This is a genomic window from Lysobacter sp. A289 (genome assembly GCF_054072675.1).
Genome location: NZ_JBSVRN010000001.1, coordinates 2,506,768 through 2,564,438, shown reverse-complemented (window position 1 = coordinate 2,564,438; position 57,671 = coordinate 2,506,768). Strand labels below are relative to the sequence as shown.

Genomic DNA, 57,671 nt, shown 5'->3' with positions numbered 1-57,671 from the left:
AGCTTGCCTACGCGCTGGTGCAGCTCGCGGTAGGTGATGTTCTGCGCGGGTGCGTCGGGGCTGTCGGGCTCGAACACCAGCGCGGTCTTGTCACCGCGGGTAGCCAGGTGGCGGTCCAGGCAATTGACGCTGACGTTGAGCTCGCCGTCCTCGTACCAGCGGATGCGGAAATCGGCCAGGTCGAAGCTGGTGTTCTTGATCCTTGTCGGCTTGGTCATCCAGTCCAGCCGCTCCGCCACCTGCCCCCAGAACTGATCCGGGTGCGCGACCGACTGCGCGTACAGACGCTGGTAGTCGTCCTGGGTGATGCGGGTATCGGCGGCGAATCCGGGCTTGACCGGATAGACCGCGATGGGCTGGTTCGAGACGGGCTCGCTCATGACGCACTCCGATATGCAGTTGCGGGGCCGGCACGCGGCGGGGGTCGGGAGGAGCAGTGTGCCGCATCGTCCGGGGCGGTCGGTAAACCTCGCCTTAGACCTTGGTCGTAATCGGCAGGATGAACAGGGGCATCTACGACCAAAGGTGAATGGTTGTGCAGTGTGGTGGCCACGCAGTCTGCCTGCGAACCGTGCAAACGACGCGGTTTCCATGGGAGGGAACATGTCCAATCGCAAGCCGTCGTACGGCGTGACCACGCTCCACAAGCGACCGATCCCCAAGCGACCGCTCGCCGCGGCGTTGCTGGTCGCACTGGCATTGCCCGGCTTCGCCTACGCGCAAACAGCCAAGGAGGTCGAGCTGGAGGCCCGCGTGGTCGAGCTGGAGAAGATGGTCCAGCAACTGGTGTCGCAGCAACAGCCGGCCATCACCACTACCGCGGCGGTGCCGGCCGCTCCGGCCGCGACCGCGGTGGCCGACGGCAAGGCGATCCAGGCCACCACCATCACGCCGTCCGCGGCACCCGGCACCGCCTTCAGCTTCGGTGGCTTCATCAAGCTCGACGCGATGGTCACCGACACCAGCGACGGACGCATCGCCGACGGCTCGGCGGGCCGGCTGTTCTACGTCCCCAGCACGATCCCGGTTGGCCCCGACGGTGCCGAGGGCGGCGACGCCTATACCGATGTGCATGCTCAGTTCTCGCGCTTCTGGCTCGCCGCCGACCATGTCACCGACGCTGGCGACAAGGTCAAGGCCTACATCGAAGCCGACATGTACGGCGGCGGCAGCAACGCGCTGCTCGGCAACGAGACCTCGACCAACACCTACGGCGTATCCCTGCGCCACGCCTACGTCAGCTGGAACAACTGGCTGGCCGGTCAGACCTGGTCGAACTTCCAGGACACCGCCGCGCTGCCGGATTCGGTCGACTTCGTCGGCCCGACCGACGGCGTGATCTTCGTGCGCCAGGCCCAACTTCGCTACACCAGCGGCCCGTGGTCGTTCTCGCTGGAGAACCCGCAGACCACCGTCACCCCGTACCTCGCCGCCGGCCCGCGCTTCAACAGTGGCGACAACATCGCCCCCGATGCGACGGCGCGCTGGATCACCAAGGGCGACTGGGGCCACTTCACCGTGGCCGGCCTGCTGCGCCAGTTCAAGGCTGGCGAGGAGACCGCGACCGGCGGCGCGCTCAGCGCCTCGGGCAAGTTCAACCTCGGCGCCAGCGACGACATCCGCTACGCGATCAACGGCGGCAGCGGCATCGGTCGCTACCTCGCGTTCGGCATGGGCAGCGACGTGGTGCAGGACGTCGACGGCGATCTCGAGGCGCTGGACGGCTATGGCGGCTATGTCGCCTGGCGCCATGTCCTCAGCCCGAAGCTGCGCGGCAACCTGATGTATTCGGCCGCGCACTTCGACAACGACGTCGGAATCACCGGCCAGGGCGTGACCGAGCGTGCCCACTCGCTGCGCGCCAACCTCATCTATTCGCCGTTTCCCAAGCTCGACATCGGCGCGGAACTGAGCGTCGGCCAGCGTTTCCTCGAAGACGATCGCGAAGGCGACCTGAGCCGCCTGCACACCACCGTCAAGTACAGCTTCTAACGCACACCCAACCCGAAGGGAAACCACCTCATGTCTACCGTCAATCCCGCCGCCGGCACACCGCCAAAGGTCGCCATCACCAAGGAACAGCGCAAGGTCATCATTGCCTCCAGCCTTGGCACCGTGTTCGAGTGGTACGACTTCTATCTGTACGGCTCGCTCGCGGCGATCATCGCCGCCCAGTTCTTCAGTGGCGTCAACGAGACCACCGGCTTCATCTTCGCGCTGCTGGCGTTTGCCGCCGGTTTCGCGGTGCGACCATTCGGGGCGATCGTGTTCGGCCGCATCGGCGACATGGTCGGGCGCAAGTACACGTTCCTGATCACCATCGTGATCATGGGCATCTCGACCTTCCTGGTCGGCATGCTGCCCAGTTACGCATCCATCGGCATCACTGCGCCGATCATCCTGGTGGTCCTGCGAATGCTGCAGGGGCTGGCGCTGGGCGGTGAGTACGGCGGCGCCGCGACGTATGTGGCCGAACATGCCCCGCACGGCCGGCGCGGCCTGTTCACCAGCTTCATCCAGACCACCGCGACGGTCGGGCTGCTGTTGTCGCTGGTGGTGATCCTGAGCGTGCGCGGAATCTTGGGCGAAGAGGCGTTCGAACAATGGGGCTGGCGCATCCCGTTCCTGATCTCCATCGTGCTGGTCGGCGTGTCGGTGTGGATCCGCATGCAGCTGGCCGAATCGCCGATGTTCCAGAAAATGAAGGACGAAGGCACGCTGTCGAAGGCACCGATCACCGAGAGCTTCTTCTCGAAGAACGGCCGCATCGTTCTGCTGGCCCTGCTCGGCGCGACCGCCGGTCAGGCCGTGGTCTGGTACACCGGCCAGTTCTACGCGATGTACTTCCTGACCCAGTCGCTGAAGGTCGACCCGACCACGACCTGGCTGCTGATTGGCGGCGCATTGCTGATCGGCACGCCGTTCTTCGTGTTCTTCGGCTGGCTGTCCGACAAGATCGGCCGCAAGAAGATCGTGATGGCCGGCTGCTTGATCGCCGCACTGACCTACTTCCCGCTGTTCAAGGCATTGACCCACTACGCCAACCCGGCGATCGAGGAAGCCAGCGCCTCCTCACCCGCACTGATCCTGGCCGATCCGGCCACCTGCAGCTTCCAGTTCGATCCGGTCGGCAAGAAGCAGTTCACCAGTTCCTGCGACATCGCCACTGCGGCCCTGGCCAAGGCGGGCGTGCCGTATGACGTGGAACCCGCGCCGGCAGGCAGCGTGGCGATGGTGATGATTGGCGATGTGGAGGTCGGCAGCTACGAGGCGAAGGGCCTGGCGAAGGACGTTGCAGCCACCAGGGCCAGCGAATTTGGCAGCTCGCTGAAGACCGTGCTGACCACCGCCGGCTACACCGAAAAGGCCGAGGATGCACGCATCAACAAACCCATGGTGCTGTTGATCCTGACCATCCTGGTGCTGTACGTCACCATGGTCTACGGGCCCATCGCGGCATGGCTGGTGGAACTGTTCCCGACCAGGATCCGCTACACCTCGATGTCGCTGCCGTACCACATCGGCAACGGCTGGTTCGGGGGGTTCCTGCCCACCATCTCGTTCGCACTGGTGGTCGCCACCGGCAATATCTACTACGGGCTGTGGTACCCGATCATCATCGCGTTGCTGACGTTCGTGGTCGGTTCGCTGTTCCTGCGCGAGACCAAGGACGTGGACATCACCTTGTAGCGCCATCCGGCACGGTCGCCTTTGGTTGCGACCGTGCCACTGCCAACCCCCGCGTCAGTGCAGCAGGGACAACACCGGCCTCGTGCCGGTGTTGTCTTTTGTGGATAATGAGAATGACTCTCAACTGATAGAGGTAGAACCAATGCACTCCACCCATTCGCTCATTACCGTCACCGACCTGGGGCCGGCCAAGCTGATCGGCCGTTTGGCGAAGCACTGGTCACACAAGCTTGAAGTGGAGCACGACGACACCGGCGCCCGGATCGAATTCGGCAATGCGACATGCGTGCTGCGAGTGCAGGGCGACAGCATTGCCGCGACCATCGAAAGCGCCGACAGCGCAGAGCTCGAGAAGCTGGAGCCGGTAGTCGCCGAGCACCTGCAACGCATGGCGCGCGGCGAGGCGTTGTCGATCCAGTGGCAGCGACAGGGCTGAGTCGCCTACCGGGCTTATGCCGTTAGCGCGGCGGCGGCGCGGCCAGTTCGCGGGCATCCAGGAAGCCATCGCCATTGAGGTCCTGTCGATGAAACGCAGCGGCCAGCGCGGCCAGGTGCCGGGCCTTGCTCACCGGGCGACCGCGACCACCAGGCAGCTCGGCCGGGTCGAGCACACCGTCGCCGTCCACGTCCATGCGCTCGAATGCGTACCCCATCCACTGCTGGTACTCGACCAGCGAAACGCGGCCATCACGATCGGAGTCCATGCGCTGCAGGTAGTCGCTGGTCGCATCGACCCGTGACTGTGCCGACGCCGGCAGCGCAGTCACGGCGCCAGGCACCGACAGCACGAACATCAACAGCAACGGCTTGGCACGCATCGTCGATGACTCCTGCAACAGGCGGGCAGACAAAAGGGGCGTCGCCGCCCCTCTTGTCCGGGTAGGTCATGCGGGCGTTCAGGCCCGCGCGGGCACCAGGGTGTAGCCCTTCATCCGTGCCGAGAATTGCTGCAAGGCGTGGTTGCCACTGTTCTCCGCTTCCACGCACCAGTCATGCAGGCGCTGCAGGGTTGCCTGGGCATCGTGGGACCGGTCGTCCAGCACCTGCTGCAGGCGCTGGCGGTATTCGGCCAGGGTCGCCATGTGCGGACGCTCGGCCAGCCAGGCGTGCAGGCGTGCGCGCTTGTCATCGTCGAGCCAGCGGCCGCCATCGGCCAGCCCCTTGCGCAACTTGCGTGGCAGCTTCTCGTCGCTGGCGCGCAGCGTCGGCAGGGTTACCTTGCGGTAGTAATCGGTCATCGCCTGGAAGCGGATCGCCAGCAGCGCCTTCAGCGTCTCCCGGTCGGGCATGGCGATGTTGGGGCGCACGTCCAGGGTTGGGGCGACGCGCAACACCTTGGCCAGTCGTAGTGCCTGCAGCAGCCGGATTGCGCTCCAGCCGATATCGAACTCGAACTTGCGCAGGGCAAACTTGGCCGAACTGGGGAATGCGTGATGGTTGTTGTGCAGCTCTTCCCCGCCAATCCAGAACGCCCACGGAATCAGGTTGGTGGCCTTGTCGGTGGTCTCGAAGTTGCGATAACCCCACCAATGGCCCAGTCCGTTGACCACGCCGGCGGCCCACAGCGGGATCCACAACATCTGGACCGCCCAGATCGCCACGCCGGCAAAGCCGAACAACGCGAAGCTGAGGAACAACAGCAACACCGGGCCCTTGGTCGCATGCGGCGTGTACAGATGCCGCTCGATCCAGTCGTCCGGGCAACCCTTGCCGTATTTCTCGATCGACGCCCGGTCGCTGCGGGCCTCGCGGTACAGCTCAACGCCCTGCCAGAACACCCTGCCGATGCCCTTGGTGACCGGGCTGTGCGGGTCTTCCTCGGTCTCGCACATCGCGTGGTGCTTGCGGTGGATGGCCACCCACTCCCGGGTGATCATCGAGGTCGTCAGCCAGGTCCAGAAACGGAAAAAATGGTTGACCACCGGGTGGAAGTCGACGCCGCGATGGGTCATCGACCGATGCAGGTACAAGGTCACCGCAAAGATGGTCAGCTGCGTGACCACCAGCAAATAGACCAGCAGCCCGCCAATGCTGGCCTGCAGCACGCCGCCGGCGAGAAAATCGAGTAGTGAAACGGGCATTTCCAGACTCCGGAAAACAAGTGGCCACGTGGCTCGGCCGCACCGGTAATGATGCCACCGTCGCCGGTTCAATGCTTGCTGGCGGGTAGCTGCCACGACTGGTCCATTCAGCGGCAACCGCCTTCACGCAGCTGAATGGATCAGTCGAACCCGGGTGATACGCGCCACCGTAGACTCCCCGTCATGCCGGAACTTCCTGAAATCGAGACCACCCGTGCCGGCCTGGCACCGCACCTGACCGGGCGCCAGGTCACCGCCGTGACATTGCGCCGGGACTCGCTACGGTGGCCAATCCCCGCCGAGATCGGCACCGCGTTGCACGGCCAGCGGATCGATGCGGTGCGCCGACGGGCAAAGTACCTGCTGCTCGATACCGCCGCAGGCAGCGCGCTGATCCACCTGGGCATGTCGGGCAGCCTGCGGGTGCTGCCGGCCGGGACGCCGCTGCGGCCCCATGACCATGTCGATATCGGGATCGACGATGGCCGGGTCCTGCGTTTCAATGATCCGCGCCGCTTCGGCTGCCTGTTGTGGCAGCCGCCCGGGACGCTGCACCCGCTACTGGCATTGCTGGGAGCCGAGCCGCTCGATACGCCTGGTCTGGCCGATCCTGCCGGCCTGGACTTCGATGGCGACTACCTGTTTGCCCGCAGCCGCGGTCGACGGGCTCCGGTGAAGTCATTCCTGATGGATCAGTCCATCGTCGTCGGCGTGGGCAACATCTACGCCGCCGAGGCGCTGTTCGGCGCGGGAGTATCACCAACACGACCCGCGGGCCGGGTCTCGCGTGGACGCTACCAACGCCTTGCGGCGGAGATCCAGCGGGTCCTGGCAGCGGCCATCGCCCAAGGCGGGACCACCCTGCGCGACTTCATCAGCCCCGACGGCAACGCCGGCTATTTCGTCCAGCAATTGTCGGTGTACGGGCGCGCCGGCGAACCTTGCCCAGCTTGCGGCCGGGCGTTGAAGCAGGCCCGGATCGGACAGCGCTCCAGCGTCTGGTGCAACCACTGCCAGCGCTGATGCCGACAGCCCGACCTTGGCATCCTGGCGCCCGTGCCCGCAAAACTCGAAAACGTGGGCGCAAACGCAGGTGAAATCTGTAGGGACCTTCACGTTATAGTCGAGGGTCCAACGCCTCAGGCAATACGATGGCCAACCTCGATGACATTGATGACGTTGAAGACGTTGGTGACATCACCCTGATGCTGGACGCAGCGCGGGGCGGGGATCGTGCCGCGCTCGACCAGGTGTTGGCCACGCTGTACCAGCAACTGCACGCCATGGCCCGACGCCAGCTCGCCGGCCAGCGTGGGCAGACCCTGGACGCCACCGCGCTGGTGCACGAGGCCTATCTGAAGTTGTCGAGCAAGCGTGAGGCGACGTTTGATGATCGTTCGCACTTCTTTGCCTACGCCGCCTCGGCCATGCGCTCGGTGGTGGTCGATTACGCGCGCCAGCGGCTGGCGAAGAAGCGCGGCGGCGACCTGCACCGGGTCACCGATCTGCCCGAGGACCTGGAAGGGGGGTTGCGGCTGGACGACGAGATGCTGGCCCTGGACATCGCGCTTACCCGGTTGGCGGCGGTCGACGCGCGACTGGCGAAAGTGGTGGAGCTGCGTTACTTCGCCGGCTTGTCGGAACTGGAGATCGCCACGCTGCTGGAACGTTCCGAGCGCAGCATCCGGCGCGACTGGCAAAAGGCACGTCTGTTCCTGCTAGCCTCGCTGCGGGACGAAGCGGCAGGCTGATCCCGGCGCTGCCGCAGTACCGGCATTCAGGGTGAGCAATCGCCGCAGTCGAGGGAGATCCGGCATGGCAGCGGTCAACGTTGTTGCGACGTACTGACGATGGACCCCGCGCGTTGGCAACGATTGTCGCCACTGCTTGACGAGCTGTTCGAGCTGGAACCCGATGCCCGCGCGCAACGCCTGCACGAATTGCGCACCCAGGATGTCCAGGCGGCTGACGAGCTGGAAGCATTGATCGCGCTGGAAGACGCGCGCGAGGACTTCCTGTCCCAACCCGTGATCACGACCGAGCGCGGCGTCCTGCCCGGCAGCACGGTCGGGCCTTATCAGCTCGAATACCTGCTGGGCGAAGGGGGCATGGGGCAGGTCTGGCTGGGCGCGCGCGCCGACGGCCTGTACCAGCGTCGGGTCGCGGTGAAACTGCTGCGGCCGGGCCTGGCCAATACCGACCTGCGCCTGCGCTTCACCCGCGAGCGGCAGATCCTCGCCCGCCTTGCCCACCCGCACATCGCGCGCCTGCTGGACGCCGGCATCAGCACCGAAGGATTGCCTTACCTCGCGTTGGAGTATGTCGACGGCGCACCCATCACCGACTACTGCCGCGACCATGACACGCCGCTGGATACCCGGCTGCAGATGTTCGAGCAGATCTGCGCGGCGGTCAGCCACGCCCACGCCAACCTGATTGTCCATCGCGACCTCAAGCCGTCCAATATCCTGGTGACGCCGGCAGGTGAGGTGCGCCTGCTCGACTTCGGCATCGCCAAACTGCTCGACAGCGATATCGCGCCCGAGCAGACCCGCACCGGGACACGCGCCTTCACCCTGCACTACGCCGCGCCCGAGCAGATCCGTGGCGAGCCTGTCACCACGATGACCGACGTCTACTCGTTGGGGGTGGTGCTGTATGAACTGCTCGCCGACACCAAGCCGTACCGATTGCGGCGGGACAGTGATGCGGCCTGGGAGGAGGCGATCCTCGCTCACGACCCGGTGCGTCCGTCCCAGGCGATGCTGCAACGCCCCCCTGACGCCACTGACCCGGAGCAACCGCGCGACAACGGCGCATGGCGGCGGCGGGCACGAGCCTTGTCCGGCGACCTGGACAACATCGTATTGAAGACGCTGTCCAAGCGCCCCGAGCAGCGCTACCCCTCGGTTGAGGCACTCGCCCAAGACCTGCAGCGCTACGGCGCCGGCTTGCCGGTAAAGGCGCGACCACAAAGTCTGAATTACCAGTTGCGCAAGTTCGTCAGCCGCCATCGCTGGCCGCTGGCCACCGGCAGCCTGACCGCCCTGGTCCTCACCGCATCGTTGGCGGTGGTCGCCTGGCAGGCGCGTGAGGCGGTCAGCGAGGCCGCGCGTGCGCAGGCGTTGCAGGCGTTCATGATTGGCGTATTCGAAGGCGCAGGCGGCACCCGTGACGGTGAGCCGCTGAAGCTGCGCGACCTGTTGGCGACGTCCGTGGAACGCGCCGGTCGCGAGTTGGCCCGTCAGCCACGGACGCTGGCCGAGATACTCGGCGTGGTCGCGCGGCTGCGCATCGGGCTGGGCGACTATCAGGAAGCGAAAGTCCTGTTGGACCAGCAGGCGGGATTGATCGCGGGCACCGACGCCGTGCCGACCAGCCTGCAGCTGGAATCTCTGACCCAGCGCGGCCGCGTGGCGCGCCTGTTGGGCGACCCGGCCGCATGCATCGAGCTGATGCAGCCCTCATTGGACAACGCGCGAGCCGAGCAGGCCAAGTTGCCACCGCAAGCCACCGAGTTTTACTCCCAGCTCGGCCGCTGCCACCGCGCCAACGGCGAGCGCCGGGGTGCGCAGCGGTTGTTCGAGCGGTCGCTGATGCTACGCCGCGAAGGCCATGCCAATCGCGTGGGGGAGGTGGAAAACCTGATGGATCTGGCCGGCTTGCATGCCGACGAGGGCCAGACCGCCGTCGCCCTGGCGGATTTCGAAACCGCGCGGGATCGCTTGCTGCGCGAAGCTGGCGACCGGCACCCGTTGTTGATCGACATCCATCGCAACCTCAGTCGTCTGCATCGCGCCCAGGGAGAGCTGGAACCGGCCCAACGCGAACTTGAAACCGCGCTGGCGATCAGTGCGGAGGTCCACGGGCCGCAGCATGCGACCACACTGGCGGTGCGTCGCCAATTGGCGGCCATCCATTTCCAGCAAGGCCGCTACAAGCAGGCCGAAGCAGAACTGCGCGACAGCCACCGGTTGCTTGCCGCACGGCTCGGGCCAAACCATCCCGATCTCGCCGACAGTTACCACGCGCTGGCCATGATCGAGTGGGAACAAGGCGACCTGGACGCCGCATCGGCGTCGCTGCGCCACCGGCTCACGATCCTCCGCGTCGACGACCGACCCGACCTGGTCGCCGATGCCCTGCTGGATCTGGCGTCGGTGTTGCATGCGGACGACCGCGACCCGCTCGCCCATCCCCTGCTGCTGGAGGCGCACGAGATCCGCCAGACCCTACCCGGTATCGAAGAAGGATCGGTGGGTGAGATCGATCGTCTCCTCGGCGAGGTCGAGATCGCACTGGGCCAAACCGGCCAGGGCGTGGAGCGACTGCAACACGCCATCCGCCAGTTACGGGCCGACTACGGCAACTCCCATCCGCTCACCCGGCGTGCCGAGCTGGCCCTGGCCTACCAGCGTGCGTCCCGGTTTGCCGGGTTGCCAGCCGCAACCGCCGCCCTGGCGCAGCTGGATGCGTTGGCGCAACTGCCCGACAACGACATCGAACTGCGCGATACCGTCTGGCGTGCCCGTGCCTACGCGGCGCAACTGCGCTGTCATGGTTCCAAGCGTCTGGAAGCGTTACGCCAACTGGATCAGCTGGATCACGATCTGCAGCAGGCCCGGCCGGAAGGCGGTGTCATCCCCCGGGAAATCGATGCGATTCGCCTGGGTTGCAATGCGCATCGATCCACCCGGACGGCTGCCGGCAACTGAGCACGCCGACCGGTCACCCCGGGTCAGTCGCGGGCGATGGGTTCAAGCGGCAACGATGGCTGTTGCGGGGTGATCGCGCCTTCGCCACGCGCTACCTTCTTGAACTCGGCACGAGACACCGACAGGTAACGCTCGTTGCCACCAATCTCGACCTGTGGCCCGTCGCTTACAGCGCGGCCCTGCTCGTCCACGCGCACGGTCATGGTCGCCTTGCTGCCACTGTGGCAGATCGTCTTGATCTCGCTGATCTCGTCAGCCCAGGCGAGCAGGTACTGGCTGCCCTCAAACAATTCACCACGGAAATCCGTGCGCAAGCCATAGCAAAGCACCGGGATCCGGAACGCATCGACCACTTCGGTCAGTTGCCAGACTTGCGCCTTGTGCAGGAACTGCGCCTCGTCCACCAGCACGCAATGCAGCGCACCGCGGGCCGCGATGTCGGCGGCCACAAGTGCCTGCAAGTCACGCTCCTGCGCGAATGCGGTCGCATCCGCACTGAGCCCGATCCGGGACGCCACCGTACCGCGCCCCACGCGATCATCCAGCTGCGGCGTCAGGATCGCCACCCGCATGCCCCGCTCGCGGTAGTTGTGCGCGGACTGCAGCAAGTTGGTGGTCTTGCCGGCGTTCATCGCCGAATAGTAGAAATATAGCTTGGCCATCGGCGCAGTCTAGCGCCGGGCGGCGCCCCGTTCACACGTAGGAGCGACGTGAGTCGCGACCCATTGACCTCCGGTACGCAACCCAGGCCACCAGCGCGCCGACCCCGCGGGTACTCGCCGGCGCGATCGAGCTATTGGGGATCCTTTCGGACGGGCTCGAGCTCCCCCACCTTGACCTTGCCCTCATTCATCAGCTCCGCCAACACCTGATCTTCGGCGTCCCAGTACGGCTCCGGCCGCAGGCGATCGCGGTCGTAAAGTGCAGCGGCGGACATTCCGCCGTTGCCGGAGGCAAGCGCATTCAGGCTGTTGGCTTTGATGGGGCCTGAAGCCGACCCACCGGCAATGATGTGCGGCCGCGAGCTGTCTGCGCCTACTCGGCTGCCGGTGCGGCCGTGTGCAAAACGACGCATCGCGGCCTCGTTGCGTGGCATCGTCCGGTCATCGCCGTACCGTTCGTAATATCCCGGGCCGAGTTGCTTCGTCTGCTGCCGTTGCTCCGGTGACAACGACGCCCACAGCTTCTCGCGGATGGCGAGCAGACGCTGATCGGTGCCACGTTCGGCGGCGAGGTCGGCCCAGATGTAGGCCTTGACCGGATCCGCGTCGACGCCATCGCCGTGCCAGTACATCAGGGTCAGCACGTGCTGCGACACCTTGTCGCCATACGACGCGGCGAGCTGGAACTGGTCGATCGCCGCGTCGTGGCGTCCATTGTCGTACGCCCACAGGCCACGCCATCGCGCCCGCTCGTTGGGATGCCCCGCGGCGCCGCGGATCATGGCGTCGAACTCGGTGCCATTCAAGCCGGCAGCTTCACCGACAGCGGGGTTCAACCCCAATACCAACGCGACGGCAAGCATGGATTGTCTGATCATTTACCTGTCTCCCTGGCAGATGCTGCGACGCTCACTTGACGGACAACTCCAGCAGCGTAGCACCGAGGTCATGTCCTGCCCCAAGCGCTTGTCCCGCGCGCGGCCGGGTAGACTGTCGCGCTGGCAGGAACCTTATTCATGCACGGTCTCAACCCCCCTCAACGCGCCGCTGTCGAGCACATCGACGGACCCCTGCTCGTGCTCGCCGGCGCCGGCAGCGGCAAGACCCGGGTGATCGTCGAGAAGATCGCGCACCTGATCGCGTCCGGCCGGATGCCGGCCAAGCGCATCGCCGCGATCACCTTCACCAACAAGTCCGCCAAAGAGATGCGCGAGCGCGTCGCCAAGCGCATCCGAGGTGACGGCGCCGAGGGGCTGACCATCTGCACCTTCCACGCGCTGGGCCTGCGATTTTTGCAGATAGAGCACGCCAAACTCGGCCTGCGCCGCGGCTTCTCGATCTTCGACAGCGACGACAGCGCGGCGCAGATCAAGGATCTGCTGGGCACCGGTACCAAGCCCGATGCGCTGGATGCGATGCGCAACCTGATCTCGAGGGCGAAGAACTCCGGACTGTCGCCCGCGCAGGCGATGGCCGAGGCGCGTACCGCCCGCGAGATCGACGCGGCGACCGTGTACGCGCTGTACCAGGCGCGATTGGGCACGTTCAACGCGGTCGATTTCGACGACCTGATCCGGCTGCCGGTGCAGCTGCTGGAAACTGACCAGGAGTGCGCGCTGGGCTGGCGCGAGCGCATCGGCTACCTGCTGGTGGACGAGTGCCAGGACACCAACGATGCGCAGTACCGGCTGCTCAAGGCGCTGGCGGGCCCGGGCGGGCTGTTCACCTGCGTGGGCGACGATGACCAGTCGATCTATGCTTGGCGCGGCGCGAACCCGGACAATCTGCTGTCACTGGGCACCGACTACCCGGCTCTGCGGATCATCAAGCTGGAACAGAACTACCGCTGCTCCAATCGGGTGCTGCGCACCGCCAACGCGCTGATCGCCAACAACCCGCATGCGCACCCGAAGACCCTGTGGAGCGAGCAGGCCGACGGCGAACGCATCCGCATCTGGGAGTGCCGCGACAACGCACACGAGGCGGAAAAAGTCGCCGCGGAAATTCAGTTTGTCGCCACCGCCCGGCAGGCGCCATGGAGCGATTTTTGCATCCTGTTCCGCGGCAACTTCCAGTCGCGCGCGCTGGAAAAGGCGCTGCAGTTGGTCAAGGTTCCGTACCACCTCTCCGGCGGCACCGCGTTCCTGGAACGCGGCGAGGTCAAGGACGCGCTGTCCTGGCTGCGCCTGGTCGCCAACCCCGACGACGATGCCGCGTTCCTGCGCGCGGTGACCTCGCCCAAGCGTGAGGTCGGCGCGACCACCTTGTCCAGACTGGGCGAGTTGGCCCAGCGCGCCGGCATGCCGATGTCGCGCGCGGCCGAATCGGTCGGCGCACTGAAGCAGCTTCCGCCCCGTGCCGGCAACGCGCTCGACAACTTCGTCGGCATCCTGCGCGGCCTGCGCAACGACGCCCGCCGGATGACCCCGGCGGAACTGGTGCGCACGCTGGCCGACAAGTCCGGGCTGCTCGCCTCGATCCGTGCCCAATGCAAGGACGAGACCAGCTTCCAGCGCCGCAAGGCCAATCTGGAAGAGCTCGCCGACTGGTTCGACGGCGGCAAAGGCGCTGGGCCAGGCGAGCTCGCTGCGCAGCTTGCCCTGCTGTCGCACGCCGACAAGGGCGACGCCGGCAACCAGGTCCGGCTGATGAGCCTGCACGGCGCCAAGGGCCTGGAATTCCGTTACGTGTTCATCGTCGGCGTCGAGGACGGCACCCTGCCGCACGAGGCCAGCATCGACGAAGGCAGCATCGAGGAAGAGCGCCGCCTGCTGTACGTCGGCATCACCCGCGCCAAGGAACAACTGTGGCTGTCGTACTCGAAAAAGGCGCAGAAATGGGGCGACACGATCCGGCTCAAACCGAGCCGCTTCTTCGATGAATTGCCCGCCGCCGAGATCCAGCGCGACGGCGCCGACCCGGTCGCCGACGCGGCCCGGAAGCAGGAGCGTGCGGCGGTGGGGTTGGCCGCAATCCGCGCACTGCTGGACGGGTGATACTGGGGCGTGAAAGCACCTCGAGATCGATCCCTCAACACCCAATCAAGTTCGAGTGAATTTTAGTTTCTGCTTGACCCAAGTCGTGACATCCCTGTACAAAGTCTGGCGCTACAGGGGGTAGCGGTTGGGGAACAAGGATGTCTCACGAGCTGTTTCGCAGGGAAGTGCTGGACGCAAAGCGTACGAGTTGGCTGGGTGGTATCTCCCTTGCCCAGCCGGTCCGCCTTTGGATCCTGACGACCGTCGCGGTCGTGGTTGCATTGACCATCGCGTTGTTCCTCACTTTTGGCACCTACACCCGCCGGTCGCGGGTGGTCGGGCAGTTGGTGCCGATCCAGGGCATGGCCACCGTGCTGGCTCCTGCCACCGGCGTGCTCACCCGCGTGGATGTTCCCGAAGGCGGCAAGGTCAGCGCGGGCCAGACGCTTGCTGTGGTCACCGTGCCCCGCGCGACCTTGCTCAGCGGCGACACCACCGCAGCCCTGGCGCAACGCTTGCAACGTCGCCAAGACGGCATGACGTCCGCACAATCCGCACAGCAGCAGCTGCTGGAAGCGCAGTCCAGCGGACTGGCCACGCAGTTGACCATCGCCCGACGCGAGCTCGCCCAGATCGAAACCGGGATCGCCACTCGCCAGAAACAGGTGGACATCGCCAACCAGACGATGGCGCGCCTGCGGCAGCTGCAGCAAGGCCAGTACGTCAGCGAGCTGCAAGTGACACAGCAGCAAGCGGCCACGCTGGAGCAGGTCGGTGAAGTCCAGATCCTGCAACGGCAGGCCATCGGCACGCGCCGGTTGATCGCCCAACTGCAACAGGCCTTGCAGGAAGTGCCGGGCCAACGACAGACCTCTGAAGCCAACTTCCAACGCGACCTGGCGGTGCTGGAGCAGGAGCAAGTCGAGACCCAGGCGCGCGGCGCGCTCGTCCTGCGCGCACCAGTCAGCGGCATCGTCGCCACTCAACTCGCCAAACCGGGCCAAGCCGTGCAGGCCGGGCAGCCCTTGCTGAGCCTGTTGCCGGGCGACGGCACGTTGGAGGCCGAGTTGCTGGTACCGAGCCGCTCCATCGGCTTCATCGAACCGGGCGACAGCGTCCTGATGCGCTATCAGGCGTACCCGTACCAGAAGTTTGGCCATCATCAAGGGCAAGTTACGCACATCAGTCGCAGCGCCATCACCACAGCGGATAGTAGCGCCATAGAATCTTTCTATCGCGTCAATGTGGCCTTGAACCGGCAGACCGTCACTGCATACGGGCAACTCGAACCGCTCAAGCCCGGCATGCTGTTGGACGCGGACGTGCTGGGCGAAAAGCGCACCCTCATCGAATGGGTGCTGGAACCAATCTACTCAATTCAAGGAACTGTGTTCGCCCTATGACTGCAGCATAAGGCGTAGCAGGAAGCTGCCGAGCCATTCGGCCCCAAGGTGCAGGGTCTGCATCAACTACGAGAATAGGAATTCCTCAATGCGTGAGCTATCCATGAATGAAATTGAGTTCGTTGCCGGTGCCAGTGAGTGGGGCGACAACGTCCTCAAGTACGCTGGGGCCGGCGCCCTTCTCGGATCCTTTGGCGGCCCGAAAGGCGCTGCTATCGGAATCATAGGTGGGGCGATTGTCGGCACCATCGTAACTTTAGCTGAATAACTGGAGAATTAACATGCAGGAACTTACGCTAGAACAGGTGAATTCTGTCGATGGGGCCGGTCCTATTGATAGCGCTTTGACGGATGCGGCCGCAGGCGCGGTCACCGGCGCAGCGATTGGATTCTTTTTTGGTGGTCCAGTGGGTGCAATCGCTGGCGCAATCAGCGGGGGGTTACACGCGGGAGTGATTAGCTACGCCGTTAACTAACGGTAAAAACCGCCGGGTCGCCCGAGAGTCGCCGAGCGACCCGGCCAATACTGCGCAATCGCTTGCTAGACAACTCTGTGAGGCCAAAATGAAATCGAACACACAACCATCACTATTGATTGCGATGTGCTCTTTGTTGGCGACTGCAGGGATCATCGGTCCCGGAGCATTTCGATGGGTACTTCTCGTAGTCGCAGGATTTATTGGAATTGCTCTCGCTATTCGTTCGATTCGTGAACATCACCCCAGGAATCGTAAACGTTAAGCTCTGACTTCGCAGCCATTGCTGACTGCTGACGCTCACCAAATCAAGAAAGAACTGAAAAAGAATACCTATGGATAATGACAATAAGCTGCATCGAGCGCTTGAATCTATGAATTCAGTCGCTGTTTCTAGCTCCACCAAAACGCCGCTCCTCCATCAGGCTGCCTGGCGCCTTGGAATAATGGTTCCACCTCCTCTTCTGGCAAGCTTCGGATTTAACTTTGTATTCCTTGGCGGCACGTTTGCGGCGCTATGGGGGACTCTTATGTTCATATTTTTTACATTCGTCAACGCTCAGGACAGTGCACTAAGTGTGGCTATTCTTGCCATCGGATCCGCTAGTGCTGGGGTGCTGTTTGGGCTGATCATGGCCCTGTACTTCCGTTCCCTGGCAATTCGTAATAACCTTCCTACTTGGCGGAGCTTGATGGCAGTTGAAAACTAACAGAGGTAGCGCTTAGTTGAAACTTACCACCCAATCTGAAGCCGCCGAATGTGGGTTGGCTAGTATTGCCATGGTCTCGTCACACCACGGCAATTTTATAAGTCTCGGAGAGTTGCGAAACCGATTCTCTATCTCACTCAAGGGCGCCAAGCTCAACCATCTGATCCATATCGCCCAGCAGCTGGGCTTTTCGACGCGTCCGCTGCGGCTGGACATGGGCGATCTGGGCAAGCTCAAGCTGCCTTGCATCCTGCATTGGGACCTTAATCACTTTGTCGTGCTGGCAAAGGTCGGCAAGTCCAGGGTCACGATCCTCGATCCGGCGTTTGGCGAGCGCAAGCTCCGCTACGAGGAAGTGTCGAACCACTTCACTGGCGTGGCGCTGGAGCTGACGCCCACCGCCGATTTCAAACCGCAGAAAGCCGTGCCCTCTGTGAGTGCTCGCCAGCTGACCGGTCCGGTGCACGGCCTGTGGCGTGCACTCGGCCAGATTCTGCTGTTATCGGTCGCGTTGCAGTTGTTTGTGGTGCTGGCGCCGTTCTTCATGCAGTGGGTGGTGGATCAGGTGTTGGTCTCCGCGGACCGCGACCTGCTGGTGGTGCTGGGTCTGGGCTTTGGTTTGGCACTGCTGCTGCAAGTGGCCATCGGCCTGCTGCGAGGCTGGTCGGTCGTGTACCTGTCCTCCCGACTCGGGCTGCAATGGATGGGCAACGTGTTTGCCCACCTACTCCGGCTGCCGCTGGACTTCTTCGAGAAGCGTCACTTGGGCGATATCACCTCGCGCATGGGGTCGGTGCAGACGATCCAGCGCACACTGACCACCAGCTTCGTCGAAGCGCTCATCGATGGTTTGATGGCCGTTGTGACCTTGGCGCTGATGCTGTTCTACAGTTGGAAGCTGGCGCTGGTCACTGTGCTCGCCGTCTTGTTGTATCTCGGTATCCGGGCTGTGGCGTATCGGCCCGTCCGCGACCGCACGGAGCAGCAACTTGTGGCCGGTGCCAAGCAGCAGACACATCTGCTGGAATCACTGCGGGGCATGCAAAGCCTGAAGGTGGCCGGGCAGGAATCGCTGCGCCGCTCCACCTACGACAACCTGATGGTGGACACGATCAACCAGGACGTGCGGCTGGCGCACCTGGGGCTGGGTTTCAACAGTGCCAGCCAGGTCGTGTTCGGTATCGAACGGATCGCGGTGATATCGATTGGAGCCATGCTGGCGCTACAGAACGTGTTCTCGGTCGGCATGTTGATCGCCTACCTCGCCTACAAAGACCAGTTTGCCGGCCGCATGGCGGCGCTGATCGACAAGTGGATCGAGTTCCGCATGCTGCGGCTGCACGGCGAGCGGCTGGCCGACATCGTCCTCACGCCGCCGGAGGATGACCATGGCCGACCGGAGTTGCCGGCGCCCGTCGATTCCCACATTGAAGTCGAAGGGTTGTCGTTCCGCTATGCCGATGGCGAGCCGTGGGTATTGAAGGATTGCAGCCTGACCGTCGAGGCGGGCGAGTCGGTCGCAATCATCGGCGGCTCCGGGTGCGGCAAGACCACGCTGGTCAAGTTGATGCTCGGCCTGCTGCCGCCCACCGCCGGCACCATCAGCATCGGCGGGGTCGACATCCACAAGGCCGGCCCGCGGAATGTCCGCAGCATCGTGGGCGCCGTGATGCAGGACGACCAGCTGTTCGCCGGCAGCATCGCGGACAACATCGGCTTCTTCGACACCGACGGCGATCAGGCCCGGGTCGAATCCGCCGCCAGGTTGGCCGCCATCCACGACGAGATCGCCGCCATGCCGATGGGCTATCACGGCCTGATCGGGGACATGGGCAGTTCGTTGTCGGGCGGGCAGAAGCAACGCGTGATCCTGGCCCGCGCCCTGTATCGGAACCCCAAACTGCTGGTACTGGACGAGGCCACCAGCCACCTGGACGTGATGAAGGAACGCCTGGTCAACGACGCCGTACGCCAGCTCGACTTGACCAAGGTGATCGTGGCGCACCGGCCGGAAACCATCGCCAGCGCCGATCGTGTACTGGTCATGGAGCAGGGCCGGATCGTGCAGGAGTTGCGGCCGCAGGCACTGGCCGCAGAGGAGCCTGTGCCGGAACCGGCATGACCTACAACTGCGAAGCAACGGTCGAAACGATCCGGCTCAAACCGAGCCGTTTCTTCGATGAATTACCCGCCGCGGAAATCCAGCGCGACGGTGCCGATCCGGTCGCCGACGCGGCCCGGAAGCAGGAGCGTGCGGCGGTGGGATTGGGCGCAATCCGCGCGCTTTTGGACAGCTGACGCAGCGCGGCAACACTTGCCGCACCGCACAATTATTTGTGACAAAAGTCACGCTATAGGCGTCCGTTACGAGCGCTTGTAGTCGTTAAGTGCCTCTGTGCGTCATCAGGTATTTACCCCCGAGTCATTTTTCGTGCTATTCCTTTCGGCAACGCATTTGCCAGATCCATGGCGATTGCATGCACTCCGGCGCCCCCTGTTTCATGCCCGGCGTAACTCCAGCATGAAGTTTTTCTGCTCGATTTCGTAGCGCCACCTAGAGCTGAAATGGACACCCGGAGTTGTCATTGGGGGAGTCGTTGCCGCGATGCCGACAGCGCTCCAAATGAAGCCGACCGGGGAAATCAGCCATGTCCGTCTTGCACACCATCCGTTCCACTCATTCCGTCCTGAACACACCCCGCGGTCACGCCAAGCGCGCACCGCTGTATCTCGCGCTCGCCGCGGCGTTGACCTTGGCCGCCGCGCCCACCCTCGCTGCTGAAACCTGCGAAACCACAGGCAACAACACTGCGATGGCGCTCGGCAGTCAAGCGCTGGCTTGCGGGGAGGGCAGCAAGGCGATCGGCCAAGACGCCACGGCCGCCGGCGCGGACAGCAGCGCCGTCGGCGAGGGCGCCAGCTCCATCGGTGCCTCCAGCAACGCAGCGGGGCTGGAAGCTACCGCGGTGGGCGCTGGAAGTCTGGCCGCGGGCGATGGAACCACTGCCGTCGGCGCGGGCTCCATCGCCGTCAGCACCGGTACCGCCGTCGGTAATGGGGCGCTGTCGGTAAGCGAGAACAGCGTCGCCCTCGGTGCCAGCTCGATTGCGCTGCGAGACAATTCGGTTTCTGTCGGCAGCGACGGTAACGAGCGCCAGATCACCAACGTCGCCGCCGGCACCGAGGGCACCGACGCGGTGAACCTGGACCAGTTGGACGCGGTGGCGGCGGTCGCCGAGAACACCGACCAGTACTTCAAGGCCAGTGGTGAAGGCGAGGCTCTGGTCGTAGGCGAGGACGCGGTAGCCGCCGGTTCCAACGCGATGGCCGATGGTGATTACACCACCGCCATCGGCTCCACGAGCTTCGCCGGCGCGCAAGGTGCTTCGGCGTTTGGCAGCGGTGCGATGGCGTTCGGAGAGTTCAGCTCGGCCAGCGGTCACAACGCTGTCGCCATCGGCGACGACAGCGTGGCAAACGGCAGCAACAGCGAAGCCATCGGCACCTCCAGCGTCGCCATAGGTGGCCGCCGTGCAGTCCTGGACGATGAAGGCAACCCGATCCTGGATGCGGACGGCAACCCGACCTACGTCAACACCGTCGCCAGTGGCGATGACAGCACGGCGCTGGGCGCCGGCGCGGTTGCCGCCGAAGTCGGCGCCACCGCAACCGGCGCCGGGGCCAACGCCTCCGGCGCCTACAGCACCGCGACCGGCACCGAAGCCACGGCAGCGGCCACCCAGGCCACCGCCAATGGCTTCCGCAGTGCGGCCAACGGCGACGGGTCCACCGCCGTGGGCAGCTATACCGAAGCCGACGGTTTCCTGTCCTCGGCCATCGGTTACGGCTCGGTCGCCTCCAACGATTACGCCACTGCGCTGGGTGCGGCAGCGACCGCAAGCGGAAGCGACAGCACGGCGCTCGGTAGCCAGAGCATTGCCAGCGGCACCAACAGTGTTGCCATAGGTGGCGCGTTGTTCGGATTCCTGCCGTCGGAGGCGTCCGGCGACTACTCCACCGCCGTTGGCGGCGGTGCCTGGTCGAACGGCGTCAACAGCACCGCGCTGGGCAATGGATCCATGGCCCTTGCCGCCAATAGCGTCGCCCTGGGAGCGGATTCCCTGTCCGACCGCGCCAACAGCGTTTCGGTCGGTGATGTCGGCAATGAGCGCCAGATCACCAACGTCGCGGCCGGTACCGAAGGCACCGATGCGGTGAACCTGGACCAGTTGGACGCAGTCGCGGCAGTCGCCGAGAACACCGACCAGTACTTCAAGGCCAGCGGTGAGGGCGAGGCCCTGGTCGTAGGCGAGGACGCGGTTGCGGCCGGTTCCAACGCGATGGCCGATGGTGATTACACCACCGCGGTCGGCTCTTCGAGCTTCGCCGGGGCGCAAGGTGCCTCGGCGTTCGGCAGCGGCGCGATGGCCTTCGGTGAGTTCAGCTCGGCCAGCGGCCACAACGCGGTCGCTAGCGGCGATGACAGCGTCGCCAGCGGCAGCAGCAGCGAGGCCATCGGCACCTCCAGCGTCGCCATAGGTGGCCGCCGTGCAGTCCTGGACGATGAAGGCAACCCGATCCTGGATGCGGACGGCAACCCGACCTACGTCAACACCGTAGCCAGTGGCGACGACAGCACGGCGCTGGGCGCCGGCGCGGTCGCCGCCGAAGTCGGCGCCACCGCAACCGGCGCCGGGGCCACCGCGTCGGGCGCCTACAGCACCGCGACCGGCACCGAAGCCACGGCAGCGGCCACCCAGGCCACCGCCAATGGTTTCCGCAGTGCGGCCACCGGTGACGGATCCACCGCCGTGGGCGGCTACACCGAAGCCGACGGTTTCCTGTCTTCGGCGATCGGTTACGGCTCAGTCGCCTCCAACGATTACGCCACGGCGCTGGGCGCCTCCGCGACCGCAAGCGGCGCCAGCAGCACCGCACTGGGCGAGGCCGCACAGGCCAGCGGCGATGAGAGCACCGCCGTCGGCGGCAGCACCTTCTTCGGTTTGATCAGCACCCAGGCAAGCGGCACCGGCGGCACCGCCGTCGGCAACGGCGCTTGGGCAACCGGCGAATACAGCACCACCGTGGGACACAACAGCTGGGCGGATGGCGAGCAAAGCGTGGCGCTGGGGGCCAACGCGTTCGCCCTGGACGACAACGCCGTGGCGCTGGGTGCCAACTCGGCAACCAATCGCGCCAACAGCGTCTCCGTTGGCGATGTCGGCAGCGAGCGCCAGATCACCAATGTTGCCGCCGGCACCGAGGGCACCGATGCGGTGAACCTGGACCAGTTGGACGCGGTGGCGGCGGTCGCCGAGAACACCGACCAGTACTTCAAGGCCAGTGGTGAGGGCGAGGCGCTGATCGAAGGCGAGGACGCGGTGGCAGCCGGTTCCAACGCGATGGCCGACGGCGATTACACCACCGCGATCGGCTCCAGCAGCTATGCCGGAGCGCAAGGCGCCTCGGCATTCGGCAGCGGTGCGATGGCGCTGGGCGAGTTCAGCTCAGCCAGCGGCTACAACGCGGTCGCCACTGGCAGTGACAGCGTCGCCAACGGCAGCAATAGCGAGGCGAGCGGCGATTCCAGTATCGCCATTGGTGGAAAGATCAACGCCTTTGATGCCGACGGCAACCCGATCGAGGTCAACACGGTGGCGTCCGGATTGGGCGCGACGGCGGTCGGCTCTGGCAGTCTGGCCACTGGCATCGGCAGCTCGGCTGTTGGCGTGCTCAGCGAGGCCAACGGCTACGCAGCGTCGGCCTTTGGCTATGGCAGCATCGCCAACGGCGAGTATGCCTCCAGCTTCGGCCATGCTGCCGGTGCAACCGGCGATTACAGCGTTGCGGTCGGCGGTCCTGCGGATCTGATTCCCGGTTGGGGCATCTTGGTCTATACCCAGGCCAGCGGTCTCAGCTCGGCCGCATTCGGCGCGGGTGCGATCGCCGCTGGCGACTTCAGTACGGCCAATGGCAGCCTGTCGGAAGCGTCTGGCGAAATGAGCACCGCGCTGGGCTATTTCGCCTACGCCCCCGGCGTCAACTCGTCCGCCCTGGGCGCCAATTCCTGGGCCAGCGGCGACAACAGCTCGGCAATTGGTTACTACAGCACCAGCTACGGCGCCGACAGCACCGCAATCGGCTATTACAGCACCGCCGATGCGGACAACAGCGTCGCCTTGGGTGCGAATTCGATCGCCGACCGCGACAACAGCGTCTCCGTTGGCGATGTCGGCAATGAGCGCCAGATCACCAACGTCGCCGCCGGCACCGAGGGCACCGACGCGGTGAACCTGGACCAGTTGGACGCGGTGGCGGCGGTCGCCGAGAACACCGACCAGTACTTCAAGGCCAGTGGTGAGGGCGAGGCTCTGGTCGTAGGCGAGGACGCGGTAGCCGCCGGTTCCAACGCGATGGCCGACGGCGATTACACCACCGCCATCGGCTCCACGAGCTTCGCCGGCGCGCAAGGTGCTTCGGCGTTTGGCAGCGGTGCGATGGCGTTCGGTGAGTTCAGCTCGGCCAGCGGTCACAACGCTGTCGCCATCGGCGACGACAGCGTGGCAAACGGCAGCAACAGCGAAGCCATCGGCACCTCCAGCGTCGCCATAGGTGGCCGCCGTGCAGTCCTGGACGATGAAGGCAACCCGATCCTGGATGCGGACGGCAACCCGACCTACGTCAACACCCTCGCCAGTGGCGATGACAGCACGGCGCTGGGCGCCGGCGCGGTTGCCGCCGAAGTCGGCGCCACCGCAACCGGCGCCGGGGCCAACGCCTCCGGCGCCTACAGCACCGCGACCGGCACCGAAGCCACGGCAGCGGCCACCCAGGCCACCGCCAATGGCTTCCGCAGTGCGGCCAACGGCGACGGATCCACCGCCGTGGGCAGCTATACCGAAGCCGACGGTTTCCTGTCCTCGGCCATCGGTTACGGCTCGGTCGCCTCCAACGATTACGCCACGGCGCTGGGTGCATCCGCGACCGCGAGCGGCGCCAGCAGTACCGCAATAGGTGAGTCCAGCTCGGCTTCGGGCCTGGAAAGCACGGCGGTCGGTGGAACCGCTTTCGGGTTCATCGCCACCGAAGCCGCCGGCGAGGGCGCATCCGCCTTCGGCAATGGTTCCTGGGCCAGCGCCGACTACAGCACTTCCATCGGTTGGTTGAGCAGCGCCGACGGAATTGGCTCGACCACCGTGGGCGCCGCGGCGTGGGCCGAGGCGGATGATTCAACCGCACTGGGCTATGGCACATACGCTGCCGCTCCCAACAGTGTCGCCCTGGGTGCTGGATCGATGGCCGATCGCGCCGACACGGTCTCGGTTGGTGATGTCGGCAGCGAACGCCAGATCACCAACGTCGCCGCCGGTACCGAGGGCACCGATGCGGTGAACCTGGACCAGCTCAATTCCGTGGCGGAGACAGCCTTAGAGACCAGTCGACTGTTCCAGGCGACGGGCGACGGTGAGGCCATCGTTGCGGGCGAGGACTCCGTAGCCGCGGGCAGCAATGCTTACGCTGAAGGCGATTACGCCACCGCCATTGGTTCCAGCAGCAGCGCAATCGGTGAGGGTGCCAGCGCGTCCGGCTCCGGCGCAGTTGCAGTCGGTACCCAGGCGACCGCCAACGGCTTCAATGCCGTCGCATTGGCCGACAACGCCACCGCCAGCGGTGCCAACAGCAACGCGTCGGGTGAGTACGCCAGCGCCACCGGTGCCGAGAGCGAGGCCGGCGGACTGTATGCCACCGCTACCGGTGCCGCCGCAATCGCCAGTGGTGATGGCAGCGTGGCTTCCGGCTCGCTGAGCGAGGCTTCCGGTGTCGAGTCCACCGCAAGCGGGTTCTTCAGCCTGGCAAGTGGCGATGCCGCCACGGCACTGGGTGCGGAAAGTGTTGCCAGTGGCAATATTTCGGCGGCCGTAGGCTTCCTCGCCGAAGCCACCGGCGACTTCGCCACTTCACTGGGTGGGCTGTCCACCGCCGCTGGCTATAACAGCACCGCCGTCGGCAGCGCCGCAACTGCGCTGGGCGATGACAGCACTGCGGTCGGCTCCGACAGCAGTGCCACTGCCTACAACAGCGTGGCACTGGGCGTGGGCTCGAAGGCCGATCGCGCCAACAGCCTCTCTGTGGGAGGGGTCGGCAGCGAGCGACAGATCACCAATGTCGCAGCAGGAACATTCGACACCGACGCCGTCAACATGTTCCAGCTGAGCTCCATGGCCACTGCCTTGGGCGGCGGCGCAGGCTTTAGTGGAGGCATTTTCAGCGGGCCCAGTTACATGATCCAGGGCAGCAACTACACCAATGTCGGCGCTGCTTTCACTGCGATTGATGTCGAGCTTGGAATCATCAACGCGGTGATCGACAACCTGCCGCCGGGCTTGACCAATCCGCGCCAGACGGGCGCAACGACGGCATCAACACAGACGGTCGCCATGAATGCTCCCGCACCGGAAGTCGCGACAACATCGCAACAAGGCCCGACGCCGGCAACAGCCTCGGCAGCAGTCGCTGCTACCGGCAATGGCAGCGATGGCGGCAACGACGGCAACGCAGTCGGCGCTGCCCCACCCAATGCCACCAACGTGCCGCAGCCGGCGCAGGCGAATGGCACTGCGCCCCTGGCCAGCGCGCAAGGCTACACCGACACCACTGCGACCCAGGCGCTGACCTCGGCCTACAACTACACCGACACCAGCACCACCAACGCGTTGAATTCCGCCAAGGCCTATACCGACCAGAGCATTGGCCTGCTCAACGACGACTTCAATGCGTTGCGCGGCGAGGTCAATGAGCGCTTCTACGAAGTCGACCACCGGTTCGACCAGATGGGCGCGATGAGCGCGGCGATGTTGAACATGGCCACCAGTGCAGCAGGCGTCCGTACCCCGAACCGGGTCGGTGTCGGCGTCGGCTTCCAGAACGGCGCATCGGCGCTGTCGGTCGGTTACCAGCGCGCCCTGTCCGACCGCGCCACGGTGACCTTCGGCGGAGCAGTCAGCGGCGACGACGCTTCTGTCGGCGCTGGTGTCGGCTTTGGCTGGTAATTCCCCCGGCGGGGTCGGAATCAGGACTTCCTGGCCCCGCCACCGCAATGCTGCAGCAACAAACCTGTTCCAGATCGACGCTTTTCAAATACCCGCATGTCAATCACCACGAGGAAGTGCCAGATGAATCGCAAGAACCCATCGTTCCGCATCAGCCTGCTCGCCACCGCAGTGGCAGTCACCCTCGCCGCCCCCGCGGCAATGGCTGCCGGCGTTGCACCGCTGCCGACCCGTGGTGCTCCCCAGGCTGCCCCCGCAGCCCAGGACGGCGCCCGCCTGATCATTCGCTACCAGGACAGCAACCTGTCCCGCGCAGCCAAGTTGCAGACCGTCAATACCGCCGCCTCGCGCAGCCGTGCAATGTTGTCGGCCAGCTCTCGCAGCGGCGCCAAGGCACCCGATTCCCGGTACATGCGCAAGCTTGCCGTGGGCGCCGACCTGGTTCGGCTGGACCGGGATCTCGACCCGGCGGCACTGAAGGCACTGGTGCGGGAGCTTTCTGCCGACCCGGCGGTGAAGTCCGTCCAGATCGACCGGATGATGCATGCGATCGACAAAACCAGCGGGCAGGTCGCCAGCCGCGACCTGGTACAGCCGGAACTGGTGGTCGACGACCCGTACTTCGCCCAGTACCAGTGGCACCTTCAAGACACGGCTGGAGGCATCAACGCACCGGAAGCCTGGGACATCTCCACCGGTGAAGGCGTAGTGGTGGCGGTGCTTGACACCGGCATCATCGACCATCCGGACATGGATGCGAACATGCTGGCCGGTTATGACTTCATCACCGACGCCGAGGTATCGCGTCGTCCGACCGATGAGCGCGTACCTGGCGCACACGACTACGGCGACTGGTATGACGCTGGCGAATGCGACGAGGTGGAACCCTCGGGCAGTTCGTTCCACGGCACCCACGTCTCTGGCACGATTGCCGAACTGAGCAACAACGGCGTCGGCATGGCAGGCGTTGCCCATAACGCCAAGGTCCTGCCGGTGCGCGTGCTCGGCAAATGCGGCGGCTACACCTCCGACATCGCCGACGCAATCGTCTGGGCCGCGGGCGGCGACGTTCCCGGCGTGCCCACCAATACCAACCCCGCCGAGATCATCAACATGAGCCTGGGCGGTACTGGCAGTTGCGACCCGACCAGCCAGGCGGCGATCAACCAGGCGGTCGGATTGGGTACCACGGTGGTGGTCGCGGCGGGCAACAGCAATAGCGATGCTGCCAACCACTCACCGGCCAGCTGCGACAACGTCATCTCGGTCGGCGCCGCCGGCATCACCGGCGCCCGCGCCTACTACTCCAACTACGGCGACAAGGTCGACCTGTCAGGTCCCGGCGGTGGGGTTACCGATGGCAATCCAGACGGCTACGTCTGGCAGGCTGGCAACGACTCGGCCACGTCGCCGGAACTGGGTGCGGTCACCTACATGGGCATGGCCGGCACGTCGATGGCCGCCCCCCACGTTGCGGCAGTAGGCGCGCTGATCCAGAGCACCGTGGTTGCAGCAGGCCAGGCACCCAAGACGCCGGCCGAACTGGAAGCCATCCTGGTCGACAGTGCACGGCCGTTCCCGTCTACTCCCGATCGCGACATCGGCAGTGGCCTGCTTGACGCGCCCGATGCACTGGCCAAGGCGATGGAGGTGCCGTGCGATCCTGCCGTGGAGGACTGCGCTCCGGATGCGATCGAGCTGACCAGCAGGGTGGCCGTACGCAACCTGTCCGGCGCGTCGGGCAGCGAAACGCTGTACAGCATCGAGGTCCCGGCCGGCTCGCGGTTGCTGAACGTGATGACCTACGGCGGCAGCGGCAACATCAGCGTGTATGTCAGCGCCGGCGAGGCGCCGACCACCGCGGCGTATGACCATGAGTCCTCACGTCCGGGCAACAACGAGACCGTCCGCGTGCGTAACCCGGAAGCTACCACGTACTACATCCTGATGGTCGGTGAAAGCGCCTACAGCCGCGCGAGCATCCAGGCCCGCGTCGACTGACCAACCACGGCAAGGACGCACCACCAAAACCCCGGCTTCGGCCGGGGTTTTGGTTGCAGGCCCTCCGCTACACTCGCAGACCTGATTCTCCGGAGCCCGTCATGCATCGTCGCCTGCTTGTTCCCGCACTGTTATCCAGCGTCGTTGCGCTATCGGGTTGCCAGCACGGCCTCACTCATCCAGGTACGGGCGCCTCCAAGGCCGAGGTCCAACCGTCTGCCTCGGTTGCCGCAGCGGACGACAACCTCAACGCGGTTTTGTGGATGCAGTCATCGGTGGAGTTTCGTGCCACCGCGGCCCAGGCCTATCGCGCCGCAGCGGACCAGCTCGACGCCGCCCTGGCCGACCCGCAATGGGATGCCCTGGTCGCCGATGAGCGCGCCAACCCCGCAACCGGGTTGAAGCCGGCAGTCATCGTCGACATCGACGAGACCGTGTTGGACAACTCGCCCTACCAGGCGCAATTGATCCAGACCGGGCTGCAATACGACCCTGTCACCTGGGCGGCGTGGGTCACCGAGGCAAGCGCCCGCCCGGTCCCCGGCGTGCTCGAGTTCGCGCAGGCGGCCAGTGCCCGCGGCATCACCATGATCTACATCTCCAACCGTAACCACGACCAGCAGGCCGCAACCCTGGCCAACCTGCGCGCGGTGGGCCTGCCGGTCGCCGACGACTCGGTGTACCTGGGCAAGGGCCTGCAGGTCGAGCACTGCGAGCAACCCTCCAGCAGCGACAAGCAGTGCCGTCGCCAGTTGATTGGTCGCAACTATCGGGTGCTGATGCTGTTCGGCGACCAGCTGGGTGATTTTGTCCAGGTCGAACCCAACACAAGCGTCCATCGGCAGGCGCTGTTGGAGCAATACGGCGACCGTTTCGGCGAGCGTTGGTGGATGCTGTCCAATCCGACTTATGGCGATTGGTTGCCGGCCCTGTTCGGTAACGACTGGAGCCTGTCACCGGCAGCGCAACGCGAGGCAAAGCGCGCCGAGCTGGACACTGCGGGCGCTGTCGTGGACCCGGGTCACGATTGATCGTGTGCGCTCGCGCGTCCTTCTGCCTGCAAGTCCGTGGACGCTGACCGCGGTGGGCGGCCATTGTTGTCCAGATCATCGACTCGGCTTGTAACGAGGGCCGGTGGCGGCGAAGATGCCGGACTGCGACTGGGGAGCCGCTGCATGCTATTGATCCGACGCAACACCTTCAGGCTGCTATCGACAAGACTGTTATCGGCCCTCGCGCTGCTGGCGATCATCATCACCGTGGGCGTGGCGTGCGACCGCACCCCGACCGAGGCCCCGGCCAGCGCCGAGCCAACCGGGCCGGTCGCCGCGGTTGACCGGCTGGTCGAGGACCTTCGAGCCAACGACGTGGCCGCTTACTCGCGCCACGCTTTGCCGCCAGCGTTGTACCAGCGGATGAGCGTTGCATGGAGCGAGGGACGCACTATCTGGCCACTGACCGAACTGCCCCTGGACGACCGCTTGCCGGGATTCATCACCCTGTTGGCGGCGCCGGAGGCAGAGAAGACCCTGCTGGCCGCCTACAACCGCCAATTTGCCGGCGCAGACCGGGAGTTGCGCACCGCGGCGGCGACGTTGGGCTTGTTCGCCACCCAGTATGTGCAAGGCAGCGCTGACTACAGCACCGCGGAGCGCGAGCACTATGTGCAGCTGATCGCGGCGTTGAGCGAATGGGCCAAACAGGCTCCATTGGGTGACGTGGCCCAGGCCAGGATAGCCATACCCCAACTGGTGGCTGCTGCGCGCCTAACTGGTCTGGCCGCTCCCGATGCGTTTCGCACGACCGGGATGGATCGCAGCCTGGATCGCCTCGCCCCGTTCTTTGCACGTTTCAAACAGGCATTGACCGGCTACGGTCTGGATCTCGACCAGGCGCTGGATAGCGCCCAGGTCCGGCTTCTCGAACAGACCGGCGACCAGGCCCGGGTTTCGGTGGCTTACACCCTTGCCGGCAGCGCCATCGAAGCCGAGGTTCGGGTCGAGCGGCACGATGGACACTGGTACCTGACCGACCTGTTGCGTCACGCCCGGTCCCAGGTTCCGGCTGCAAGTACCGGCGCTGAACCGGGCCCACCACCGGCCACCCTCGAAACGCCGACCGATCTCACCGTTCGCTGAGCCGCCTATCCACCGCGAGCGAACCGGCATAATGGCGCCGATGCCAAAACAGACACCCCTGCAGTTTCCTGGCGACGATGCCAATACGGACCCCGCCGCGAAAGCGACGGCGGGCCATCCGGACTTGCCGGGGTCGTCCGGCGATGCGGCCCACCCCACCCCGCCGGTGGCGGATCGCGCGCGCGACCAGTCGCTGTCCAGCTTCGAGCCAGGGTCGACCCTGGGCGATGAAGCCGAGCCGGTCACGGACAAGACAACGGCCGCAGGTCTCGCCTCGGAGCGCTCACAAGACTCGGGGCGACCCTGGTGGGCGCGCCTGCTGGGCCGCCTGTTGGCGCCATGGATAGCGCTGACGATTGAACCCAAAGAGCCGGCGGCCCATGCGGCCGGGCTGGGTGAGCATCCCATCTGCTATGTGATCGAGCATTACGGGCTGTCCAATGCCCTGATCCTGGAGCGGGCGTGTCAAGACAGCGGCCTGCCTTCACCGCTGCAACCGTTGCCCGGTGACCCACTGGGACGCAAACGCGCGTATGTCGCGCTGTCGCGGCGCAACGCCAGCACGCTGGCACCCCTGCAGCAGTCGCTGGGTAGCGCACCGCCATCATCCAAAAGCCACTCCGAATCGCTGGCACGGCTGCTGAAAGCCCACCGCGATGACCCCACGCTCGACGTCCTGCTGGTGCCGGTATCGATCTTCGTCGGCCGCGCACCGGACAAGACCAGCGGCTGGTTTTCGGTCCTGTTCTCGGAGAACTGGGCATTGGTCGGCCGCTTCCGCCGCTTGCTGGCGATCCTGCTCAACGGCCGCGCCACCACGGTGAGGTTCGCGCCACCGATCAGCCTGCGCGGGATCATTGCCGAGAACCTGCCGCCGGAACGCACGGTGCGCAAGCTCTCACGCGTGCTACGCACCCATTTCCGCCGCATCCGCGCCGCGGTCATTGGCCCGGATCTGTCGACCCGACGCCTGTTGGTCGACAAGGTGCTGGCCACCGACTCGGTCAAGGACGCCATCGCCGACCAGGCACGACGCGACAATTCCAGCACCGCGGAGGCGTGGAAGAAGGCCCACGGCTACGCCTACGAAATCGCCGCCGACTATTCCCACCCGGTGGTGCGCTCGGCCAGCTTCCTGCTGACCCTGGTCTGGAACCGGATCTACCGCGGCGTGCTGGTCCATCACCTGGACAAGCTCAAGCAGGCCGCGCCGGGGCACGAGGTCATCTACGTGCCCTGCCATCGCAGCCACATGGATTACCTGCTGCTGAGCTACCTGCTGTACACCCGTGGCATCGTGCCGCCGCACATCGTCGCCGGCATCAACCTCAACCTGCCGGTCATCGGCACGTTGCTGCGCAAGGGTGGCGCGTTCTTCATCCGCCGCAGCATCCGCGGCAGCATGCTGTATTCGACCGTGCTCAGCGAGTACGTCGCCAAGCTGGTCTCCGGTGGCTATTCGATCGAGTACTTCGTCGAAGGCGGCCGCTCGCGTACCGGCCGGCTGCTGCCACCCAAGGGCGGCATGGTGTCGATGACGGTGCGCGCGTTCCTGCGCCAGCCGACCCGCCCGGTATTGTTCCAGCCGGTCTACATCGGCTACGAGAAGCTGATGGAGGGCAACAGCTACCTGGACGAGTTGTCGGGCAAGCAGAAGAAGGGCGAGTCGATCTGGCAACTGCTGGCCGGCATCCCGAAGGTACTGCGCTCCAACTACGGCCAGGTGGTGGTCAACTTCGGCGAGCCGATCAAGCTCGATGACGTGCTCGCCGAGCATGCGCCGGACTGGCAAGGCAAGGCGCTGGGCGATGACGAGAAGCCGGCCTGGCTGTCGGGAACGGTCGAGTCGCTGGCCCGGCGCATCCAGGTCAACGTCAACCGCGCGGCCGACGTCAACCCGATCAACCTGCTCGCACTGGCGCTACTGTCGACGCCCAAGCACGCCATGGGCGAGGCCGACCTGCTGGCCCAGATCGCGCTGTCGACCACGTTGCTGGCCGAGCTGCCGTACTCGGACCGGGTCACCGTGACTCCGCACACACCGGCGCAGATCATCGCCCACGCCGAAGACATCGGCGTACTGACCCGCACCGCCCACCCACTGGGCGACGTGTTGCAGGTCGGCGGCGACCAGTCGGTGTTGCTGAGCTATTTCCGCAACAACGTGCTGCATCTGTTCACTGCGGCCTCATGGATTGCCTGCTGCTTCCAGAACAACCGTCGCATGGCCCAGGACAGCGTGTTGCGGCTGGGCCGCAGCGTGTACCCGTTCCTGCAGACAGAGTTGTTCCTGCCGTGGAGCGAGGACGAGTTCGTGCAACGCCTCACCGGCACCATCGACATCTTCGTGCGTGAGGGGCTGCTGGAGCGTGTCAATGACGAGGACGGCGGCATCCTGGCCCGCAATGCCGGCCAGAGCGACGAGGTGTTCCGGCTGCGCGCGATCGGCCACTCCCTGCAGCAGGCGTTCGAGCGCTACTACATCACCATCTCGGTGCTGGTGAAGAACGGCAGCGGCACCCTGTCCACCGGGCAGCTGGAAAGCCTGTGCCAGCTTGCCGCCCAACGGCTCAGCCTGCTCTACGCCCCGGCCGCGCCGGAGTTCTTCGACAAGACCCTGTTCCGCGGCTTCATCCAGAAGCTGCGCGAGATCAAGCTGGTCCGGCTCGACGAGAACGCCAAGCTGGTGTTCGACCAACTGCTGGAAACCTGGGCGCGCGATGCCAAGTTCATCCTCGGCCGGGAGCTTCGCCACAGTATCGAGAAGGTCAGTCCGGAGGCCGCCAAACCCGACCCGGATGCGCTTCCCACCAACCCCTGACCAGCGTGCTGCGGCCGGTTCATGGTAGAGGTAGGATGAATAGCGCCGCCGGATCCGTCGCGGGCCGGCCGTGATGATGTATGCCGGCTTCGGGCCGGTCGCCGCGACCACAGCTCGAGGACTGCGCAATGGCTCAACCGCCACCCGCCGCCACTGCTGCTGACACCGTCTTACCGGACGCGCCTGGTAGCGGCCAGTCACCCGACCCGCCACCGCCACTTGCCAATGCTCCGCAACAGCTGGTGGCCGGCCTGCTCGGCAAGGCCGACATCCGCATCAACGGCGATCGTCCCTGGGACATGCAACTGCACGATCCGGCCGCTCTGGAACGTGCCCTGGCAGAGGGCAACCTCGGCCTCGGCGAGGCCTACATGGCCGGCGCTTGGGACTGCAACCAGTTGGACGGCTTCTTCGACCGTCTGTTGCGGGCCCATCTCGAACGCGAGGTGGCACCGGCGCGCATTGCCTGGCACGCATTGCAGGTGCGTATGTTCAACCGCCAGAACCGCACCCGCGCATGGCAGGTCGGCAAGACCCATTACGACCTGGGCAACCGCTTCTATGAAGCGATGCTCGACCCGCTCATGGTCTACTCCTGTGGTTACTGGCGGGACGCCGACACCCTGGCCCAGGCCCAGGTCGCCAAGCTGGACCTGATCTGTCGCAAGCTGGGCCTGAAGCCGGGCATGCGCGTGCTCGACATCGGTTGCGGCTGGGGCAGCTTCATGGGTTACGCCGCGGAACATTACGGCGCCCACTGCATCGGGGTGACGGTCTCGAAGGAACAAGCCCGATACAGCCAGCAGCGTTACACGGGGTTGCCGCTGGAGTTCCTCCTGCAGGATTATCGCGAGCTTGACCAGGACGCCCTCGGTGGGCCGGTCGACCGCATCGTCAGCGTCGGCATGTTCGAGCACGTCGGCCACAAGAACCACCGCGAGTACATGGAGGTTGCCGAGCGTTGCCTGGCCGACGACGGCCTGTTCCTGCTGCACACCATCGGCAAAAACCAGCGCGACTCGGTGCCCGACCGGTGGATTGACAAGCACATCTTCCCCAACGGCGAGACGCCGTCGATCGGCCAGGTCGGTGACGCGATCGATGGGCTTTTCGTCGCCGAGGATCTGCACAATTTCGGTGCCGATTACGACCCCACCCTGATGGCCTGGCATGCCAACTTCGAAGCGGCCTGGCCGCAGTTTTCCGACGAGCTGGGCGAGACGTTCCGCCGCAAGTGGCGCTATTACCTGCTCTCGTGCGCCGGTGCATTCCGCGCCCGCGAGTTGCAGCTATGGCAATGGGTGCTGTCGAAGAATGGCGTTACCGGGGGTTACCAGCGCCCGGGCTGATCCAGCGCCGGGCGGCTTTCACGAGCGCGGGATGCCAGGCTCACGCAGGCCAGTCGGGGATCAAAGCGCTTTGCAGGCGCGCGATGCAATCCTTCAGCCACAACTTGTGCTTCTTCAGCCGTTTCAAGGCCAGCTCGTTGGCTGCGTCCGGCCCAGACGAGACCAGCCGGGCGATCTCGGCATCAAGCTCACGGTGTTCCTGGCGCAGCTGCACCAGGCGTCGTTCGATGTCAGCTGGATCGTCGCTGTCGTTCATCCCTGCACAATAGCGCGGCCGCGCAAGCGACACGACACTTGCCTACCGAAGCACGGGCAACGCGGGCCGCGGCCGGTAGAATGGCCAGTCCGCACGACCGCTGCCTCTTTCCCGGATATCGAATGTTCTTCCGCAACCTGACCCTGTTCCGCTTTCCCCCCAGCACCAAACTCGACGATCTCGATGCCGGCCTGCAGGAATGCCAGCTCAAGCCGGTTGGCGCGCTGGAGTTGTCCTCGCGCGGCTTCATCTCGCCGTTCGGCCGTGATGCCGAGGAGCTGTCGCATCGGCTGGGGGATGCGCTGTGGCTGACCATGGGTGGCGAGGATCGATTGCTGCCCGGCTCGGTGGTCAACGACATGCTGGCGCGCAAGCTGGCCCAGATCGAACAGACTGAAGGCCGCAAGCCTGGCGGGCGCACCCGCAAGCGGATCAAGGACGAGCTGATCACCGAGCTGATGCCGCGGGCGTTCATCAAGCCCAGCCGCACCGATGCGCTGCTCGACCTGGAACACGGCATCGTGGTGATCGACACCTCAAGCCGCAAGAGCGCGGAGAACGTCTGCAGCGAGATCCGCCGCGCGTTGGGCAGCTTCCCGGCCTTGCCGCTGAGCGCCGAAGTCGCTCCACGCTCGATCCTGACCGGCTGGGTTGCCGGCGAGCCATTGCCCGATGGCCTGAGCATCGGCGACGAATGCGAACTGCGCGATCCGGCCGATCACGGCGCGGTGGTCAAGGTGCAGCGCATGGAGCTGGACAACGACGAGATCGCCAAGCACCTGGAGACCGGCAAGCAGGTCACCCGGCTGGCGCTGACCCTGGATGACCACGTCTCGTTCGTACTCGGCGAGGACCTGGTGGTACGCAAGTTCAAGCTGCTGGACGGCGCCGTCGACCAGCTCGAGTCCACCGACAGTGATGACGTGCGTGCCGAGCTGGATGCGCGCTTCGCGCTGATGAGCGCGGAGGTCAAGCGATTGTTCGTGGTGCTGGAAGCCGCGTTCAAGATCAGCAAGTCGGAATAGTCCGTCACCGGAGCCGCCGTGAGCCCCAATCCGTTCCGCCCGCTGGCCCGTAAACCCCGATCGGTGGAGCGCGACGCGTTCGAGTTGATACTGGCGGATGGCCGGGTGTTGGTGGTGCAACGGTTCCGCGACCCGCGCGCGCGGCGGATCAAGCTGTCCGTTGACGAGCGCGGCCCACGCTTGACCTTGCCGCTGCGCGCCAGCCTGGCCAGCGGCGAGCGCTTCAGCCGCGAGCACGCCGATTGGTTGGCGACACAGGTCGACCACCACGCCGTGGACGTACCGACGGCGGTGGATCGATTGCAGACCACGGCCTTGCCACTGCGAGGCCGGATGCTTCCCCTGCGCTGGCAAACCGGGCGTCACACCCGGCTTCAGCATGACGGTGAGGATGCCGACGACCGTGGCACCGGCCTGGTCATCAGCCTGCCTGCCCGCGCTGGTCCGTCTGCGATCGCCCGCGCGCTGCGTGACTTCTACGAAGGTCAGGCGCGTGCCGACATTGGTCGTTGGCTGCCGGCGTACCAGGCCGGACTGCCACGGCCGCCGCGGCAATTCCGGTTCAAGCAGATGTCATCGCAGTGGGGTTCGTTGGCGCCCGACGGCACCGTGGCGCTGGATCTGTCACTGGTGCTGGCGCGCCCTTCGGCGTTTGAGTATGTGCTGGTCCACGAGCTGTGCCATCTGCTCCAGGCCAACCACTCCGCTGCTTTTTGGACTGAAGTCGAGACGCGTTTCCCGGCGTGGCGGGAGGATCGGGATTACCTGAAAAGCGAGGGCCGCCGACTCAAGGCGACCTTGCGGGCGTTGCTCAACGGGCAGCACTGAAAAAATCACCAATGGCCGTGGCGACCTCCGCAGGCGCTTCCATGTGCACATGGTGGCCTCCCTGCAACACCACCAGATCCGCATCCACCAGGCAATCAAAACGCGCGCGGCGCAGTGTCTCCGGGAAGTAAACCTGGGCCGGCTCGGCATAGATCACCCTGACCGGGCAGGTGATTGCCGCCAACTGGCTACGCACCTGCGCTTCGCTCAGTCGTACCGCGGTGGGACGGGTCAGGCGCGGATCACTGCGCCAACTGAAGCCGCGCGCCCGGTTCTCGCCGCGGGCGGGCGCCAGGCCGCGGGCGACCAGCAGGCTCGCCGCGGCTTCGCTGATTCCGCCAGCCATCATCCGGGCGCGCACCGCAGCCGCCGGGTCGGCAAACACCCGCAACGGCTTTCGCTCGGCAGACCGCTGCGAAAAGGATCGATGCAGGCGAATCACGGCCTCCTCGTCCTCGTTGTCCTGCTCGGCCAGCGCGCCCAGCGACTCGATCGTGCACAGCCGCTCGATCCGCTCCGCTGCAGCGGCGGCCATCACGCTGGCCACGGCGCCGCCCAGCGAGTGGCCAAGCAGCGAGAACCGCTCCCAACCCATCGCATCGGCCGCGGCGAAAACCACCCGGGCGGTATTGACCACGGTGTACTCGGCAGCCGCTGGCAGGTGTCCGCTGGCACCATGGCCAGGCATATCCAGCGCGACCAGGTCGATCCCGTCCAGGCACGGGTGCAACGGCACGAAGCTGGCAGCGTTATCCAGCCAGCCGTGCAAAGCCAATACCCGCGGCGCGCCCGGCGCAGCATTGCGCAAGCCGGCAAACCGGCCCAGCGACGTGTCGAGGTTGATCTCGCGCATGCCGTGCGCATCGACGCTGCTCAAACCCATGCCTGCAACTCGCGTCGTGCGATTGCCGCCAATGCCGCAGCGTGTGCCGGATTGTCGTTCAGGCACGGGATGTAGCGCAGCTGGCCACCGCACGCGGCGAAGTCCTCGGCCAGCATGATTGCAATCTCCTCCAGGGTTTCCAGGCAGTCGGCCGCGAATCCCGGCGCCACGATGTCCACCGTGCGTACGCCACGGTCGGCCAACGCGACCAGCGTGTTGGCGGTAGCCGGCTCCAACCAGCGCTCACGGCCGAACCGCGATTGGTAGCTGACGCCCCATTGCGCCTCATCCAGCCCCAGGGCCGCCGCGATCGCCTGGGCACCGGCTTCGCATTGACGCTGGTATGGGTCACCCGCGTCGACCAGGCGTTGCGGCAAGCCATGAAAGGAAAACAGCAGGAACTCGCTGGCACCATGTTGGTCGCGGTGGGCGCGGATCGAGCTGGCCACGGCATCGACCCAACCCGCATCCAGGTGATAGTCCTGGACCATGCGCAACGGCAGCGATCCGGCGCGCGCAACCACGTCGCCCACCGACGCGGTGGTAGTGGTCGAATACTGCGGATACAACGGCAGAACCAGCGCGCGCTTGATCCCCTCCGACCGCAGTCGCTGCAACACCTGCACCAGCGAGGGCTCGCCGTAGCGCATCGCATCGATCACGCGGACCCCGGGCATTTCGCGCTCAACCGCTTCAGCCAGGCGCCGGGTATGCACGGCAAGCGGCGAGCCCTCGGCCATCCACACACTGGCGTACTTGGGCGCCACCTTTGGTGCACGCAGCGGCAGGATCAGCCCGTGCAACAAGGGCAGCCAGAACCACCGGGGCAGCGAAACCACCCGCCGATCGCCGAGGAACTCCCCCAGGTAACGACGGATCGCCGCAGCGGTGGGCGCGGCCGGTGTGCCCAGGTTGACCAGTACCAGTGCCGTGTCGGTTCCTACCTTATTCATCGCCTTCTCATTAGCCTGAACTCCATTCGCGCGTCGCGGTCAATTGCAGCGCACCCATTATGATTCGTTGCGCACCGCTTGCATCCACGTCCCCGGAGTTGCCCATGCCAATCCTGCCCCGACTCGCCATCGCCTTGCTCACGTTTGGTTTGGCCGCCCCTGCCATGGCGGGTGTTGCCGAGGACGAGCGTGCACGCAATGCGTTGCGCGTACTCAATGAAATCCAGGCCATCCCCGAGTCAAGCATTCCGGACATCCTGTTCGACGAGGCCAAGGCGATCGTGGTCGTGCCCGACACGCTCAAGATCGGTCTGGTCATCGGCGGTCGCCGCGGTCACGGTCTGGTCTCGGTAAAGACGCCGCAAGGCACCTGGTCCAATCCCGCCTTCGTCAAGTTGACCGGTGGCAGCATCGGCTTCCAGGCCGGCGTGCAGTCCTCCGACGTGGTAATGGTCTTCACCAGCCAGCGTGGCGTGGACTCCATCGTCAACGGCAAGATCACCTTGGGCGCGGATGCCAGCATCGCCGCCGGGCCGATCGGGCGAACCACCAGCCTGGCCACCGACGGCAAGTTGAAGGCGGAGATCTGGTCGTGGTCACGCGCCCGTGGCCTGTTTGCGGGCGTCGCGCTGGACGGGGGGGTAGTGAGCATCGACGACGACGCCAATGTTGCCGCCTACGGCCCGGGCACTACGCCACGGATGATCTTCGAAGGCCGCGCCGAGGCGCGTCCATCCGACGCCATCGTGAGTTTCCGCGACCAGTTGGAAGAAGCCACGGCAGCGGCGCGTAGCGCGCGACAGGGCGATACGCCCGCACCGGCGGCCGCCGCGACTGCAGCCCCGCAATACACACCGCCGCCGGTCAATACACCCGTCAATACTCCAGTGAACGCGCCGGTAAACGCGCCCACAAACCAGCCGCAGCCGTTCCAGACCGTGGACAGCCCCACCGCGCCGCCCATCCGGACCGAGCCACTGCCTCCGATCGAGTAGTGGTTGCCAGCCGGCGACTGGCCATTGGCTGAGGCACTGGCCAATATCGCGATGCCATTCGGTTACGCTGGCTGCGCTATCCTGCATCCCCACTTCCAGCGAGAGATCCGATGGGCAGTTTGAGTATTTGGCACTGGCTGGTCGTGCTGGTGATCGTGGTACTGGTGTTTGGAACCAAGCGCCTGAAGAACGTGGGCAAGGACGTGGGTGAGGCGGTCAAGGGCTTCAAGCAGGGAATCCACGACGCGGACGACGACACCGCACGCAAGGACCAGCCGCCGGCGCAATTGTCGGATGCGGCTCGTCGCGACAGCGCCGACAACGAGACGCCTTCGCGCAACAAGGAAGCCGCGCACGACGACGAGAACACCCCGCGCTGAGCGCGGGCATCCGCGTCTCCGGCTACCGGCATGTTCGACATCGGCTTTTCCGAGCTTTTCCTGGCGGCGATCGTGGCGTTGCTGGTACTGGGTCCGGAGCGCCTGCCACGCGCCGCGCGATTTGCCGGACTGTGGGTGCGACGCGCCCGCGCGCAGTGGTACTCGGTGAAGTCCGAACTGGAAAGAGAGTTGGCAGACGAGGAACTCAAGAGCAGCCTGCGCAAGACCCAGGACGAATTGCGCGATGCCCGCGACCAGTTGCAGGCCAGCGGCGAGGGCCTGCGACGCGACCTGCAACACGGCCGCGATATTGCCGAGCGTGAATGGACCCAGGCCACCCAGGCCCAACCCAGCGCCGACCACGAGTCGCACGAATCCGGGCAGCCCGCGCCCGGCGGCGACCAGACACACGATGAACCATTTCCCGGCGAACCCGGTCCGCAGCGCGATGAGCCGGCCGAGCCCGAGTCCCGGGAACCCGGTCCAGCTGCCCCGGCACGGCGTGAACCCGACCCTGTCGATCCTGACCCTGTCCGGCGCGACCCACCATCGCCTGACAAGCCGGTTCGCGACCCGCCGTCGTCGCGCCCATGACTACCCCGAACGAGCCACCTGATGCCGAGCCGGGCAACGACCCCCGCCTGCTCGATCACCTGATCGAACTGCGCTCACGGCTGATGCGCGCAGTGATCGGACTGGTCGTGGTGCTGGTGGTGATGCTGCCGTTCGGTAATGACCTCTACGCCCTGCTCGCCGCGCCGCTGCTGGAGAAGTTGCCTGCGGGCGGCCAGCTGATCGCGGTGGAAGTCGCCAGTCCGTTTTTCACCCCGGTGAAGCTGGCCTTCTTTGCCGCCGTGATGGTGTCGATGCCCTGGCTGCTTTACCAGGCGTGGGCGTTCGTCGCACCGGGCCTGTACCAGCGTGAGAAGCGCCTCGCCATTCCGCTGCTCGCTTCGGCCGTCATGCTTTTCTACGCCGGTTGCGCGTTCGCGTTCTTCCTGGTCTTGCCGATGGTATTCGGCTTCCTGACCAGGATCGCGCCCGATGGCGTGGCCATGATGACCGACATCAGCGCCTACCTGGATTTCGTGCTGGTGATATTCCTGGCCTTCGGCGCCAGTTTCGAGTTGCCGGTGGCGCTGGTGATCGCGACGCTGCTGGGCTGGGTCACCCCGCAGCAGTTGCGCGAATCACGCGGTTACGCGGTGGTGGGCATCTTCGTCATCGCCGCGGTGATCACCCCACCGGACGTGGTGTCGCAACTGATGCTGGCGATCCCGATGTGCCTGTTGTATGAGGTCGGCATCGTCGCATCGCGGTGGCTGGCCCCACCCGACGTGGCCGCCCCGGAAGAGTAGGTGTGACCGCGCATCCCGACGGCCGACTGCTGACTCCCGCGGGGTTCTGGCAGCGTGCCGCGGCATGGTCAATCGATATGGCACTGATCGCGCCGCTGGCCCTGCTGCTGGCCTGGCCGGTCATCTCGGCCCCGGCGCATGCCGTGCCGTCTCAGGTGACCGGCTTGTTGCAGGCGGCAAGCCAAGCCATGGCCGATGCGATCATTGATTACGTTCCCCTGCCGCAACTGGCGGCGGCAATGCTGCACAACCCGGCGTTGCATGAGGCGAGCCTGAGCCTGCAGTCGACGTTGTGGTCGCTGACATGGCCGCTGCTACTCGCGATCGCCTTGCTTGGTGGCGGTTATCACGTCGCCTGCGAGGGCTCGCACCGACGAGCGACACCGGGCCAGCGACTGCTTGGTTTACAGGTCGTCGACCTGGGGGGCCAAGCATTGACACCGGGCCGCGCCCTCAACCGTCACCTTGCGGGCAGCCTGTCCTGGGCGACATTGAACGTCGGTCACCTGATGGCGGCATTGGCGCCGCGGCACTTGGCCTTGCACGACCGCATCAGCGCGACACGGGTCGTAACCGCCCCAATGGCGACGCCCCGAGCGGTGGCAACCGGTGGCCCAGGCGACAGACTGCCAACCTGGGCCTGGGTCTGGCTTGGAGTACTCGCGATCGCCGCCATCGCACTGACGCTATGGGGCATGACTGCGGCGATGGCGGTGATGCGCGCTGCGCTGGAACAGGCACTGCTCTGACGCGGATCCGATCAGGCGGTGAGCGCCTCGGCGGGGATGTCTTCATCGCTGCCGCCATCACAAACGTCATGCCACAGGTGGTACATCACGCCAAACACGACGACACACACGGCCAACAGGAGCAGCAAATACAGCGGAATGCCGATCAGCATGGTGATCCACATGCCCAGAAATTTTCCCATCAAGCTCACCACCAGCCCCACGATGAACATGATGATGGCAAGCACGATCATCGCCACCACGTAGCTGACGAACAACACCAGCAGCGGCAAGACGTTCTTGAGCGAACCGGCGACGCCATCACCGAACGCGCCAAAAACACCGCGCCCGCGCAAGCTGATCTGGCCGATCGCGACCGACTGGACGGCGAAAAACAACATGCCGACCACCACCATCACCAGGTAGGCAACGCCGAGCCCCGACGGCAGGCTGGCCATCATTGCCGCTGGATCGGCGAACGCCTGCGGTTGCATCATCTGCAGGTACCAGGTCATGACGCCGCCGGCGAACACCGACAACAAGCCGGCCATGATGACGTTCTGCACGATGGCAATCAGCACCAGCAAGCCGATCAGGCGCAGCGAGGTCGCCATGTCGCCGAGGCCGGAAAACACATCGACCACGCGAGCGGGACGTCCGTTTTCGGCCGCGTCGATCAGCCGCCAGTAGCCGACCATCAACATGCCTATCACCACCAGGACCAGCACGCCCAAGAGCATGCCAATGATGATCATACCGGCGAGGTTGTCTCTTAGTATGGCGCCCATCGCGCCGGCCGCCAGCGTCGCCACCACTGTGGCCACGAGCATCGCCACCAGCAACAGCGCTGCGCCGCCGAACACCGCGACGGGATTGTTGCGGCCCAGATTGATGCCGCGTTTCAGCCAGTCAAAGCCGGCCATTGCATTCATTGCACGTATCGTCATTTCCCTATCCCCTGTTGGTGTTGTTGTTTTGCCGGCGCTCCCCGTGACGGCCGTCCTCCCCCGAGGACTGCGCCGCCACTGCATGCTCAGTTACTGCATGCCCGTCATAACCTTGCGACCGATCAGGCCTCGAAACCGCCTGCCGTCGACACCACTGGCGCCGTCGGTGCGTCACCGATCATCTGTCGCCACGCGAGATAGGCCACCCCGCCCATCACCGGCAGCAGGATCGCCATCAGCAGCAGCTGAACCACGAACATCGACGCCATTGCTCCGATTGCCATGCTCAACACCATCCCGACCAGTTGCAACGCCAGGCTCAGCGCGACCATCGCTATCACCAGCAGCACCAACAACACCAATACCGCGCCGAGGTTGCTCAGGCAGGCGCGGAAGCTCAGCTTCATCGCCGCGAAGGCGCCGCGATCGGTGAACATCACCTCGGGAATAGCAACGAAGGTAAAGAATCCGGCGACTACGCCGACCACCAACGCGGCAATCATCCAGCCAAACAGCCGACCCAGCGGCAGCGACTCGACCAGCGCGGGATCCGGATTGACCTGCAGCTCGACCATGAGCTCGGACAGGCGCACCAGCTCCTGGCTTCCCACCATCGCCACCAGCAACACCATCACCACCACCAACGCGGCGATCTGCGGCAGCAGCATCGCCAACAGCTGCGGCACCTTGCCATCACGCACGCCCTGCACCAGGTCGGCCGGCGACGCCGGGCGCCCCTGGTCGACTTCGCGCGTGGCGTAAACAACGCCGGCAAACAGGACCGGCCCAAGCACCGCCAACACCAGACTCAGCCAGACCTGCCCGCCGACCGACGCCAAGGTCGACAGGCCACCCCAGATGACACCCAGCAGGCCCAGCGTCAGCGGCGCCTTGCGCAACAACGCCAACCCGCCCAGCAACCATTCCGCGCCTGCACCGGCAGGCACCTTGCGAATATCCGTCATGACCCGGTTTTCTCCCTTGTAGATACGCCCTGTGTCAGCCCGCGCGCGTGGTGGACGAAGCGGCGCAGCACCCGTCGGGCCTGCGGGCAGGCTCCCACCGCCGCCAGCATCGCACGTGGATCGAGCCCTTCGCGCTGCAATGCAATCTTGCGCGCATCGATATAACCACGCATATGGGTGGCGCTGAATTCGGGATGGAACTGGACCCCCCAGGCGTTATCGCCCCAGCGGAAGGCCTGGCAAGGGTCGGCTGCCGATCGCGCCAGCACCGTGGCGTCGGCGGGGGCGCGCAATACGGCCTGCAGGTGGGTCAGCTGTGCATCGAACGACGCAGGCAACGGCGCGAACAACGGATCCTGCGCGGCCGCAGGCAGCAGCTCGATCTCGACCGTGCCCACCTCGCGACCGGCCGGGTTGTCGCCAACTTCTCCGCCCAGTGCGTGCGCCAGCAGTTGGTGGCCGTAGCAAATGCCAAACAGCGGCAAGCCCGCGTGCGCCGCGTCGCGCAACCAGGCCGCGGTGGCCTCGCTCCACGCCAGGCGCTCGGTGACCATCGTGGCCGACCCGGTCACGATCACACCGGCGAAGCCTTCGCGATTGGGCAATGTGTCACCGGCCTGGACATCTATCACCACCGCACCGTCGCGTGGCAAGCCCGCGGCCACCCGGATCCAGTGCGCAAAATCGCCGTGGCGGCGCAGGGGTTCGGCCGGTTGGCCGGTCGCGATAATCAGGAAAGGCATGGTCACGGACAGCGGTATCCCAGAGTGAAACGGCGAAAAAACGACGCGTGCAAAGCGGGCCGTATACTAACTTGCTTTGCCCCACGGCCTTTCAAGCATGTCGCAGCCTGACTCACGCGCCTTGTCGCCCACGACCTCCCAGCCTCCCACCTTCCAGCAACTGATCCAGCGCCTGAATGCGTACTGGGCCGAGCAGGGCTGCGTGCTGATCCAGCCGCTGGACTTGGAGGTCGGTGCCGGCACCTTCCATCCGGCCACCTTCCTGCGCGCGCTGGGGCCGGAGCCGTGGAACGCGGCGTACGTGCAACCCTGCCGCCGCCCGACCGACGGCCGCTACGGCGACAATCCCAACCGGCTGCAGCGTTATTACCAGTACCAGGTCGCGATGAAGCCCTCGCCCGACAACATCGTCGAGCTGTATTTCGATTCGTTGAAGGCCCTCGGCGTGGATCCGCTGGTGCACGACCTGCGACTGGTCGAGGACAACTGGGAATCGCCGACCCTCGGCGCCTGGGGGCTGGGCTGGGAGGTCTGGCTCAACGGCATGGAGGTGACCCAGTTCACCTACTTCCAGCAGGCCGGCGGGATGGAATGCAGGCCGGTGCTGGGCGAGATCACCTACGGTCTGGAGCGCCTGTGCATGTACCTGCAAGGCGTAGACAACGTGTTCGACCTGGTCTGGACCCACGGCCCCGACGGCCACCCGGTGACCTACCGCGACGTCTACCACCAGAACGAGGTCGAGCAGAGCACCTACAACTTCGAGCATGCCAACGTGGAGGTGCTGTTCCGGCGCTTCGACGAGTGCGAGGCGGAGGCGCTGGCACTGGTCGAACTCAACCTGCCGCTGCCAGCCTATGAGCAGGTGATGAAGGCCAGCCACAGCTTCAACATGCTCGATGCGCGCCGCGCGATCAGCGTCACCGAGCGCCAGCGCTACATCCTGCGCGTGCGCAAGATCTCCCAGGCGGTGGCCGTGGCCTATCACGCCCAGCGCGAGAAGCTGGGGTTCCCCGGGTTGAAACCGGGCTCGTCGAAGAACGCCACCGCCCAGCAGGCCGGCAAGGAGAGCGTGTGATGAACAACATCACCTCGGGCAACACGGGCGTGCGGATGCAACCGCTGCTGATCGAACTGGGGACCGAAGAATTGCCGGTCAAGGCGTTGGCCGGGCTGGCGCAAGCGTTTTTCGATGGCGTCATCAACGGGCTGGTCACGCGCGGCGTCGCCTTCGAGCGCGACGAGGCCAAGCCGTTGTACACCCCGCGCCGGCTTGCGGTGCTACTGCCCGGCGTGGCCGTTGAGCAACCCGTGCAGTCCTCCGAAGTGCTGGGGCCGTACCTCAACATCGCGCTGGACGCCGATGGCCAGCCGACGCGCGCACTACAAGGCTTTGCCGCCAAGGCCGGCGTCGAGTGGACCGCGCTGGAGAAGACCACCGACAACAAAGGGGAGCGCTTCGTACACCGCTCGGTCAAGCCGGGCGCGAAGACCGCCGACCTGCTGGGCGCGATCATCAGCGACGCGCTGGCGGCGATGCCGATCCCCAAGCCGATGCGCTGGGGCGACCACGACTACCGCTTCGCCCGGCCGGTGCATTGGCTGGTGGTATTGCTGGGCAACAACGTGGTCGAGGTCGAACTGCTGGGCGTGCGCAGCGATCGCATGAGTCGCGGCCATCGTTTCATGCATGACAAGCCGGTCTGGTTCAGCACGCCCGGCGATTACGTGGGGTCGCTGCGTGGCGCGAAAGTGCTGGTGGATGCCGACGAGCGGCGCGAAAGCATCGTGCGCCAGGTCGAAGCCGCGGCGCAGGCATGCAACGGCGTGGCGCGGATCGAGCCTGGCATCCTGGAAGAGGTCAACGGCCTGGTCGAATGGCCCAGTGCGATCACCTGCGGGTTCGAGTCGGAGTTTCTCGCGGTTCCGGCCGAGGCATTGATCGCGGCCATGGAAACCCACCAGAAGTTCTTCCCGGTGCTGGATGGGCAGGGCCGGCTCAGCGAGCATTTCGTCGCCATTGCCAACATCGACAGCAAGGATGAGGCCGAAGTCCGCAAGGGTTACGAGCGGGTGATCCGGCCGCGCTTCAGCGACGCCAAATTCTTCTTCGTGGAGGACATGAAGCAGGGACTGGCGTCGATGAGCGACGGGCTGAAAGCAGTGACGTATCAGGGCAAGCTGGGCAGCGTCGCCGACAAGGTCACGCGCGTGTCGGCATTGGCCGAATGGATCGCCTCCCAGGTTGACGTCGACCCGGTCCTGGCCCGACGTGCCGCCGAGTTGTCCAAGGCCGACCTGCAATCGCGGCTGGTGGGCGAGTTTCCCGAGCTGCAGGGCATCGCCGGACGCTACTACGCGGCCGTGGAGAACGAGCCGGTCGAGGTCGCCCATGCGATCGACGAGGCGTACATGCCGCGTTTCTCCGGCGATGCCATTGCGCCATCGAAACTCGGCCAGGTACTGGCCATCGCCGAACGACTGGACACCCTGGCAGGGGGCTTTCTCGCCGGCCTGAAGCCGACCGGCAACAAGGATCCGTTCGCACTTCGGCGCAATGCGCTGAGCCTGGCGCGCACCTTGCTCGAAGGCGGCCACGATCTGTTGCTGCACGAGCTGGTGGAGCGCGCCATCGCCGCCCAGCCACTGCAACATCCGGACATCGGTAGTTTTGATGTCTCCGCCTTCGTCTACGACCGCCTGCGCGGCTATTACGCCGATCAGGGCATCTCGGTGCAGCAGTTCGAGGCGGTGGCCCATGTGGCCCACGACTCGCTGCTCGACTTCGACCGCCGCCTCAAGGCGATCGGCACGTTTGCGGCCCTGCCGGAAGCGGCCGCATTGGCCGCCGCCAACAAGCGCAGCCGCAACATCCTCAAGAAGGTCGAAGGTCCGGTGCCGGACATCGTCGACACGAGCCTGTTTTGCGAGCCGGCCGAACGCGAGTTGGCGGAAGCGGTCGACGCGGCGATCGCCGACACCGACCCGCTGCTGGAGCAGGACGATTACGTGGCCGTACTCGGCCGGCTGGCCCGGCTGCGTCCGCAGGTCGATGCCTTCTTCGAGCAGGTGATGGTCAACGCCGACGATGAGAAGGTGCGCAACAACCGGCTGGCGCTGCTCAAGCGTCTGAGTGACCGGCTGGGCAGCGTGGCGGCAATCGAATACCTATCGATTTGAGGCCAGTCGATCTGAGGCCAGTCCTAATCCATTCTTGACACGCTACCGGTATCCTCGCCCGCATGCGCCTTCCCCGCCTCGCCCTGCCCATCGCCGCGTTGTGCTTGTTTGCCAGCGATCCGGCGCACGCAGCGAAGGTGGACAAGGTGATCGTCACGGGCCTGGACGAGACGATGACCGAGAACGTTCGCAGCGCCGTGGCGCTGGTCGACGTGGTCGGCAAGGATCTGTCAGGCCGGCGGTTGGCATATCTGGTACGCGAGGCGGAAGACCAGACCCGTGAAGCACTGGAGCCGTTCGGCTACTACTCACCGACGATTACCGTGGAGCGCGACCGAGGCGACGCCACCTCCACGGTGACCATCGCGGTCGATCCCGGGGAGCCGGTACGGGTGCGACGCGAGCATGTTGCCATCGAAGGCGCCGGTGACCGTGACCGGTACCTGGCCGAAGACATCGCCGCGTTCCAGCCGGAGGTTGGCGAGGTGTTCGAGCACCCGGTGTATGAAGCCAGCAAGACCCGCATCAGCCGACGGCTTGGCCAGCGCGGCTATTTCGACGCGGACTTTGCCAGTCGCCGGGTTGAAGTCACCCGCGCGGAGCACGCGGCCGACATCGACTTGGTGTGGACCAGTGGTCCGCGCTACGACATGGGCGTGATCACGTTCGAGCAAAAGCCCAAGGCCATCCTGCGCACCTCGCTGCTCGATAATCTGGTCTATTGGGAAACCGGCAGCTATTACCACCAGGGCAAGCTGGACCGGCTGCGCGAGTCGCTGTCACGGCTGGATTATTTTTCCTCGGTCGTCATCAATCCCAACCCCGACCAGGCCGTCGATGGCCAGGTTCCCATCGACGTGCTGCTGTTCCCCGCCAAACGCAGCATTTACAGCGCCGGCCTGAGCTATGGCACCGACAGTGGTCCGGGTGTGCGGCTGGGGATGGAGCGCCGTTACGTCAACGATCGTGGCCACAAGGCACTGGTCCAGCTCGACTACGCGCAGCGCCGCAAGACCCTGACCACGCAGTACCGCATCCCCGCGTTCGCGTGGGTGGATGGCTGGTATACCTTCAGTGCGCAAGCGGCGGACGAACAGACCGACTACATGGACAGTCGCCGGATCGAGTTCGTCGGCAGTCGCAACGGACGCATCAACAACCATCTCAACGTCACCGCGTCTCTGCATGCGTTGCGCGAGCGCTGGTCCTATCTGGCCGATGACGATGGCGACGCCAGTACCGGCCCGGAGTACCGCTACGCCACCTTCACCTATCCGTCGTTGCGGGCCGAATACATCGATGCCGACAGTCTGGTCTTCCCCCGCGACGGCCTCGCCGGCACCTTGATGGTGCGCGGCGGCCTGGAAGGCGTGGGCAGCGACGCCAACTTTTCCCAGGCCAGGGCGACGCTGCGCTGGTATCGCGGGATGGGCGATCGCGACCGGTTGATCGTGCGCGGCGAACTGGGCCACACCTTTACCGACGACCTGGTCGCAATGCCGCCAAGCCTGCGCTTCTTTGCCGGCGGTGACCGCAGCATCCGCGGTTACGCCTGGCGCGAGGTCGGTCCGCGTGTGGAGGGCAGCGACGGCAAGCTGTACGCACTGGGCGCGAAGAACGTGGCGACTGCCAGCGTCGAGTACGAGCACTACTTCACCCAGAGCTGGGGCGCCGCGGCGTTCGTCGATAGCGGCAGCGCGTTCGACGGCACGCCGGACTGGCACACCGGCGTCGGCGCCGGCGTGCGCTGGCGCTCCCCGGTCGGACCGGTCCGGGTCGATATCGGCCACGGCCTGGACGATCCCGACGCCGGGTTCCAGATCTATCTCAGCATCGGCGCGGATCTGTAGCCGATGGCCGGCATCCTGCGCCGACGGATCGATCCCGACCTCACGGCGGAACAGCGCGAGCAGCGGATTGCCGAGCTGCGAGCGCGGCGCAAGGCCCGCACGCGCTACCTGGCCGTCCGTGGCGGGGTGTCGGTCGCCGTGGTGGTCGTCGCCCTGGGTGTATTCGGCTACTGGTTGCTGGCCAGCATCGGCGGACGCGAGTTCCTGCTCGGCCAGGTGGTCTCGCGCCTGCCCGACAACGCCACCTTGAGCTGGAGCAAGGCCGAAGGACCCGCGTCGGGACCGTTGACCATGCATGACGTGCGCTTTACCTACGATGCCATCGTTTTCACCGCGCAGCGCGTCACCGTGGACCCGGCGCTGCGTCCGCTACTGGGCCGGCGCCTGCGGCTGGACGCGATGCAGATCGAGAACGCGACGCTGAACCTGCCGCAAGGCGATGAGCCGTTTGAGTTGCCGCGCTGGCCTGACTCGTTACCGCAGATCGCTCCGCCGCTGGCGCTGCAGGCCGACGACGTGCAAATCGACGGATTCCTGATCAGCAGCGAAGGGGTGCCCACCATCGATATCCATCGCCTGCGCGGCGGCGTCGACGCCGGCCCGGGCGCGCTGCATATCGAGCATCTGGTCGTCGACAGCAACCGTGGCCGGTTCACCGCACACGGCGATTACGTGCCCGCGGACCGCTACCGCAGCGACCTTGTGGCAACCGCGATGCTGCCGTCGGCCACCGGGCGCACCCCGGCCCGGCTGGGTTTTGTGGCCAAAGGCGACCTGGACCGCATGGACGTGGCGCTGGCCGGCCGCGCACCGGAAGCCTTCCAGGCGACACTGGTGCTGCGCGGCGACGGCGGCGAACCGCAGTTGGTCACCGGCGCCGGCGAGGTCGTGTCGGGCCCGGCGATGACCGCCACCGGGGGGCCGCGCTGGCAATTGCGCGCCAACGCCGAGGCTCTCGATATCGGCTTGTTGACCGGCTCGAACGCCGCAGCTTCGCCGACACCACTGGCATTTCAATTCCAGGCCGATGGGATTGGCGGCGACGCCCGCTTGCGCGGCGAGCTGCGGCAAGGCGATTTCCAGGCCCGCGTGGTCAATTCCCGGCTTCAAGTCCAGGACCAGGTACTGCAACTGAACCCGCTGCGGCTGCAGTTGTTGGGAGGCACGGTCATCGCGCGCGGCAGCGCCGACTTCAACAACCAGGACAATCCCGAATTTCGTTTCGCCACCAACGTGCGCGACCTGCAATGGGGTGGCTCCAACGGTGCGACCCCTTCATCGGCGACTGTCGCTGACAATCCAATCATCCACGCCGATGCGGATCTGGGCCTGGCCGGCACGATGAAGGCCTGGGCGCTGGTGGGCACGGCCACCCTCTCCCGCGCCGGTGAGCAGGCGCAACTGACCCTGGACGGTCGCGGCGATGCCCAGCAGATGCAGCTGCAGCGCCTGGACGTGCAGATGCCGACCGGCACCCTGGCCACCACCGGCACGGTGGCGTGGGCACCGAGCCTGGGTTGGGACCTGGACGCAAAACTGGCCGGCTTTGATCCGGGTTACTTCGCCGCCGGCTGGGATGGGGCGGTGAATGGCCACATCACCAGTGACGGACTCACCCGCGACGACGGCGGCCTGGACATCCAGGCCGAACTGGCGGACCTGGGTGGCCGCCTGCGCGGGCGACCACTCGATGGCGATGGCAGCTTCACCATGCACGGTGCGGCACCCACCGGTGGCAACGCACGTTACCAAGGCGAGCTCGCCCTCACCCTCGGCGGCAGCCGCGTGGAAGCCCACGGCCGCGTCGGCGACACCCTGGACATCAACGCGCGATTCTCGCCGTTGCGGCTGGCCGACCTGTTGCCCGACAGCGCCGGCAGCCTGAGCGGCGAGATCCACCTGGCTGGCTCGCCCACGGCACCCGACATCAGCGCTGACCTGGACGGCAACGGGATTGTCTTTGGCGATTACTCGGCCGGCTCGATTCGCATCGACGGCAGCTTGCCATGGTCGCGCGGCAACGGCTCATTGAGCGTACGTGCCGGCGACCTGGTCGCGGGCATCGAACTGGACACACTGGCCATCGACGCCCGTGGGGCCGTCGAGCATCTGGCGCTTGATGCCAACACCAGCGGCGCATTGGGCAGCCTGGCCCTGTCCGCCAAGCTCGACCGGCAAGGCCGTCACTGGCAAGGCTTGCTGCAGACACTACGGCTGGAGCTGCAACGCGGCGCGAACTGGCACTTGCTGCAACCGGCGGCCTTCGCCTGGAACCCGGCCCCCGCCGGCACCGGCAGCCTCGACAATGCGTGCCTGGCGTCCAGTGCCGGCGGCTCGGCGTGCGTGGCGGTTGACTGGCCGCGACCGGGCATCAGCATCACCGGACAAGGGCTGCCATTGGCATTGGTGCAGCCCTACCTGCCACAACGCGAAGAGGATCGGCCGTGGGTGATGCGTGGCGAGATCGCCATCGATGCACAACTGCGTCCCGTCGGCGACCACTGGGAAGGCAAGGTGCGGCTCAGCTCGGACAGTGGCGGCATCAAGGCCAGTCCGCGTGCGCGAAGCGAGCTGATCGAATACGACAACCTGTCGCTGACGGCGGACTTCCGCCGCCAGGGGATCGAGGCAGTGCTCGCCTCCGGGTTCAACGATGACGGCCGCATCGATGCGCACGTCATCACCGGCTGGGATGCCTACTCTCCCCTCGCCGGCCAGGTCTCGCTGGACACCGATGAGCTCACCTGGCTGGAATTGTTTGTTGCCGACATCGTCGAGCCGACCGGCCAGCTGAGCGCCGATATCCGCCTGGGCGGTACCCGCGCGGAGCCGCAACTGGGCGGACAGGCGCAACTGACCGATTTCAGCACCGAGATCCCGGCGCTCGCCATCACCCTGCGCGAGGGCAACCTGCAGCTCAACGCCCTGGCCGACGGGACGGCGCAGATCCATGGCAGCGTGCGTTCCGCATCGACCGCCGGCAACCCCGGCAGCGGCGTACTCAACATTGATGGCAGCCTGGGCTGGCAAGGCAACGAGACGCCGTTGGTGCTCATGGTCCGCGGCACCGATGTTCTGGTGTCGGACAGCCTGGAGCTGCGCGTGGTCGCTAGCCCGGATCTGAAGCTGCAGTACCAGGCCGGCCAACCACTGCAACTGAGCGGTCGGGTAGAGGTGCCGGAGGCCCGCATCAACCTGGAACAACTCGACCAGACGGTAGCGGTCTCCGATGACGTCGTGGTGCTCGATCCGGTCGATCCCGAGGAAGGTCCCGGTACGCCGTTGCAGATGGAGCTGGTGATCCGGCTCGGCGACAACGTGCAGATGAACGGCTTCGGCCTGGACGGGAAGCTGGGCGGCGGCATGCGTATCGTGTCGCGCCCCGGCCGCGAGATGACCGCCACCGGCATCATCACCGTCGCCGGCGAGTACACCGCCTATGGCCAGGACCTGCGCATCACCAGCAGCCAGTTGAGCTGGTCCAACGACCCGATTGCCGACCCCGCGATCCGGCTGCGCGCGGAGCGGAAGATTGGCGATGTCACCGCCGGTGTCGACGTCAGCGGCCGCGCCTCAGACCCGCAGGCCGAGGTCTGGTCCAATCCCGCCAGCTCCCAGGCCGAATCGCTCGCCTACCTCACCCTGGGCCGCCCACTGTCGACCCTGAGCGGCAGCGAGCGCGGCCAGCTCAACGCCGCCAGCGCCGCCCTCACCGCCGGCGGCAGCCTGCTGGCCTCCCAGTTGGGTGCGAAGATCGGTCTGGACGAAGCCGGGGTAATGCAGAGCCAGGCGCTCGGCGGCAGCGTGTTCGGCGTTGGCAAGCAGCTCTCGCCAAGGTTGTACGTCGGCTACGGCGTGTCGTTGCTGGGCACCGGCCAGGTGTTGACGTTGAAGTACCTGCTCGACCACGGTTTTGATATCGAGATCGAATCCAGCTCGATCGAGAACCGCGGCTCGGTCAACTGGCGCAAGGAAAAATAACGCCGCGCGGTCAATGCCCGGTGGACTTGGCAATTACGCTGAGCTGGCCATTGGGCTCCACTGTCACCAGCGCCGCATCTTCAACTTTCTCCAGGCCGTTGAGTCGCAACTGACTCAGCAGCTCCAGCTCGGTGACCAGCTCCTGGCGCATCGCCCGTCGCAGCATCTCGCCTTCGCGCACGATCACCACCGGAGCCTCGACGGTCCAGCGCGCGAACAGCGGTGACCGGAACTCCAGCATGTTGATCAACCAGGACCATGCCAGCACCACACCCGCCAGGACGACAAAATCCAGCGGGTGTTCCGCACCCGCCGACATCGAATCGGCCACCAGGCCGCCCATTATGACCAGCGCCAGCAGGTCACTTGGCGAGAGCCCGCCAATCTCGCGCTTGGGGAGCAACCGCAGCACGATCGCCAGCGAGAAATAGATCAACGTGGCGCGCGCCAGCAACTTCCATAGCGGCATCGACAGTTCGAATATCTCCATCGGCATCCGCCTCGCTGGTCACGTCATGTCGTCGAGCCCGTAGCCCCTGCCGAAGGCCGCGCCAGCAGTGCTGGCAGGTCGCCCGGCAAGCCGCATGGGTCGGGGCACAGTAGCTACGCACCTCGTCGAGCCGATGTGAAGCCGGCGCCAGACGGCTTCAGTCGTGTGCCGGCGCCTTCGCTGATGCCGTGGTGTCGATCAAGTGCCCGAGCTTGTCCTGCTTGGTCGCCAGGTAGCGCCGGTTGCTGGGATTGTGGCCGACCAGGATCGCGACCCGCTCGGTGACCGCAACGCCCACCGCCTGCATGGCCTTGACCTTGGCCGGGTTGTTGGTCATCAGGCGCAGCGCGTTCACGTCGAAATGCGCCAGCATCGGCTTGCATATCCCGTAATCACGCAGGTCCGGGGCAAACCCCAGCGCCTCGTTGGCCTCCACCGTATCGGCACCGGCATCCTGCAGTGCATAGGCGCGGATCTTGTTGAGCAAACCAATGCCGCGGCCTTCCTGGCGCAAGTACAGCAACATGCCGCGACCTTCGGTGGCGATACGCTTGAGCGCCTCTTCCAGTTGCGCGCCGCAGTCACAGCGGCGACTGAACATGGCATCGCCGGTCAGGCATTCCGAATGCACCCGCGCCAGCACCGGCTCGCCATCGGAAATCGAACCGAGGGTCAACACCACGTGTTCACCCCCGGTGACTCGATCGGCAAAACCGTGCATACGGAAGCTCGCCCACGGCGTCGGCAGATCGCAGCTGTCAACGTAGTCGAGGCGGGGTGCACGTTCCGCAGACGTTTCCAGGCCGGCGTCCACGTCATTCGGGTTGGCCCCGGTAGCGGCATGCAGCGAGGTCACGGTATCGATGGCGGGTTTGGCATCACTCATGGGGTTCCTGCAAACGCTCTGTATCAAGGGTATGTATCAGGGATCGTGGGCACTATCTTCCTCCAAACCGCTTGTCGGGCGAAGCCAAGCGCTCCCGCGGCCAGTGGACAAACAGCGGACAAACACGAATCCGGCAACCCGACCCACGCTACATGGGGGCGCCATGACCGAATAAAAAAGACCGGATCAGCGCAACGGATCGTTCTGCGCGACCTGCTTCTGCGCGACCGGCGATTGCATGACCGCACCGCGCAAGCCCGGCGTGCCGTCCACGACCTCGGTCCAGACGACATGGGCATCGCCGCCGGCAAGGGCGATCTGCGGAAAGCCGGTACCGCGCCCACGCCCGGCGACCCTGGCCAGTTCGATGCGTTGCTCTTCCCGAACCAGCCCGGGCGAATAGCGCGCCAGTTGCAGGGACTGGCCCTGCGCGTCTTCACGCACCCACACCACCCACGCCGAATGGGCGTCCATGGCCACCGCGATGCGCCCGTGCACCGCTTCACCGTGGTCCAGCGTGATCGGGGCGGCGAAGGTGTCGCCGGCATCGTCGCTGTAGGCAAGCTTGACGGTCGGGATATCGCCGGCCGGGGTGGATTGACTGGTGTACCAGCCGACCACGACCTGGTCGCCACTGGCGGCAATCGACGGGCCGTTGACCGGGCAGGCCGGCATTTCCCACTGGTCGGGATAAACGATGTGCGCCGGCGTCCAATTGCCGTCCTGCCACCGGGTGACTGCGATATCGCGGATCTCCCCGGCCGTGCGGTCACGGTAGGCCAGCAGCGGGCCTTTGGACGTCACCGCGATGGCGGTCTGGCAACAGTCACACGTCATCGCGTCGATGCGGGTGTCGGCCGACTTGCGCAGCAGGACCTTGTCCGCACCCATGCCGGCGAACTGCGCGGCGTCAAACTGCGCGGCGCGCAAGCTCATCGCGCCCACGCCCATGTCGCCGGAATGGCCATCATGCCCGGCGCTCGCATCGTGGCCGCCGCCCGCCGTCTGGCGACCATCCAGCCACGCCACGCCAAGTCCGGCCTCGCCCTGTGGCCACAATGAGACAAACCCATGCTCGGTCGCAGTGCCATCGTCGTTGACCAGTACCGGCGCCGACCAGGTGCCGCCACCATCGTTGGATCGCACCAGAGCGATGTCATAGGCGTATACGGCGGCGGCGGATTTTTGCAGCCAGTGCGCCCACAACGCACCATCATTGCCCATTGCGATATGCGGGGTGTCGGCCCAGTTGACGAACCAGTCGTCCCCGGTCGCGATCGTCGCCGGCGCCGTCCAACCGGCCACGTCGTTGCCGTTTGGCTTCCCGGCAGCAGAAAAAACCAGCGCGTGGCCACCGGCCTGCCTGGGTTCAATCCAGGACAACAGCAAGGTGCCATCCGGTGCTGCCACCAGGTCCGGCTGCGCCGCGCCTACCGGCGCCGGCAACCGCCATGGATGACGTTGATACTCGGTCGCGGTGGTCGATGGTTGATCGTCGACGGCACCGGCGTTGACAGCACCGTCGTTGATAGCGGCGCTATCGACCGCCTCGGTGCCGGCGTCTGGTGCCGGGCTGCAAGCGCCGCAAAGGATTGCGGTGGCCAAGACCGCGGTTGTCAGCACATCCAGGCGGGTCAGCTTCATCGCGACAGTCTACCGCTGCTGCCCGTCAACCGCCGACCCGGCGCCGACACTCGATGGCGCGGGTTGCCGCCAGCATCAGGCGACGGCATGACCCAGCCACGACAGCAGCACGGTGGCGATCGCAAAGTAGATCAGGATGCCCACGCCATCGGCCAGTGACGTGATCAGTGGCGAGCTGGCCGAGGCGGGGTCGGCCTTGAACCGGTTCAGCAGGAACGGCAGCGACATGCCCATGACGCTGCCCACCAGCACGATCAGCAGCATCGTCAAGGCCACCACCAGGGCAATCGCCGGGCCGCCACGAAACAGGCCGATCGCACTCACGGCGAACGCCATCGTCAGCCCCAGCAACGTCGAGACCACCACCTCGCGCCCCAGCATCTTGCCCCAGTCGCGCATCTCTACATCGCCGGTTGCCAATGCACGCACCATCAGCGTGGCCGACTGCGCGCCAGCGTTACCGCCGCTGGCGATCAGCAGCGGCAGGAAGAACACCAGCGCCATGTTGGCCGCGATCAGGTCCTCGAAGTGGGCGATGCCGGCGCCGGAGAACAGGTTCGCGAACACCAGCAGCACCAGCCAGTACACGCGCTGGCGGTACAGCAGCCCCACGGTGGCATCCTTCATGCTCATCGTCAGGCTGCCCAGGGTACCGCCGGCCTTGTGGAAGTCCTCGGTCGCTTCCGCCTCGGCCACGTCCATCGCGTCATCGGCGGTGACGATGCCGACGATGCGCTCGTCATGGTCGACCACCGGCAACGCCATGAAGTCGTATCGCGCGATCTTGTTGGCGGCCTCGTTCTGGTCGGCATCGACGTGGACGGTGACGGGATTGGCGGCCATCACCTGCGACACCAGGGTGGCCGGATCGGCCAGGATCAAGCGCCGCAACGTGACCACACCCAGCAGATGGCGATCATGGTCGATCACGTAGGAGGTGTAGATGGTCTCCTTGTCGGGCGCGACCCGGCGCAGCTCGGCTATTGCCTCGCCTGCGGTCAGTTCGGGCGTCAGGGTCGCGTATTCGGAGGTCATCAGCGCGCCGACGCTGTCGCGCGGGTAGCTGGCCAAGCGGCGGATATCGTCGCGTTCGGCTTGCGCCAGTGCCGGCAACAGTCGTTCGCGCCGGTCCGACGGCAAGGTGTTGAACAGGTCCACGCGCTCGTCAGCGGACATCAGCTTGAGCAGTTCCAGTACCGCCGGGCGTTGCATGCCGGCCACCAGCAAGGTCTGCAGCTCCAGCGGCAGGTAGCCGAACACCAGCGCACGCTCTTCGGCGGCGATCAGCGGCAATATCGCGACTTGTTGCTCCGGCGACAGGCGGGTCAGCACGTCCGCCAGGTCGACGGCCAGCACTTCGCTCAACGCGGTCTGCAGGGCCCCGAGATTGTCGCGCTCAAGCTGGTCGTGCCCAAGCTCGGCCGCGATCGCCTCGGCGACCAGGTCGGCATCGAAGTTGCCGTGGATATCGGCGCGGTAAAACGGCCGCACGGCTTGCTGAGGGT

General features: G+C 65.7%; 45 protein-coding genes (2 of these 45 only partly in view). 30 read left to right on the top strand and 15 right to left on the bottom strand.

Translation table 11 applies throughout. From position 1 onward, the window contains the following. Positions 1-380, bottom strand: partial view of an acetate--CoA ligase gene (gene acs, locus ACW5DN_RS11820; RefSeq protein WP_456962853.1) — the beginning only. 1,588 nt of this gene lie to the left of the window's left edge; only the first 380 of its 1,968 coding nucleotides appear in the window; the start codon lies at positions 378-380; the stop codon falls past the left edge of the window. Positions 381-603: 223 nt separating this feature from the next. On the opposite strand from acs, the gene ACW5DN_RS11815 reads away from it, so the two are divergent. From ACW5DN_RS11815 to ACW5DN_RS11805, 3 genes are all read left to right on the top strand, one after another. Continuing rightward, the gene (locus ACW5DN_RS11815) at positions 604-1,992 is read left to right on the top strand and encodes a DcaP family trimeric outer membrane transporter (RefSeq protein WP_456962852.1); all 1,389 of its coding nucleotides are present in this window, start codon (positions 604-606) and stop codon (positions 1,990-1,992) included. Between the two features lie 30 nt (positions 1,993-2,022). Continuing rightward, complete coding sequence (locus ACW5DN_RS11810) at positions 2,023-3,690, top strand: MFS transporter (protein ID WP_456962851.1); 1,668 nt, start codon at positions 2,023-2,025, stop codon at positions 3,688-3,690. A 142-nt stretch (positions 3,691-3,832) separates the two neighbouring features. Then, positions 3,833-4,126 (top strand): DUF2218 domain-containing protein, encoded by a 294-nt coding sequence (locus tag ACW5DN_RS11805; RefSeq protein ID WP_456962850.1) that lies wholly within the window; start codon positions 3,833-3,835, stop codon positions 4,124-4,126. Between the two features lie 22 nt (positions 4,127-4,148). On the opposite strand, the gene ACW5DN_RS11800 is transcribed toward ACW5DN_RS11805, so the two are convergent. Next, a complete protein-coding gene (locus ACW5DN_RS11800; RefSeq protein ID WP_456962849.1) occupies positions 4,149-4,508 on the bottom strand; it encodes a hypothetical protein in 360 nt (119 codons plus the stop codon). A 78-nt stretch (positions 4,509-4,586) separates the two neighbouring features. After that, a complete protein-coding gene (locus ACW5DN_RS11795; protein ID WP_456962848.1) occupies positions 4,587-5,771 on the bottom strand; it encodes a DesA family fatty acid desaturase in 1,185 nt (394 codons plus the stop codon). A gap of 183 nt (positions 5,772-5,954) precedes the next feature. Between ACW5DN_RS11795 and mutM the strand changes: the two genes are divergently transcribed. The 3 genes from mutM (at position 5,955) to ACW5DN_RS11780 (ending at position 10,486) form a co-directional block, all read left to right on the top strand. Beyond that, complete coding sequence (gene mutM / locus ACW5DN_RS11790) at positions 5,955-6,794, top strand: bifunctional DNA-formamidopyrimidine glycosylase/DNA-(apurinic or apyrimidinic site) lyase (RefSeq protein ID WP_456962847.1); 840 nt, start codon at positions 5,955-5,957, stop codon at positions 6,792-6,794. 128 nt (positions 6,795-6,922) lie between these two features. Continuing rightward, positions 6,923-7,522, top strand: a complete 600-nt coding sequence (locus tag ACW5DN_RS11785; RefSeq protein WP_456962846.1) for an ECF-type sigma factor — start codon at positions 6,923-6,925, stop codon at positions 7,520-7,522. 99 nt (positions 7,523-7,621) lie between these two features. Further along, on the top strand, positions 7,622-10,486 hold the full coding sequence (locus ACW5DN_RS11780; protein ID WP_456962845.1) for a protein kinase domain-containing protein: 2,865 nt from the start codon (positions 7,622-7,624) through the stop codon (positions 10,484-10,486). A gap of 23 nt (positions 10,487-10,509) precedes the next feature. On the opposite strand, the gene ACW5DN_RS11775 is transcribed toward ACW5DN_RS11780, so the two are convergent. Together ACW5DN_RS11775 and ACW5DN_RS11770 are read right to left on the bottom strand one after the other, a co-directional pair. Then, positions 10,510-11,148, bottom strand: a complete 639-nt coding sequence (locus ACW5DN_RS11775; RefSeq protein WP_456962844.1) for a thymidine kinase — start codon at positions 11,146-11,148, stop codon at positions 10,510-10,512. Between the two features lie 131 nt (positions 11,149-11,279). After that, on the bottom strand, positions 11,280-12,026 hold the full coding sequence (locus ACW5DN_RS11770) for a hypothetical protein (RefSeq protein WP_456962843.1): 747 nt from the start codon (positions 12,024-12,026) through the stop codon (positions 11,280-11,282). A 138-nt stretch (positions 12,027-12,164) separates the two neighbouring features. Here ACW5DN_RS11770 and ACW5DN_RS11765 point away from each other — a divergent pair, with 138 nt between their 5' ends. From ACW5DN_RS11765 to cfa, 13 genes are all read left to right on the top strand, one after another. Further along, the gene (locus ACW5DN_RS11765; protein WP_456962842.1) at positions 12,165-14,144 is read left to right on the top strand and encodes a UvrD-helicase domain-containing protein; all 1,980 of its coding nucleotides are present in this window, start codon (positions 12,165-12,167) and stop codon (positions 14,142-14,144) included. Between the two features lie 140 nt (positions 14,145-14,284). Further along, positions 14,285-15,529 (top strand): HlyD family secretion protein, encoded by a 1,245-nt coding sequence (locus tag ACW5DN_RS11760; protein WP_456962841.1) that lies wholly within the window; start codon positions 14,285-14,287, stop codon positions 15,527-15,529. 88 nt (positions 15,530-15,617) lie between these two features. After that, positions 15,618-15,797: a hypothetical protein gene (locus tag ACW5DN_RS11755; RefSeq protein WP_456962840.1), complete on the top strand. Its 180-nt coding sequence runs from the start codon at positions 15,618-15,620 to the stop codon at positions 15,795-15,797. A gap of 13 nt (positions 15,798-15,810) precedes the next feature. Further along, positions 15,811-16,005, top strand: a complete 195-nt coding sequence (locus ACW5DN_RS11750) for a Blp family class II bacteriocin (RefSeq protein ID WP_456962839.1) — start codon at positions 15,811-15,813, stop codon at positions 16,003-16,005. A 335-nt stretch (positions 16,006-16,340) separates the two neighbouring features. Next, the gene (locus ACW5DN_RS11745) at positions 16,341-16,715 is read left to right on the top strand and encodes a DUF6404 family protein (RefSeq protein ID WP_456962838.1); all 375 of its coding nucleotides are present in this window, start codon (positions 16,341-16,343) and stop codon (positions 16,713-16,715) included. Between the two features lie 16 nt (positions 16,716-16,731). After that, complete coding sequence (locus ACW5DN_RS11740; protein WP_456962837.1) at positions 16,732-18,837, top strand: peptidase domain-containing ABC transporter; 2,106 nt, start codon at positions 16,732-16,734, stop codon at positions 18,835-18,837. Beyond that, a complete protein-coding gene (locus ACW5DN_RS11735) occupies positions 18,834-19,013 on the top strand; it encodes a hypothetical protein (RefSeq protein ID WP_456963068.1) in 180 nt (59 codons plus the stop codon). Before ACW5DN_RS11740 ends, ACW5DN_RS11735 begins: the two co-directional genes overlap by 4 nt. 350 nt (positions 19,014-19,363) lie before the next feature. Next, on the top strand, positions 19,364-25,765 hold the full coding sequence (locus tag ACW5DN_RS11730; RefSeq protein WP_456962836.1) for an ESPR-type extended signal peptide-containing protein: 6,402 nt from the start codon (positions 19,364-19,366) through the stop codon (positions 25,763-25,765). Positions 25,766-25,888: 123 nt separating this feature from the next. Next, a complete protein-coding gene (locus tag ACW5DN_RS11725) occupies positions 25,889-27,766 on the top strand; it encodes a S8 family peptidase (RefSeq protein ID WP_456962835.1) in 1,878 nt (625 codons plus the stop codon). A 101-nt stretch (positions 27,767-27,867) separates the two neighbouring features. Further along, entirely contained in the window at positions 27,868-28,797 is a 930-nt protein-coding gene (locus ACW5DN_RS11720) for a 5'-nucleotidase, lipoprotein e(P4) family (protein WP_456962834.1), read from the top strand. 144 nt (positions 28,798-28,941) lie between these two features. After that, positions 28,942-29,904: a hypothetical protein gene (locus tag ACW5DN_RS11715; protein WP_456962833.1), complete on the top strand. Its 963-nt coding sequence runs from the start codon at positions 28,942-28,944 to the stop codon at positions 29,902-29,904. Positions 29,905-29,935: 31 nt separating this feature from the next. Further along, positions 29,936-32,725, top strand: coding sequence for a glycerol-3-phosphate 1-O-acyltransferase PlsB (plsB, locus tag ACW5DN_RS11710; RefSeq protein WP_456962832.1), 2,790 nt, complete (start codon positions 29,936-29,938; stop codon positions 32,723-32,725). A gap of 128 nt (positions 32,726-32,853) precedes the next feature. Beyond that, positions 32,854-34,074 (top strand): cyclopropane fatty acyl phospholipid synthase, encoded by a 1,221-nt coding sequence (gene cfa / locus ACW5DN_RS11705; protein ID WP_456962830.1) that lies wholly within the window; start codon positions 32,854-32,856, stop codon positions 34,072-34,074. A 40-nt stretch (positions 34,075-34,114) separates the two neighbouring features. On the opposite strand, the gene ACW5DN_RS11700 is transcribed toward cfa, so the two are convergent. After that, a complete protein-coding gene (locus tag ACW5DN_RS11700) occupies positions 34,115-34,330 on the bottom strand; it encodes a YdcH family protein (protein ID WP_456962829.1) in 216 nt (71 codons plus the stop codon). Positions 34,331-34,452: 122 nt separating this feature from the next. Between ACW5DN_RS11700 and ACW5DN_RS11695 the strand changes: the two genes are divergently transcribed. Beyond that, a complete protein-coding gene (locus ACW5DN_RS11695) occupies positions 34,453-35,355 on the top strand; it encodes a recombination-associated protein RdgC (protein WP_456962828.1) in 903 nt (300 codons plus the stop codon). Positions 35,356-35,373: 18 nt separating this feature from the next. After that, complete coding sequence (locus ACW5DN_RS11690) at positions 35,374-36,183, top strand: M48 family metallopeptidase (RefSeq protein ID WP_456962827.1); 810 nt, start codon at positions 35,374-35,376, stop codon at positions 36,181-36,183. On the opposite strand, the gene ACW5DN_RS11685 is transcribed toward ACW5DN_RS11690, so the two are convergent. Together ACW5DN_RS11685 and hemH are read right to left on the bottom strand one after the other, a co-directional pair. Beyond that, positions 36,167-37,036 (bottom strand): alpha/beta fold hydrolase, encoded by an 870-nt coding sequence (locus ACW5DN_RS11685; protein WP_456963062.1) that lies wholly within the window; start codon positions 37,034-37,036, stop codon positions 36,167-36,169. The two genes, ACW5DN_RS11690 and ACW5DN_RS11685, sit on opposite strands and share 17 nt — an antisense overlap. A gap of 20 nt (positions 37,037-37,056) precedes the next feature. Further along, positions 37,057-38,019, bottom strand: coding sequence for a ferrochelatase (gene hemH / locus ACW5DN_RS11680; protein WP_456962826.1), 963 nt, complete (start codon positions 38,017-38,019; stop codon positions 37,057-37,059). 104 nt (positions 38,020-38,123) lie between these two features. On the opposite strand from hemH, the gene ACW5DN_RS11675 reads away from it, so the two are divergent. The 5 genes from ACW5DN_RS11675 to ACW5DN_RS11655 all read left to right on the top strand — a co-directional run bounded on the left by ACW5DN_RS11675 (position 38,124) and on the right by ACW5DN_RS11655 (position 41,501). Continuing rightward, complete coding sequence (locus ACW5DN_RS11675) at positions 38,124-39,014, top strand: lipid-binding SYLF domain-containing protein (RefSeq protein WP_456962825.1); 891 nt, start codon at positions 38,124-38,126, stop codon at positions 39,012-39,014. A gap of 110 nt (positions 39,015-39,124) precedes the next feature. Further along, positions 39,125-39,394, top strand: a complete 270-nt coding sequence (tatA, locus tag ACW5DN_RS11670; protein ID WP_456962824.1) for a Sec-independent protein translocase subunit TatA — start codon at positions 39,125-39,127, stop codon at positions 39,392-39,394. Positions 39,395-39,424: 30 nt separating this feature from the next. Continuing rightward, a complete protein-coding gene (gene tatB / locus ACW5DN_RS11665; protein WP_456962823.1) occupies positions 39,425-39,988 on the top strand; it encodes a Sec-independent protein translocase protein TatB in 564 nt (187 codons plus the stop codon). Beyond that, positions 39,985-40,752, top strand: a complete 768-nt coding sequence (gene tatC / locus ACW5DN_RS11660) for a twin-arginine translocase subunit TatC (RefSeq protein ID WP_456962821.1) — start codon at positions 39,985-39,987, stop codon at positions 40,750-40,752. The genes tatB and tatC overlap by 4 nt, the downstream gene beginning before the upstream one ends. Positions 40,753-40,754: 2 nt before the next feature. Beyond that, entirely contained in the window at positions 40,755-41,501 is a 747-nt protein-coding gene (locus ACW5DN_RS11655) for an RDD family protein (protein WP_456962820.1), read from the top strand. Between the two features lie 11 nt (positions 41,502-41,512). Here ACW5DN_RS11655 and ACW5DN_RS11650 read toward each other — a convergent pair whose 3' ends face one another. Genes ACW5DN_RS11650 through ACW5DN_RS11640 form a run of 3 tightly spaced genes read right to left on the bottom strand, consistent with a single transcriptional unit; the run spans position 41,513 to position 44,135 of the window. Further along, positions 41,513-42,511, bottom strand: coding sequence for a hypothetical protein (locus ACW5DN_RS11650; RefSeq protein ID WP_456962819.1), 999 nt, complete (start codon positions 42,509-42,511; stop codon positions 41,513-41,515). Between the two features lie 38 nt (positions 42,512-42,549). Further along, positions 42,550-43,392, bottom strand: coding sequence for a BPSS1780 family membrane protein (locus ACW5DN_RS11645; protein WP_456962818.1), 843 nt, complete (start codon positions 43,390-43,392; stop codon positions 42,550-42,552). Further along, positions 43,389-44,135, bottom strand: a complete 747-nt coding sequence (locus ACW5DN_RS11640) for a glutamine amidotransferase (protein WP_456963061.1) — start codon at positions 44,133-44,135, stop codon at positions 43,389-43,391. The genes ACW5DN_RS11645 and ACW5DN_RS11640 overlap by 4 nt, the downstream gene beginning before the upstream one ends. Positions 44,136-44,232: 97 nt before the next feature. Between ACW5DN_RS11640 and glyQ the strand changes: the two genes are divergently transcribed. From glyQ to ACW5DN_RS11620, 4 genes are all read left to right on the top strand, one after another. Then, positions 44,233-45,213 carry a glycine--tRNA ligase subunit alpha gene (gene glyQ / locus ACW5DN_RS11635; protein ID WP_456962817.1) on the top strand — a complete coding sequence of 327 codons (981 nt, stop codon included), beginning with the start codon at positions 44,233-44,235 and terminating at the stop codon, positions 45,211-45,213. Then, a complete protein-coding gene (glyS, locus tag ACW5DN_RS11630; protein WP_456962816.1) occupies positions 45,213-47,315 on the top strand; it encodes a glycine--tRNA ligase subunit beta in 2,103 nt (700 codons plus the stop codon). Before glyQ ends, glyS begins: the two co-directional genes overlap by 1 nt. Positions 47,316-47,377: 62 nt before the next feature. Beyond that, positions 47,378-49,165: an autotransporter assembly complex protein TamA gene (locus tag ACW5DN_RS11625; protein ID WP_456962815.1), complete on the top strand. Its 1,788-nt coding sequence runs from the start codon at positions 47,378-47,380 to the stop codon at positions 49,163-49,165. Positions 49,166-49,168: 3 nt separating this feature from the next. Continuing rightward, a complete protein-coding gene (locus ACW5DN_RS11620; RefSeq protein ID WP_456962814.1) occupies positions 49,169-53,146 on the top strand; it encodes a translocation/assembly module TamB domain-containing protein in 3,978 nt (1,325 codons plus the stop codon). A gap of 10 nt (positions 53,147-53,156) precedes the next feature. On the opposite strand, the gene ACW5DN_RS11615 is transcribed toward ACW5DN_RS11620, so the two are convergent. From ACW5DN_RS11615 to mgtE, 4 genes are all read right to left on the bottom strand, one after another. Continuing rightward, the gene (locus ACW5DN_RS11615) at positions 53,157-53,636 is read right to left on the bottom strand and encodes a DUF421 domain-containing protein (RefSeq protein WP_456962813.1); all 480 of its coding nucleotides are present in this window, start codon (positions 53,634-53,636) and stop codon (positions 53,157-53,159) included. 157 nt (positions 53,637-53,793) lie between these two features. After that, positions 53,794-54,522 (bottom strand): GTP cyclohydrolase II, encoded by a 729-nt coding sequence (gene ribA, locus ACW5DN_RS11610; RefSeq protein WP_456962812.1) that lies wholly within the window; start codon positions 54,520-54,522, stop codon positions 53,794-53,796. A 186-nt stretch (positions 54,523-54,708) separates the two neighbouring features. Further along, positions 54,709-56,166: a sialidase family protein gene (locus ACW5DN_RS11605; RefSeq protein ID WP_456962811.1), complete on the bottom strand. Its 1,458-nt coding sequence runs from the start codon at positions 56,164-56,166 to the stop codon at positions 54,709-54,711. Positions 56,167-56,241: 75 nt separating this feature from the next. Next, on the bottom strand, positions 56,242-57,671 hold the 3' portion of the coding sequence (gene mgtE, locus ACW5DN_RS11600) for a magnesium transporter (RefSeq protein ID WP_456962810.1). The gene runs 10 nt beyond the window's last position; only the last 1,430 of its 1,440 coding nucleotides appear in the window; the start codon falls outside the window, past its right edge — the gene reads right to left on this strand; its stop codon occupies positions 56,242-56,244.

Coding starts and splice junctions, on each gene's coding strand:
- ACW5DN_RS11815 (WP_456962852.1), top strand. CDS start 604: ATGTCCAATCGCAAGCCGTCGTACGGCGTGACCACGCTCCACAAGCGA.
- ACW5DN_RS11810 (WP_456962851.1), top strand. CDS start 2,023: ATGTCTACCGTCAATCCCGCCGCCGGCACACCGCCAAAGGTCGCCATC.
- ACW5DN_RS11805 (WP_456962850.1), top strand. CDS start 3,833: ATGCACTCCACCCATTCGCTCATTACCGTCACCGACCTGGGGCCGGCC.
- ACW5DN_RS11800 (WP_456962849.1), bottom strand. CDS start 4,508: ATGCGTGCCAAGCCGTTGCTGTTGATGTTCGTGCTGTCGGTGCCTGGC.
- ACW5DN_RS11795 (WP_456962848.1), bottom strand. CDS start 5,771: ATGCCCGTTTCACTACTCGATTTTCTCGCCGGCGGCGTGCTGCAGGCC.
- mutM (WP_456962847.1), top strand. CDS start 5,955: ATGCCGGAACTTCCTGAAATCGAGACCACCCGTGCCGGCCTGGCACCG.
- ACW5DN_RS11785 (WP_456962846.1), top strand. CDS start 6,923: ATGGCCAACCTCGATGACATTGATGACGTTGAAGACGTTGGTGACATC.
- ACW5DN_RS11780 (WP_456962845.1), top strand. CDS start 7,622: ATGGACCCCGCGCGTTGGCAACGATTGTCGCCACTGCTTGACGAGCTG.
- ACW5DN_RS11775 (WP_456962844.1), bottom strand. CDS start 11,148: ATGGCCAAGCTATATTTCTACTATTCGGCGATGAACGCCGGCAAGACC.
- ACW5DN_RS11770 (WP_456962843.1), bottom strand. CDS start 12,026: ATGATCAGACAATCCATGCTTGCCGTCGCGTTGGTATTGGGGTTGAAC.
- ACW5DN_RS11765 (WP_456962842.1), top strand. CDS start 12,165: ATGCACGGTCTCAACCCCCCTCAACGCGCCGCTGTCGAGCACATCGAC.
- ACW5DN_RS11760 (WP_456962841.1), top strand. CDS start 14,285: ATGTCTCACGAGCTGTTTCGCAGGGAAGTGCTGGACGCAAAGCGTACG.
- ACW5DN_RS11755 (WP_456962840.1), top strand. CDS start 15,618: ATGCGTGAGCTATCCATGAATGAAATTGAGTTCGTTGCCGGTGCCAGT.
- ACW5DN_RS11750 (WP_456962839.1), top strand. CDS start 15,811: ATGCAGGAACTTACGCTAGAACAGGTGAATTCTGTCGATGGGGCCGGT.
- ACW5DN_RS11745 (WP_456962838.1), top strand. CDS start 16,341: ATGGATAATGACAATAAGCTGCATCGAGCGCTTGAATCTATGAATTCA.
- ACW5DN_RS11735 (WP_456963068.1), top strand. CDS start 18,834: ATGACCTACAACTGCGAAGCAACGGTCGAAACGATCCGGCTCAAACCG.
- ACW5DN_RS11730 (WP_456962836.1), top strand. CDS start 19,364: ATGTCCGTCTTGCACACCATCCGTTCCACTCATTCCGTCCTGAACACA.
- ACW5DN_RS11725 (WP_456962835.1), top strand. CDS start 25,889: ATGAATCGCAAGAACCCATCGTTCCGCATCAGCCTGCTCGCCACCGCA.
- ACW5DN_RS11720 (WP_456962834.1), top strand. CDS start 27,868: ATGCATCGTCGCCTGCTTGTTCCCGCACTGTTATCCAGCGTCGTTGCG.
- ACW5DN_RS11715 (WP_456962833.1), top strand. CDS start 28,942: ATGCTATTGATCCGACGCAACACCTTCAGGCTGCTATCGACAAGACTG.
- plsB (WP_456962832.1), top strand. CDS start 29,936: ATGGCGCCGATGCCAAAACAGACACCCCTGCAGTTTCCTGGCGACGAT.
- cfa (WP_456962830.1), top strand. CDS start 32,854: ATGGCTCAACCGCCACCCGCCGCCACTGCTGCTGACACCGTCTTACCG.
- ACW5DN_RS11700 (WP_456962829.1), bottom strand. CDS start 34,330: ATGAACGACAGCGACGATCCAGCTGACATCGAACGACGCCTGGTGCAG.
- ACW5DN_RS11695 (WP_456962828.1), top strand. CDS start 34,453: ATGTTCTTCCGCAACCTGACCCTGTTCCGCTTTCCCCCCAGCACCAAA.
- ACW5DN_RS11685 (WP_456963062.1), bottom strand. CDS start 37,036: ATGCGCGAGATCAACCTCGACACGTCGCTGGGCCGGTTTGCCGGCTTG.
- hemH (WP_456962826.1), bottom strand. CDS start 38,019: ATGAATAAGGTAGGAACCGACACGGCACTGGTACTGGTCAACCTGGGC.
- ACW5DN_RS11675 (WP_456962825.1), top strand. CDS start 38,124: ATGCCAATCCTGCCCCGACTCGCCATCGCCTTGCTCACGTTTGGTTTG.
- tatA (WP_456962824.1), top strand. CDS start 39,125: ATGGGCAGTTTGAGTATTTGGCACTGGCTGGTCGTGCTGGTGATCGTG.
- tatB (WP_456962823.1), top strand. CDS start 39,425: ATGTTCGACATCGGCTTTTCCGAGCTTTTCCTGGCGGCGATCGTGGCG.
- tatC (WP_456962821.1), top strand. CDS start 39,985: ATGACTACCCCGAACGAGCCACCTGATGCCGAGCCGGGCAACGACCCC.
- ACW5DN_RS11650 (WP_456962819.1), bottom strand. CDS start 42,511: ATGCAGTGGCGGCGCAGTCCTCGGGGGAGGACGGCCGTCACGGGGAGC.
- ACW5DN_RS11645 (WP_456962818.1), bottom strand. CDS start 43,392: ATGACGGATATTCGCAAGGTGCCTGCCGGTGCAGGCGCGGAATGGTTG.
- ACW5DN_RS11640 (WP_456963061.1), bottom strand. CDS start 44,135: ATGCCTTTCCTGATTATCGCGACCGGCCAACCGGCCGAACCCCTGCGC.
- glyQ (WP_456962817.1), top strand. CDS start 44,233: ATGTCGCAGCCTGACTCACGCGCCTTGTCGCCCACGACCTCCCAGCCT.
- glyS (WP_456962816.1), top strand. CDS start 45,213: ATGAACAACATCACCTCGGGCAACACGGGCGTGCGGATGCAACCGCTG.
- ACW5DN_RS11625 (WP_456962815.1), top strand. CDS start 47,378: ATGCGCCTTCCCCGCCTCGCCCTGCCCATCGCCGCGTTGTGCTTGTTT.
- ACW5DN_RS11620 (WP_456962814.1), top strand. CDS start 49,169: ATGGCCGGCATCCTGCGCCGACGGATCGATCCCGACCTCACGGCGGAA.
- ACW5DN_RS11615 (WP_456962813.1), bottom strand. CDS start 53,636: ATGGAGATATTCGAACTGTCGATGCCGCTATGGAAGTTGCTGGCGCGC.
- ribA (WP_456962812.1), bottom strand. CDS start 54,522: ATGAGTGATGCCAAACCCGCCATCGATACCGTGACCTCGCTGCATGCC.
- ACW5DN_RS11605 (WP_456962811.1), bottom strand. CDS start 56,166: ATGAAGCTGACCCGCCTGGATGTGCTGACAACCGCGGTCTTGGCCACC.